Source organism: Pseudomonas sp. P1_C12 (assembly GCF_056406435.1).
This window is the reverse complement of sequence record NZ_JBFUAE010000016.1, coordinates 1-54,219: the sequence shown is the minus strand read 5'-3', so window position 1 is coordinate 54,219 and position 54,219 is coordinate 1. Positions and strand designations below refer to the sequence as shown.

Below are 54,219 nucleotides of genomic sequence, written 5' to 3'. Positions count from 1 at the left end.
TCATCTTTTTTCGATCCCTGAGGTTTTCATGCGTTTCTCCGAACTGCTCGACGCTGTCCGTAGCCAGCCGCATGAGCTGTCTATCCCGGCCTCCTGGGCGCAGGGGCGCGCCAGTTTCGGTGGCCTGGTGGCTGCTTTGCAGTACGAAGCCATGCGTGCCCGGGTTCCGGCGGATCGGCCGGTACGTTCGTTGGCAATCACCTTTGTCGGCCCGGTTGAACCCGAGGTTCCGGTCAGTTTTGAGGTCGAGGTGCTGCGCGAAGGCAAGGCGGTCAGCCAGGTGTTGGGCCGGGTGATGCAGAAGGGTCAGGTGGTGACGTTGATCCAGGGCAGTTTTGGCGCCTCGCGCCCCTCGGAAGTGGCGGTGACCGCTGAACCGGCACCAGAAATGAAGCACTGGGACGAATGCCAGGAACTGCCTTTTGTCGAAGGCGTCATCCCGGAATTCATGCGGCATCTGGCGATGCGCTGGAGTATCGGCGGGCTGCCGTTCAGCGGCAGCACGTCCCGGCAAATGGGCGGTTGGGTGCGCTTGCGCGGCGACGTGAAAGAAGAGGCCATCAGCGAGGCGCATATCCTGGCGCTGGTGGACGCCTGGCCGCCGGCCCTGATGCCGTTTTTGAAGAAGCCGGCGATGGGCAGCACGCTGACCTGGACCATCGAGTTCGTGCAACCGCTGCTGGAACTGAACACTCTGGACTGGTGCAAATACCTGGTCGAAACCGAATACGCCGCTGACGGCTACGGGCATGCCGCCGCAAAAATGTGGAGCGCGGATGGCCGGTTGATCGCCATGAGCCGGCAGACGGTGACGGTGTTCGCCTGATCAGTGACGACGGTGGCGCTCACGCCAGGCGCGCCACCAGCCACCGCTGAGGAAGAACCGCGGAAACGTGAGGAACTGCTCGACGAACAGGCGCGATACCGCATCCTTGCGATCGCTGAAGGGTTCGGAGGCTTGGGTCTCCAGGCTGTGGCCGTGGCGTTGCAAGGCTAGCGCCGCCATCACACCGATCACGCCGATGGCGATGTTTGCCAGGCTCAGGCTGAACACTCCGGACACGATCAGCAGAAACGCCACGATGAACAGCGGCACCGCGATCAGGTGCAGCACCAGATTGGTCGGGTGCTGGTGGTTGTTCGGGTAAGCTCGCCATTGCCAGGCGGGAAGGTTGGGGTGACGTTTGCCCATGATGCCGATCCTCGATCCATGTTGAACAGATGTGTTGAAGAATAGGCCGGGTCTATGCTGGCGGCGAATCAAGGCTGGCTATTGGCTTGATAGGTGCCATGACTGGAATTGATGGTGCCAGTCCTGACGCCTTCGTCGGAACGCCGCCCGGAGCAAGCCCGCTCCCACATTTTGACCGTATTCCAATGAAAGAACGCGGTCACCTGTGGGAGCGGGCTTGCTCGCGAAGAGGCCCTCAAAGCTTGAGCTGACCTATCGCCTTGCTCAACGCCCCGGCCAACGCCGCCAGCTCATTGCTGGTGATCGCCGAAGTCACCGTCTGCTGCACCGTGTTCTCGGTCACGTCACGGATGTTCACCACCGCCCGGTTCATCTCTTCCGCCACCTGGCTCTGTTGCTCGGCCGCCACCGCGATCTGTGTATTGCTTTCACGCATCTGCGCCACTGCGCTGGTGATCTCGGCCAATGCCGAACCGGCCTCTTGCGCCTGTTGTACGCAGTCGTCGGCCTTGAACGAACTCTCTTGCATGAAATCCACGGCGTCCCGTGTGCCGGCCTGCAACGCCGAGACCATGAGGGTGATTTCATCCGTGGAGGCCTGCACGCGTTTGGCGAGGTTGCGCACTTCATCGGCAACCACCGCAAACCCGCGGCCCATCTCGCCGGCCCGGGCCGCTTCGATAGCAGCGTTCAGCGCCAACAGGTTGGTTTGCTCGGCAATGCTGTGAATCACGTTGACCACGCCGTTGATCTTCTGGCTGTCCTCGGCCAGGCGTTGAATCATCTCGGCGGTCTGCTGGACGCCGGTGGACAGTCCGGCAATCGACCGCTGCACCCGCGTCACCACTTCCTGCCCGCTGCCGGCCAGGGTATTGGCCGATTGCGAAAGGTCACGGGTGGCGCCTGCGTGTTGGGCGATGTGATAGACCGTGGCCGTCATTTCATTGATCGCCGTGGCGACCTGATCGGTTTCGCTTTGCTGGCCCTGCATGCCGAGGCGCACTTCATTCATGCTGGCCGCCAGCCGTGCGGCGCCGACGTCCAGTTGCCGGGCGGTGCTGGCGACGGTGTTGACCACCCGTTGATAACCGGCCTGCATGGCGTTGAAGGCGCTGGCCATCTGCCCGACTTCGTCACTGCAAGCCAATGGCACGCGGGCCGACAGGTCGCCGGTTTTCTCCACGTGCAACATGACGTCTTTCAAGGTGTTGAGCTGGCTGAGCAGGAAGCGGATCAATAGCTGCGATGCGCCGAGCATTGCCAGCATCAGGATGAACACGGCCAACGCGTAGTCGGCAAAACGTTCGCTGAACACCTGGCTCAGACTTGGGCCCTGGGCAATCACGGCCACCTGCTGGCCACCAATGCGGGTAAAGACTTCGGCGCCCATCAACGGGTTGTCACCGAACAGCGGCATCGCGTTGATCTTGACCCAGCCATTCGCATCGGCCAGTTCCGGCACGGGTTGCCCATCGAGCATGGGCGTCTGCCCGCGATTGTACGTCAGCAGATTTGCGGCGTTGGGCAGCGGCTGCCCTGCAGGCCAGGCTTCGAGCAGTCGCGCCTGGGCCTGGGCCGAAGCCTGGTTGGCATGACTGCGGGCGTGCTGTTCGAGCTGCACCGCGTACAGCACCAGCAGCAACGTGGTGACGAAGGCGACGGCATTGACCGCCCAGAATTTGTATTTCAGCGAAATGTTGCTAAGCCAGGCACCCATGGAGGTTTTCTCTGATAGCGGAAACAGTTTTGGCAAGGTGCCATCATTGTGCCGCTACTCAGGTGGCTGATTCTTGATGCAGATCAACTTCAAACCTGTGGGATTTATGTTTATCAGGAGATAAATGGCAGTCCATAAAACGCCCGTGCGCACGCTGTCGTGTGCGCCGCCAGATCTTCCTGGCTTTCCCCGCGATGCAGCGCCACTTCGCGCAGTACTTCGGTCAGGTACGCCGGCTCGTTGCGCCCGTTTTTCGGCTTGGGGCGCAGGCTGCGCGGCAGCAGATACGGTGCATCGCTTTCGAGCATCAGGCGTCCGCGCTTGATCTCCTTGACCAGCGGATGCAAATGCGTGCCCCGGCGCTCGTCGCAGATCCAGCCGGTAATGCCGATGTGCAGGTCGAGGTCGAGGTAGCTGAACAGCGCCTTCTGCTCCCCAGTGAAGCAATGCACAACGGCGGCCGGCAGTCGGTCGCGGAAGTCGCGCAGGATCTCCAGCAGACGCTGGCTGGCGTCGCGTTCGTGCAGAAAAACCGGCAGCTGCAATTCGACGGCCATGGCCAGATGTTCTTCGAGGACTTTCTCCTGTTGCGGGCGCGGCGAGAAATCACGGTTGAAATCCAGCCCGCATTCACCCACGGCCACCACATTCGGCTCCATGAGCAAGCTGCGCAAACGTCGGGCGCTGTCGGCGTTCCAGTCGCTGGCGCAGTGAGGGTGAATACCGGCGGTGGCGAACAGGCGCTGGGCGCTTTCGTCCAGTTGCTGGCACAGCTCAAGAGCCTGTTCACTGCCCTCGACACTTGTGCCGGTCAGCACCAGTTGGCACACGCCGGCCGCGTAGGCGCGGTCGAGTACGGCCTGGTGTTTGTCGGCAAAACTGGCGTTGGTCAGGTTGACGCCGATATCGATGAGTTGCATGGTGCTACCTCGGCCCAAAGGCCGGAAAGCATATCAGAGCCGTGGATTTATAAGAAAAGCCAAGAACTACAACGGGTTAACGCTGTCTCTTGAGCCGCGGACCAGGCTGGGTTGGTAGTTTTGCCATCATTGTGCCAGTCTTTCGCACTTTGCCAGCGCCTTGGGCGCTCTGTTTTTGTCGCCGCGCTTGATGGTTTTCGTCATTGAAGCGGGCCTCATATTCTTTCCGGAGAGTGGATGATTCGTCCCTCGGTTTTGCTACTGCTGTGTTGTTCGCTGCTACTGCCGATGTCGGCGGTCGCGCGTCTGCCCGGGCCGCTGCAAGCCGTACCGGCCAGCAAGGTGCGCGACCTTGCGGAAATTCGCAGCAGTCGTGTGCTGCGGGTGTTGGTCAACCAGAGCCGTAACAGTTCCGGCGAAGTCCAGGGGCAGGCGATCGGGGTCGAATACCACCGTCTGAGAGCGTTCGAGCAATACCTCAACGGCCACGCCCGAGACGGTCAGGAAATCACCCTCAAGATCATTCCCAAGGCCAAGGATCAACTGCTCGGCGCATTGCAGCGCGGGGAGGGCGATCTGGTGGCGCCAGGCGAGTTGCTCGATCTGCAACCCGGCTTCGCCGTCAGCACCAGTGAGCCGATTGCCAGCAACATCCCGTTGGTCCTGGTGGGCATCAAGGGCGAACGCCGCTACACCAAGCTTGAACAGCTTTCCGGCAAGACCCTGGCGTTACCCGCCGGCAGCGCCGCCGGGGATGCCGTCAGCCAGATCAATCAAAAGCTCGCCTTGCACAAACTGCCACCGGTCACAATCGAATGGGTCGATCCGAGCCTTGCCGTCGAGGATGTACTGGAGATGGTGCAGGGTGGGATCTTCCACCTGACCATCGTCGAGCAGCCGATCGCCGAACGCTGGGGCAAGATCCTGCCCAAACTGCGTTTCGACAAGCAGGTACTTGTCAGTGATCCGGGAGAGGAATTCTGGTTCGTGCGCCGCGATGCCTCGATGCTGCGGGCCAGCATTGATCGCTTCCTCACCGGTTACAAAAAACCATCGGATCAGGACGCCGCGTTCCTGCGGATCTATCGGCGTCTCTATCAAGTGCACTATCCACTGGCCAAGGCGGACCGGCAGCGTCTGGAAAAACTTCGCCCGGTGTTGCAGAAACACGCCGATGCCCAGGGCATGGACTGGCTGAACCTGGCGGCGCTGGCCTTCAAGGAATCAGCCCTGCAACCAGCCGCCCGCAGTGGCGGTGGCCCGACCGGTCTGATGCAGATCACGCCTTCTGCGGCGCAGCAGGTGGGGGTCAACAATATTCAGGACGTAGATGGCAATGTGCAGGCCGGGGCCAAGTACCTGGCGATGATCCGGCGCAAATTCTTTGCCAGCCCGAAACTCAACGAGCGCGAACGCATGGCCTTCGTGCTGGCGGCCTACAACATCGGGCCGGAGCGGGTCCAGGGCATGCGCGCCGAAGCCCGGCGGCGAGGGTTGAATCCCAACCAGTGGTTCTTCCAGGTCGAGCGCGTTGCCATGGAGCAAGTGGGTATGGGGCCCGTCAGCTATGTTAATAGCGTGAACAAGTATTACTTGGCGTTCGACCGGGAGCGTGAGTCGTTGGAGCCCGAGGGACAACAGGTTGCCTCACGCAAGTGATCAATTAATCTGATTGTTATTGCGGGTTTTTTGCGCTTTTAATATGTGAATTACTGATTAATATAGCGGCCAACCAACACACACTGACAAGGAATGAAACAGCATGAGCACTCTGATCAACAAGGTACTGTTTACCCGCGCCGGCTACGGCCTGACGGTTCTGCGCATCGTGGTCGGCATTATTTCCGCCGCTCACGGCTCGCAGAAGCTCTTCGGGGCATTCGGTGGCTATGGTCTGGCTGGAACCGCGCAGTACATGGAAAGCCTCGGACTGACGCCGGGTTACCTGATGGCGACACTGTCTGGCGGCATCGAGTTCTTCGCCGGCCTGGCCCTGATCATCGGCCTGCTGGTTCGTCCGGCCGCACTTGGCCTGACCTTCCTGTTGCTGGTCGCGATTTTCTCGGTGCACATCAGCAACGGACTGTTCATGGCCAACAACGGTTATGAATTCGCCCTGGCGTTGCTCGGTGGCAGTATCGCGGTATTGATCGAAGGTGCGGGCAAACTCTCGGCGGACCGTGTCATCACCGGTTGACCGCTCTGGCTCAACGAAAAGGCCCGCATTGTGCGGGCCTTTTTTGTTGACGGTCATTCTTGACACTGTCCAGTCAGCTTCTCTAGGATGTTGCTCATGCGCCGATTTAAACAGCTACTTGCGGGGCGCCAGGTGACTCATTCAGTTGCCGATAGAAGCCAGAACAGGCTTCGAAATACCGCTAAAGCGCTGGTTCGGTGTTGCCTCTCACCTGCCATGCAGACTTTTGAGGCAGAGACACGACACAATGAATGCATTAAACCCCGTTATACGTCCCGCGCCGATCACGGCACATCTGACCCAGCGCAATCCAAAAATCCTGCTTGGCGGCAAACATCAGCCGACGCTCTTGCGTTATCTCGATGGCTGGCCACGTCGTACCGGCGGTCCCGCTGCCTTCCTGATCCAGTTTGTCGAAGACGGTGAGTCGCTCGCTCGTTTCGCCGACGACAGTTTCGATCTGGCGGTGATTCAATCCCCCAGCCTCGAAGACGCTCCTGAAGTGATCAGGCAACTGACCCGCGTTGCCCGACAAGGGTTGATTACCCGGCGCTGAGGCCGGGAACGCTGCGGTTCACGGGTACTCGATTGCCACGATGTACACACACTGCTCACCCGTCGGTGTCTGGACCCGGACTTCGGCGTCCAGTGCCTTGCCGATCAATGCGCGGGCCAATGGCGAATCAATGCTGATCAGGCCCTGTTTGAGGTCCAGTTCATCCGGCCCGACTATGCGGTAGCGCGACTCTTTGCCCTCCTCATCCTCGATCGTGACCCAGGCGCCGAAATAGACCTTGTTCGGATCGCTGGGTTTTTCGCTGACCACCTTGAGCGCTTCCAGGCGTTTGGTGAGAAAACGCACGCGGCTGTCGATCTCTCGCAGCATCTTTTTGCCGTAGGTGTATTCGGCGTTCTCCGAGCGATCACCCTGGGCCGCGGCTTCGCTGACAGCCTGGGTAACCTGGGGCCGACGTACATGCCACAGCTCGTGGAACTCGGCGCGCATCCGCGCTTCACCCTCGGGGGTGATCAGCGCGGTGCCAGCAGTGCGGGGAGGGCGGTAACGGCTCATGACAGCTTCTTGTGGTGAGGATGGCAGGAGTCTATCAACCCTCGCGCAGGACTGTCAGCGGGCTGACGTTCAATGCCCGGCGGGTGCCGAACACCCCGGCACCACCAATGAGCACGGCGCCAACCAGTGGCAGGAACAGCAGCCATGGATGCGGATGCCACGGCAGGTCAAAGGCGTAGCGATAGAGCACCCAACTCACCACCTCCGAGCCCAGCGCCGCCAGCAAGCCACTGACTGCGCCCAGCAAACCGAACTCGATGCGCCGCGCCTTGACCAGCAATTGCCGCTCCGCCCCCAGCGCACGCAGCAGCGCACCCTGGCGAATGCGTTCATCCAGCGTCGCTTGCAGGCCGGAGAACAGCACCGCCATCCCCGCCGCCAACACGAACAACAACACGTACTCCACCGCCAGGGTCACCTGGGCGAGGATGCTGCGCAATTGCTCCAGCAAGGCTTCGACCTGCAGGATGGTCACCGCCGGGAAGGCGCGGGACAGGTCGACAATCTGCTGATCGTGACCCGATGCCAGATAGAAACTGGTCAGGTAGGTCGCCGGTAGATCCTTGAGGGTGCCGGGCTGGAAGATCATGAAGAAGTTCGGCTGGAAGTTGTCCCAGTCGATCTCCCGCAGGCTGGTGACTTTCGCCTCGCGATTGACCCCGCCAACGCTGAAAATCAGGTGGTCGCCGAGCTTGATTTTCAAGCTTTCGGCGACCTTGCCTTCTACCGACACGCCGGGAACATCGTCCGGCGTCTGTTCGTTCCACCAATGGCCGGCCGTGAGTTTGTTGCCCGACGGCAGGTCCGCGGCCCAGGTCAGACTCAGGTCGCGCTGGATCGCCCGATCACCCGCAGATTCTTTGGTGACGATCTGTTGCACCGGCTCGCCGTTGATGCTGATCAATCGCCCCGGCACCACCGGGTACAACGGTGCCGATTGAGCCAACACGGCGATCAGGTGGTTGGTGAAGGCCTGTTTATCTGCGGGCAGGATGTTCAGGGCGAAGTAATTGGGGGCGTTTTTCGGCAGCTGGTTCTGCCAGGTGTCCAGCAACTCGCCGCGCAGCAGCGCAATCAGTGCCATCGACAGCAGAATCAGGCCGAACGCCAGGGACTGGCCCGCGGCAGCGAGCGGATGACGCAGCAGTTGGCCCAGTCCCAGGCGCCAGGGCAAGGACGCACGAGCCAGCATGCGCCGCAGACTCTTCAACAGCAGCAACAACAAACCGCCCAGCACCAGCGCTGCAATCACGCCGCCGCCGAGCAGGGCAAAGGTCAGCACCAGGTCCAGGCTCAGGCGCCACATGATCAGGCCGAGGGCGCCCAGCGCTACACCGTAGACCATCCAGGTACTGGAAGGGATCGGCAGCATATCCCGACGCAGCACGCGCAATGGCGGTACCCGGCCCAAGGCCGCCAGCGGCGGCAAGGCGAAACCGGCGAGCGCCACCAGTCCGGTGCCGATCCCGGCAACGGCCGGAAACAGTCCGCCCGGAGGCACGTCGGTCGGCAGCAAGTCATGCAGCAGGGCAAACAATCCCAGTTGTGCGAGCCAGCCGAGGAGGGCGCCGCTGATGCTGGCCAGCAGCCCGAGCACAGTGAGTTGCAGGCTGAACAACACCATGGTTTCCCGGCGCGACAGCCCGAGGCAGCGCAGCAATGCACTGGCATCGAATCGGCGGGTGGCGAAGCGGGTTGCCGACAGCGCCACCGCCACGCCGGAGAGCAATACCGCCACCAGGCTGGCCATGTTCAGGTAGCGTTCGGCCTTGCCCAGGGCGCCACCGATCTGTCGATTGCCGTCGCGGGCGTCCTGCAAGCGCTGATTGGCGGCAAGCCCCGGCTTGATTAGTTGCCGGTACGTCTCGAGTGCCTGAGCGTTGCCTCGCCATAATTCGCGATAGCTGACCCGGCTACCGGGTTGCACCACGCCGGTTGCTGCAAGGTCGCCGAGATTGATCAGCACCCGCGGCGTCAGGCTGTAGAAATTGCCGGCGCGATCGGGTTCGTAAGTCAGCACCCGCGCCAGTTTCAGGGTTTTCATGCCGACATCGATGCTATCGCCGATCTTCAGGTCCAGGGCGGTCAGCAGGCGTGCCTCGACCCAGGCTTCACCGGTTTGCGGTCCGCCACCGACTGTTTCCGTGGCGAAGGGGGCGGGCGCGCTTTTCAATTCGCCGCGTAGCGGGTAGGTGTCATCGGCCGCCTTGATGCTGGACAGCTGAATGCCGTTATCGGTGGCGATGACGCTGGAGAACTCCACCACTTGAGCGTGTTCCAGACCCAGTTCGGTGCCGCTTCTTATCTGTTCGGGGCGCGCAGGCGAACTGCCTTCCAGCAGCAGGTCGGCACCGAGGAACTCGGTAGCGCGCAGCATCATGGCGCCGTTCAGGCGCGCGCCAAAGTAACCGATGGCGGTGCTGGCGGCCACGGCCACCAGCAAGGCGAAAAACAACACGCGCAATTCACCGGCGCGGGCATCGCGCAGCAATTGGCGGATGGCGAGGCTGAACAGGCGCAACAGCGGCAGACGTGCCATCAAGGCTCCAGAGGGGCGACCAGCAGGCCGGCTTCAAGACGGATCAGGCGCCGGCAGCGATGGGCCAGGCGTTCATCGTGAGTCACCAGCACCAGGGTCGTGCCGCGTTCCTGGTTGAGCTCGAACAGCAAGTCGCTGATGCGCTCGCCGGTGTGGCTGTCGAGGTTGCCGGTCGGTTCGTCGGCGAACAGCACATCGGGCTCGGCGGCAAACGCGCGGGCAATCGCCACGCGTTGTTGCTCGCCTCCGGAGAGCTGGCGTGGCGAGTGAGTCAGGCGTTGGCCCAGCCCGACCCGTTGCAGCAATTGGGTGGCGCGTTCGCGGGCGTCTTTGCGGCCGTCGAGCTCCAGCGGCAACATGACGTTTTCCAGGGCATTGAGGCTGTCGAGCAACTGGAATGACTGGAACACGAAACCCACGTGTTCGGCACGGATGCGCGCACGCTGGTCTTCATCGAGGTTGCTCAGGCCTTGCCCGGCGAGAGTGACCTCGCCACTGCTCGGCAGGTCGAGGCCGGCGAGCAGGCCCAGCAGGGTGGACTTGCCGGAGCCGGAAGCGCCGACGATGGCCAGGCTGTCGCCCTTGTTCAGTTCCAGGCTGAGTTCGTGCAGGATGGTCAGTTCACCTTCCGCGCTGGGAACCACTTTGCTAAGGTCCTTCGCGATGAGAATGCTTGCGCCCATGGAGAGTCCGATGCGTGTCTGGTTTTTGAGTGCTGGCCTGGCCTTGATGTGCATGGCCCAAAACGCAGCGGCGGGTACAGTCCTGATCGTTGGCGATAGTATCAGCGCCGGTTTCGGGCTGGATACCCGGCTGGGGTGGGTGTCACTGCTTGAGCAACGGCTCAGGCGCGAAGGTTTCGACGACAAAGTGATCAATGCGTCCATCAGTGGCGACACCAGTGCCGGGGGCCAGGCACGCCTGCCCGCGCTGCTTGCAGAGCATAAACCGGAGCTGGTGATCCTCGAGTTGGGCGGCAATGACGGCCTGCGCGGGATGCTGCCAACTCAATTGCAACAAAATCTTGCGTCGATGATCGACAGCTCTCGGGCCAGCGGGGCCAAGGTGTTGCTGCTCGGCATGCAATTGCCACCCAATTATGGTGCGCGGTACACCAAGGCGTTCGCCGATGTCTACAGCAACCTGGCCGACGAGAAGAAGATCCCGTTGGTGCCGTTTTTCCTCGACGGCGTGGGCGGCCATCCGGACTTGATGCAGGCTGACGGCATACACCCGGCGGCCGGGGCCCAGGACAAGTTGCTGGAAAATGTCTGGCCTACTCTAAAACCGCTGTTATGACACTTTTCTAGAGGCAGGCTTTCGGCTAAGGTGGCGCCCCCGATTTGGAGCCCCCGATGCCGCGTCCTGCCTGGTCACTTTTTGCCTACCAACTGATCGAGCCTGACGAACAGCTGGATCTGTTCGCCTGCCAGGAAGTGCGGGTGCATCTGGTGACCCGTCAACTGGAGCTGGGCGGCTCGGCGGACCGCACCTTGTGTGGCAGTCTGTTGCCGGCGCAACCGCGCTGGTCGAGTGTCGATCGCCGGGTGTTTCAGGATCAGCGTCTGTGCTCGTTGTGCCGGGCCATTCTTGAGTCGCAGAAGCGGGGTACGTCGCCGATCTGGCCTGAATTGCGGTTTGAGCTTTGATCCGTCAGGAATCGAGGCGGCCTTCGAGCCGACCTGTCTTTTGTTGACCGTGTACATATCCGTTTCTTCGGTAACGGCGACTTATGGTTCCGCTCTTACAGCGGGTCACTTTTGGCAAACGCCCCAAAAGTAACCAAAAGGTCTCGCCCCTTACGTACGGCCCCTCGCTTAGGCTCGGCGTTCCTTCGCTGCGGTATTCATCCGGGGGCATTGCCCTCCGGTCGGCTTCGCTTCGACCTACATGCAATGAGTTCGACTGCGTCGAACGGCGCTGCGCGCCAGTCCCCGGATGAACACCTCCGCTCAGCCTCCCGAGGGGGCGGGTGGATCAAGATCAAGAGCTGCAGGCGAGCTAACGCTCGGCCTGTTGAGTGGTGAGGAGCGTGGGTGTACGCCGGTCTGCCTTTGCTCTTCTGTGGGAGCGAGCTTGCTCGCGATAGCGGCCTGCCAGTCGAGCAGATACCTCACAGACGAACGAACCCAGCAAACAGGTCGGCCGGTAGGCCGCCTCGGACGCTGTTGCGGTGTACGCCCCCTCGTGAGGCCGAGTGGAGGTTCTGCGTAGTGGGCAACCCGGCATGGATGCCGGGTTAGCCGCCGCCGGCCATGGATGGCCGATGGCGGCGGGCCCACGGAGCAGGACCGGAGCGAGGGCATGCCGAGCCTAGGCGAGGCACCGAATGTCAGGGGCAAGAGCCCTTGGTTACTTGGGGCTTTTCCAAGTGACCCGCCGTAAGGGCGGAACCCTAAGTGGCCGTTACCGCAGCAACGGATATGTACACCCTCAAAAATCCATACCGCCTGACACAAAGCCATCGCGAGCAGGCTCGCTCCCACACGGGATCGAGGAAAATCGCAAAATCGCCTTACAGTGCCTGCAATCGGGCCATCTCCCCGAAATAACGGACAGCGGTGTACAATCGCGCTCTTATATCTCTGTTGATCATGCGAAGGATTTTCCGGATGTTGCCGCGCTTTCCTGCCGTCACCCGCTGCCTGACTCTTGCCGCCCTCTTTGTGGCCGGCCCAGTCGCAGCATTGGAGTTTCCCCTGCCACCGCCCGGTGAAGACATCATCGGCCAGGTGCAGGTGATCAAGGCCAAGTACGAAGATACCTTCGCCGACCTTGGTACCGCCTACGATCTGGGCTACACGGAAATGGTCGCGGCCAACCCGGGTGTCGATGCATGGTTGCCAGGCACCGGCACGGAAATCATTCTGCCGACCCGCTTCATCCTGCCACCGGGCCCGCGTGAAGGCATCGTGATCAACCTGGCCGAGTACCGCCTCTACTACTACCCGAAAGGTAAGAACGTGGTGTACACGTTCCCGCTGGGTATCGGTCGTGAAGGCTGGGGCTCGCCGATTGCCCACACCAGCATCACCGCCAAGACGCCGAACCCGACCTGGACGCCTCCGGCTTCGATCAAGGCCGAGCACGCAGCAGACGGTGATCCGCTGCCCAACGTCGTGCCGGCCGGCCCAGACAACCCGCTGGGGCCGTTCAAGTTCACCCTGGGCACACCGGGCTACCTGATCCACGGTTCGAACAAGAAGTTCGGTATCGGCATGCGCACCAGCCACGGTTGCTTCCGCATGTTCAACAACAACGTGCTGGAAATGGCGGGCATGGTGCCGGTCGGTACGTCGGTGCGGATCATCAACGACCCGTACAAGTTTGGTTTGAGTGGCGGCAAGGTCTATCTGGAGGCGCATACGCCGCTGGACGACAAGGGCAACCCGTCGGTGGTCGACAAGCACACCGCGGTCATCAACGCGATGCTCAAGCGTGAAGACATCACTAACAACCTGCGCATGAACTGGGATGTGGTGCGTGATGTGGTTGCCGCTGAAGACGGCCTGCCGGTGGAGATTGCTGTGCCGGGCAACAACGCCGTACCGATGGTGTCGAGCACTCCGGTCGACCCGATGCAGTAAGCTTGTAAAGAGCCCGTCGGTGCGGACTGCGTCGACGGGTTTTTTATTGCCTGGAGAAACGCCGGGCAATAAAAAAGCCGACCCAAAAAATGGATCGGCTTGATAACAATCCCGAAGGATTATTACTTGCGGCTAGCTTTGTCCAGCATGCGCAGAGCACGCTCGTTAGCTTCGTCAGCAGTCTGTTGTGCTTTTTGAGCAGCAGCCAGAGCTTCATCAGCTTTACGGTAAGCTTCGTCTGCACGAGCCTGGGAGCGAGCAGCTGCGTCTTCAGTAGCGGTCAGACGTGCTTCGGTTTCTTTCGATGCGCTGCTGCAACCGGTAGCCAGAACTGCGGCCAGAGCCAGAGCAGAGAATTTCAGAACGTTGTTCATCGTGTTCCCCTTCAAGGACTTTCTATTAAGTAGCTATCTCCTCCGATTGAGGAAATAGCCGGCGTACATACTACCTATTACTTGTAGTAAGTAAAACTGACGTGACGCAAGAAGCAAAAAAAATTGTAGGCGTTGATTCTTTTTCGAGCAACTTTTAACTGAACTGATTAAAAAACATCCAGCTGCAAGGCCCGTGGCTGAGCCAGCTGGCGAGAAAAAGTTCCTTCGGCATACCGCTCTTTTTCCAGTCTGGCTAGAGCCCGTCTACATGGATTCGTCTACACTTTTGTTCGGCTTTTGCGTAGCGCCTCCCAATATCTTTCTCGATGTTCAGGTGACTTTAACAACGGGCGCTCGTCTTAAGTCTCAACATCCGGCAATGTTCAGGCTATCGACCCGGAGTGATCTTCGGTCGAGCCATTCCTGCGTGATCCGGAGCAGCACCCGCCAACCCGCACGATGACGAGCGCACCTTGAGCATTTCTGCCAATGGTGCCTACTATTTGTAGGTGCTCGGTAGCGCGAGATCGGTGCAGCTCTTCTCGGTGTCCATTCAGGCACGGGGTGGCGTAGATGTTCCTTCGCCGGAAAAACATCGGTAAGGTAGGGGTCGGAATTCCAGACCCGCGAGGAGTAGTGATGAGCGAGGCGTTGTCCATCCACCATGACCAGGCTGGTCATCAGTTCGAGACCAATGTGGACGGTCATCGTGCCTATCTGACCTACATGGATCTGGGGAAGCAGACCCTGGATATCTATCGCACCTTCGTGCCCAACGCATTGCGTGGTCGCGGTATTGCGGCAGCCTTGACCGAGAAGGCGCTGGAGTACGCTGACGAAATGGGTTACACCGTCATTCCATCGTGCTCCTACGTCGAGCGCTACATGGAGCGTCACCAGCGGCATGCGGCCAAGCTGAGTCAGTGACCTTCAACAAAACGAACGCATAAAAAAACGCCGGGCTCAGCCCGGCGTTTTTGTGCGGAAAAACGATCAGCTGCGATCGCGTTTGGGCAACACATCCTTGAGCTTGGCATGCATGCTGCGCAAGGTGTTTTCGGTCGCGGTCCAGTCGATGCAGGCGTCGGTGATCGACACGCCGTATTGCAGGTCGGCGAGGTCTTTCGGGATCGCCTGGCAGCCCCAGTTCAGGTGGCTTTCAACCATCAGGCCGATGATCGACTTGTTGCCTTCGAGGATCTGGTTGGCGACGTTTTCCATCACCAGCGGTTGCAGGGCCGGATCCTTGTTGGAGTTGGCGTGGCTGCAATCGACCATGATGTTCGGCTTGATCTTCGCCTTGTTCAACGCCTGCTCGCAGAGCGCAACGCTGACCGAATCGTAGTTCGGCTTGCCGTTGCCGCCGCGCAGCACCACGTGACCGTAGGCATTGCCCTTGGTGGTCACGATCGACACGCCACCTTCCTGGTTGATGCCCAGGAAGCGATGCGGGCTGGAAACCGACTGCAGGGCGTTGATCGCCACGGTCAGACCGCCATCGGTGCCGTTCTTGAAGCCGACGGCCGAGGACAGGCCGGACGCCATTTCGCGGTGAGTCTGGGATTCGGTGGTGCGCGCGCCGATGGCCGACCAGCTGATCAGGTCCTGCAAGTATTGCGGGGAGATCGGGTCGAGGGCTTCGGTGGCGGTTGGCAGGCCTTTTTCGGCCAGGTCCAGCAGCAATTGGCGACCGATGTGCAAGCCGTCCTGGATCTTGAACGAGTCGTCCAGGTACGGGTCGTTGATCAAGCCTTTCCAGCCGACGGTGGTACGGGGCTTCTCGAAATACACGCGCATGACCAGATACAGGGTATCGGACACTTCGGCAGCGAGAGCCTTCAGGCGCTCGGCATACTCGTGGGCGGCCTTGATGTCGTGGATCGAGCAAGGCCCGATGACGACGAACAGGCGGTGGTCGGTGCCATCCAGAATGTTGCGAATGACTTCGCGGCCCTTGGTGACAGTGCGCAGTGCGGTGTCGCTCAGGGGAATATCGCGCTTGAGCTGATCGGGAGTGATCAGTGTCTCGTTGGAGGCGACGTTTAGGTCGTTGATCGGTAAATCAGCCATCGTTTACTCGTCAGGTCACGGGTGCCGGCCGCCAGCGAACCCGCGCGGCGGAGCACAGCAAATTAAGCGCGTCGGGGAGCCGAACCTTAGCGCGTTACACCGTGGCTCGACAATGGGCAGACACTGGTTTAGGGGCCATTCTCAGTCAGTTTCCCCAACGTGGCCGGCAAACCCGTCGGGAACGCCCCTAATCCAGCACAGGCAGGGCAAAAGCCTTGCGCACCGATTCGTGAGAAAACTCGTCGGCATGCTCCTGGAGCCATTCGAGGGCCAGGGCCTGGATACCCTGCAAGTCGTCGTGGGCGTCATGCAGGCGGCAGTAGCGTTCGATCTGGCACACCTGCTCGCCCATCCGGGCGCTGAACAGCATTTGTTCGTCGACGAAGGCGATGCCCACCAGATAACCGCGCTTGCGCCGCAGGCACCAGGCGACATAGCCCAGGTAACGCGCGTCCGGATTCACGGTCGGCATGCGAACTTCCAGCGCTGTGCCGTGGCGCCACGCGCGGTGATAATTGCAAGCCATGCCCCCGAGGCTGATAGTGTGCAGTTGTCGTCGCGAAATACATTCAGGTTTCAGCAACGTTAATTCGACGGGCACATCGTCAGGGTGAGGAATAAATCGTCCCATGAACACAGACTCCATGTGTCGGCCATCTGACATTGTTCTCCCAAGTATAGTGGTCGAATTGGAACTGACCGATTTTGACGCCGACCAACGGCTGCTGGCGATGAGCGGTGTATCGCTGGTTATTTTCACCAGTGTCGGCTGCGCCGGTTGCCGGTTTGCCCGCGAGCAATTGCCGACACTCGACCTGGCAGTCGATCGACTGTGCTGGATCGATGCCGGCAACAACGGCGGGGTGGTCGAGCGTTATCAGGTCTTTCACTTGCCGGCGCTGTTTGTCGTTCGCGACGGCGAATTCTTTGGAGCACTGAAATCGCGCCTGACCGACACCGAGCTCAACCGGGCCGTGCGCCAGGCGCTGAGTCGAACAGCAGAGGAGTTGCCATGATGGGGACAGTTGCCAGGCCGACGATCGGCATAATCGGGACCGGCGCAATCGGTGGTTTCTACGGGGTAATGCTGGCGCGTGCCGGTTTTGATGTGCATTTTCTGCTGCGCAGCGAGTTTTCCGCTGTGGCCGAGCACGGGTTGCAAGTCGATAGCGCGCCCCATGGCGCGCTGAAACTGAACCCGGTGCAGGCTTATTCGAACGCTGAAGACATGCCGCCCTGCGACTGGCTGCTGGTGGGCGCGAAAACCACCAGCAACGCCGACCTGGCACCCGCTATCCTGCAAGCGGCGGCACCGAACGCCAAGGTACTGCTGTTGCAAAACGGCCTGGATGTCGAAGACAGCCTGCGCGCGTTGCTCCCCGATTCTCTGCATGTGCTTGGAGGGCTCTGCTACATCTGCGTCCATCGCGAGGCGCCGGGCGTCATCACTCATCAGGCGTTGGGCGCGGTGCATGTTGGTTATCACAGCGGTCCTGCCGATGGGCCGGCACGCACTGCGATTGTCGAGGAAGGTGTCGGCCTGTTCCGCAGCGCCGGTCTCGATTCCCAGGCCATGGCGAATTTGCATCAGGCGCGTTGGCAAAAACTGGTCTGGAATATCCCTTACAACGGTCTCTCGGTGTTGCTGGGAGCGAGCACCACACCGTTGATGGCCGATGCCGACAGTCGCGAACTGATCAAGGCGCTGATGGCTGAAGTGGTGCAAGGCGCAGTCGCGTGCGGGCACGGTGTACCGGCGGGGTATGCCGAGCACTTGTTCATGGTGACCGAAAAAATGCCTGACTACTGGCCGAGCATGTACCACGATTTCCTGCACAAACGACCGCTGGAGCTGGCCGCGATCTACGCCCGGCCACTGGCGGCCGCCAGGGCCGCGGGGTGTGAGATGCCGCGCATCGAGGCCTTGTATCGCAGTTTGAGTTTCATTGATCGACGAAACACCTGAGTCGACCAACCTGAGGGAGAAGGGCATGCCGAAGGCAATTGACGACAAACTGGTGCTGGCGATTTCTTCGCGAGCGCTGTTCGACCTGAGCGAAAGCCACAAGGTCTATCTGTCGAGCGGTGTCGAAGCCTACCGGCAGTATCAGATCGAACACGAAGACGAAATCCTCCAACCCGGCGATGCCTTTGCGTTGGTGCAGAAACTCCTGAACCTCAACAATAGCCTTGGCCGTGCCCGGGTCGAGGTGATTCTGGTGTCGCGCAACAGCGCCGACACCGGGCTGCGGGTATTCAACTCGATTGACCATTACGGACTGGCAATCTCTCGCGCGGCCTTTGTCGGCGGGCGCAGTCCGTATCCCTACCTCAAGGCCTTTGGCTGCGACCTGTTTCTCTCGACCCACGCCGAAGACGTACGCAATGCACTGGACGCCGGGTTCGCCGCAGCGACCATTCTGTCGGGCGGTGCCAGTCGTGCGGCCAGCGACGAATTGCGCATCGCCTTCGACGGAGACGCGGTGCTGTTTTCCGATGAGTCGGAGCGCGTTTATCAGGCCGGTGGTCTGGAGGCGTTCCAGGCCAGCGAGCGTGAGGCCGCCCGCGAGCCGTTGCGCGGTGGGCCGTTCAAGGGCTTTCTCGCGGCCCTCAATCTGTTGCAGCGTGAGTTCCCGGAGGACGCCTGTCCGATCCGTACTGCGCTGGTCACGGCGCGATCGGCGCCGGCCCATGAGCGAGTGATTCGCACGTTGCGCGAATGGGACATCCGTCTCGACGAGTCGCTGTTCCTCGGCGGCCTGACCAAGTCAGCCTTTCTCGAAGCCTTCGCGGCCGATGTGTTTTTCGACGATCAGGCCGGCCACTGCGAATTGGCCCGTGAAGTCGTCGCCACCGGTCATGTGCCCCATGGCATAAGCAACGAGCAAAAGGTTTAAGCCCACTGTTCAATGCGTTGCGCCGCATGTCGTAGTCGCCAAGGCACTGCTAAGCTGAATCAAATCTCCGCCATGTTGGCAGTCGAGGAGGTCATATGATTCGTTCGATGCTGTATGCCACTGACCTTGGCCTGTACGCGCCCGTGGTGATGCAGCATGCCCTGGAACTGGCCCGGACCTTCAATGCCGATTTGTATGTGGTGCATGCGGTTGAACCCATGGGGTTGTTTGCCGAGTCGGTGCTGCAAAGTTATCTCGATGAACAGGCGCTGAACGAGTTTCACAGCCAGGGCCTGAATACAGTGATTGCCAGTATCGAGCAGCGGGTGCTCGACAGTTTTCGTGAGGAGTTGGGGGATGAAGGGGAGCACGATCTGGAGCGGATTCAGGCAGTACGGGTGGTGCAGGGCGACCCATCGCAGGTGATTCTGGACCAGGCGCAGAAACTCTCCGTGGATTTGTTGATCGTAGGAAGTCACAGCCACGGTGCGGGTGCGGAAACGCCTTTGGGGCGAACCGCCGCCCGTGTGCTGCAACTGTCCAAGGTGCCGGTCTATCTGGTGCCGCTGGTGCAACGTCGTCGCCAAGGGGATCTCTAGAACACGAATAATGGCAATTTGACAAAAAAGTTCTAGATTTATTCTTCGAACCATTAATATAGTTATATATCGTCGCTCATGCCCGTGGCGTCTACCTGCTTTGAGGGATTCATATGAAGCTTCAACAATTGCGCTACATCTGGGAAGTGGCGCACCACGACCTCAACGTTTCCGCTACAGCCCAAAGCCTTTACACCTCTCAACCGGGCATCAGTAAACAGATCCGTCTGCTGGAAGACGAACTGGGCGTCGAGGTTTTTGCCCGCAGCGGCAAGCACCTGACCCGCGTTACCCCGGCCGGCGAACGCATCATCACCACCGCTGGCGAAATTCTGCGCAAGGTTGAAAGCATCAAGCAGATCGCCCAGGAATTCTCCAACGAGAAGAAGGGCACCCTGTCGATTGCCACCACTCACACCCAGGCGCGTTATGCGTTGCCGCCGGTGATCAGCAATTTCATCAAGCAATACCCGGACGTGGCCCTGCATATGCATCAGGGTTCGCCCATGCAAATCGCCGAAATGGCCGCCGACGGCACCGTGGATTTCGCCATCGCCACCGAAGCGCTCGAGCTGTTCGGTGATCTGGTGATGATGCCGTGCTACCGCTGGAACCGTTGCGTGGTCGTGCCTCAGGGCCACCCGCTGACCAAACTGTCGAAACTGACCCTCGAAGCCCTGGCCGAATACCCGATCGTGACGTACGTGTTCGGTTTTACCGGCCGGTCGAAGCTCGACGAAGCATTCAGCCATCGTGGCCTGACGCCGAAAGTGGTGTTCACCGCCGCCGACGCCGACGTGATCAAGACCTATGTTCGCCTGGGTCTGGGCGTGGGCATCGTGGCGAAAATGGCTGTCGACAGCAAACTCGACAGCGACCTGGTGGTGCTTGATGCCAGCGAACTGTTCGAGTCCAGCGTGACCAAGATCGGCTTCCGTCGCGGCACCTTCCTGCGGGGTTTCATGTGCGACTTCATCGAGAAGTTCGCGCCGCACCTGACCCGCGAAGTCATGGCCAAGGCCATTCAGTGTCACAACAAGCAGGAACTGGAAGAGCTGTTCGAGGGCGTCGAACTGCCCGTTCACTGATAGTGTTTCCTGCCGGTCAAACCACCTCGGTGACAGCGAACTGTTGCCGAGCGCCCGCCACCAGAATCTCCACCTCATCGCCCTCGAACTTGCCCAGCAGGCTTTTGCCCAGCGGTGAGCGCGGGGTGATGACGGTTATCAGTTGCCCCACCAGATCGACCTTCAATCCGGCTGCATCGGGGGCGAGAAACAGCCATTGTTCGCGCCCCCTTTCGTCCTCGAGCCCGAGCAGCGCGCCCACTTCGATGCCCCGCTGATCGTCATACGGGCGCAGGGCCAGGTTCTGGCAGAGGCTCAGTGACTGGCGAATTTCCTCGACCCGCCTGGCTTGCCCGGCCGCGAGATAGGACGCTTCCAGCCCCAGGGTGTCGTATTTGTTCTCGGCGATGTTTTCTTCATGGGTCGCCGTTTCGTAAGCGGTTTGCGCGGCCCGTTCGGCGATGTCTAGATCGATCCGCAGCTTGTCGAGAATCAGTTGGTGGACTGTGTGCTTATTCATGATCAATCGCAGAATTGCAGGACGTTGGCGCGGCTTTTTTCGCTGGGTGCAGTCCGGTCCTGTTGCAGCCAGAACTGACAGCTTGGGTTGGATAGGTTGCGACTGCTGCTGCGCGCCTGATCGAGCCGTTGCTGCTGCTCGTTCTTGCGCAGGTTTTCTTCATATTGCTCAAACAACGGACTCTGTGGCGGAATGTCCGGCACCGGTTGCGCTGCCACCGGTGGTTTGGCCAGTTGCTCCACAGCTGCTGCCACAGGTGCCAGTTGCTCGCTGAAAAGCAGGCGCGAAGCGAGCCAGCAGGTCAGCACAATGGCAATGAATCCCAGCCACATGCCGAGGGCGATGCTGCCGGTCAATTGCAGGGCATTGAGGCTGATTGGGAAAGAGCGGTGCGGAGTGGGGCGGTGGGGCATGGTTGCTTCCTGGCGAAAGGTCACGGGCGAGTGGCGATTGTCGCATGAAGAATAATCACCGTCGGCTCTTCTGCACGGGGTAATTTATGCGGACAATCGGCGCCTTTGCCAACGGGAACCTGGAATGCCTGAAATGAAAACCCGCTGGGATATTTTTTGCACCGTAGTCGATAACTTCGGCGACATCGGCGTGACCTGGCGACTGGCCCGACAACTGGTCGCCGAACATGGGCTGGCGGTGCGTCTATGGGTCGATGATCTGCGAGCGTTCGAGCGCCTGTGCCCGGAAATCGACATCCACGCTGCGCAGCAGTGGCAACAAAACGTCGAAGTGCGCCAATGGCCAGCCGAGTGGCAACCGACCGAAGCCGCCGATGTGGTGATTGCTGCATTTGCCTGCCAATTGCCGAGCGCCTACATGGACGCCATGGCCGAACGGGAAAAGACGCCGCTGTGGATGAACCTCGACTACCTGAGTGCCGAGGACTGGGTGATCGGCTGCCACGGTTTGCCCTCGGTGAAGTACAAAAGCGTGCAGAAGTTCTTTTTCTTTCCGGGGTTCCAGAAGGGCACTGGCGGGTTGTTACGTGAGCGTGGATTGCTTGAGCGTCGTCGGCAATTTCAGCAAAACCCGCAGGCTCAAAGAGAATTCCTGCACGGTTTGGGGATTGATCGTGCACCCGGTGCGCAGTTGATCTCATTGTTTGCCTACGAAAACACCGGGCTGGCCAGTTGGCTCGATGCGATGGCTGGCGATTCTACGGCCACTCATCTGCTGGTGCCGGAAGGGCGGATTCTCGGCGACGTAGAGCGTTGGCTCGGTGTGGAGGGTTTGGCGGCCGGTGCCGTGCATGTGCGTGATGCCTTGACCGTGCAAGTGCTGCCATTCGTCCGCCAGGACCAATACGACTTGTTGCTATGGTGTTGCGATTTCAATGCCGTGCGCGGCGAAGACTCCTTTGTGCGCGCTCAATGGGCCGGCCGGCCATTTCTCTGGCACATCTACCGGCAGGAAGAAGATATCCATCTGGACAAACTCGAGGCCTTCCTCGAAGTCTATATAAAGGGGCTTTCTGAACCTGCGCGGGAGGCGATCAGCGGTCTCTGGCGGGCGTGGAACGCTGGTGAAAAAATAGCCGACCACTGGCAATTCACCCGTAAACACTGGCCAGAGCTGGAAAAACACGCCGAGGCGTGGTGTCTGGAACAGGCCTTGCAGGCCGATCTTGCCACGGCGCTGGTACAGTTTTATGGAAATTGGATATGATACGCGGCCTAGATTTTTGTAAATCCCATCCAAATTCGGATATTCGCAATGAAAACTGGTAAAGAACTGAAACCCGGGACCGTGATTCGTCTCGAAAACGATCCTTGGCTGGTTCAGAAAGCTGAATTCACCAAGTCCGGTCGTAACAGCGCGATCATGAAGACCAAGCTGAAGAACCTGCTGACCGGTTACAAGACCGAGATCGTTTACAGCGCCGACGACAAACTGGACGACGTAATCCTCGACCGCAAAGAAGCGACCCTGTCCTTCATCAGCGGCGATACCTACACGTTCATGGACACCACCGACTACACCATGTACGAGCTGAACGCTGAAGACATCGAAGCCGTTCTGCCTTTCGTTGAAGAAGGCATGACCGATGTTTGCGAAGCGATCTTCTTCGAAGAGCGTCTGGTTTCCGTAGAGCTGCCGACCACCATCGTGCGTCAGGTTGACTACACCGAAGGTTCCGCTCGCGGCGACACTTCCGGCAAGGTGATGAAGCCTGCCAAACTGAAGAACGGTACCGAGCTGTCGGTTGCTGACTTCATCGAAATCGGCGACATGATCGAGATCGATACCCGCGAAGGCGGTTCCTACAAAGGCCGTGCCAAATAAGCACCGCTTGAGGAATGAAAAAGCCCGACCATTGAGTCGGGCTTTTTTGTGCCTGAAAAATTGCTTGAGCTTTACTTCAAGTGTTCCTTGAGCTCCTGCGAAGCCTGCAACATCGCCGAACGCACCGCCGGCACCTGGCTTACCACGTTGAGCAAACCGTAGTCGTGGATCAAGCCGTTGTAGCGAATCGAGGTCACCGGCACACCGGCTTCATCGAGTTTGCGGGCGTAGGCTTCGCCTTCATCGCGCAACACGTCGGCACCGGCGGTCTGCACCAGCGCTGGAGGCAATCCTTTCAACTGGGCGGTGGTCGCGCGCAGTGGTGAGGCGTAGATCTCGTTCCGTTGATTGGCGTCGGTGGTGTAGTTGTCCCAGAACCACTTCATCATGTTTTTGGTGAGGAAGTGCCCTTCGGCGAACTGGTTGTAGGACGCTGTTTCGAAGTTGGCATCAGTCACCGGCCACAACAGCACCTGGAACTTGATCGCCGGTGTGCCCTTGTCCTTGGCCATCAGCGCAACCACGGCCGCCATGTTGCCGCCGACACTGTTGCCGGCTACTGCCAGGCGCTTGCCATCGACGTTGATCTCTTTACCGTGCCCGGCCACCCATTGGGTCGCCGCGTAAGCCTGGTTGATTGCCACCGGGTAATGCGCTTCCGGCGACGGCGTGTAGTTGACGAAGACGGCCGCTGCACCCGAACCCGTCACCAGGTCACGTACCAGCCGCTCGTGGGTCGGGAAATCTCCCAGTACCCAGCCACCGCCGTGGAAGAACATGAATACGGGCAGCTCACCCTTGACCCCGGCCGGCCGGACGATGGTCAGGCTGATCGGTTGGCCGTCGACTTGAATGGTCTTCTGGCTGACATCGGCTTTTGGCTGCGTCAGCTTCACCCCGGCCTGCGCGCCTACCAGAACGGCGCGGGCCTCGGCGGGCGTCATTTGCTCCATCGGCTTGCCGGTACCGGCGTTCAGAACGTCGAGGAATGCCTGGGTGTTGTGTTCAACCCCAGTACCTGCGAACGCGTTGCTGATGGACAAGGCGAGAAGGGTACCGGTCAAGACTTTGCTGAAAGTGTTCATGTTCGTTTCCTGTTCGGGCCTGGGTAGTCAGCGCTTAGACGGTTACGTGCAGACGCACATCGACGTTGCCACGGGTGGCGTTGGAGTACGGGCAGACCTGGTGGGCCGCGTCGACCAGTGCTTGTGCGTCGGCTTGTTCAAGACCGGGCAGGCTGATGTGCAGGTCGATGTCCAGACCGAAACCGCCAGGGATCTGGCCGATGCCGACATGGGCGGTGATCGAAGCGTCGTTCGGGATGCTGCGCTTGGTCTGGCTGGCCACGAATTTCAGGGCGCCGATGAAGCAGGCGGAGTAGCCGGCGGCGAACAGTTGCTCCGGGTTGGTGGCTGCGCCGCCGGCACCGCCGAGTTCTTTCGGGGTGGCGAGTTTGACGTCGAGGATGTTGTCGCTGGAAACCGCACGACCGTCACGGCCACCGGTGGAAGTTGCGATTGCGGTGTAGAGAGTTTGCATGGTGAAAGCCTCGTTTAATGTTTGGTGTGTTTGCGCTAAATGTTTGCGCGCTAAGTAAGTGCGAGATGAATGTATCGCGCTAATATTTAGCGCGCAATATAAAAAACAAAATAAATTTGCCAGGACAGACGAACGGTTGAGAAGGATTGGCTGGAACTATTGAGTTAGAGCGACTGGAGGTTATGCAGGCGGCTTTTCGGAAGGGGAATCGAGTTCTGTGGGACAGCACAAAGCAAATGTGGGAGCAAGCCCGCTCCCACAGGGGATTTGTGGTGGATTGAAGACTAGAGGCTGTCTTGCAGGTGGCGACGCAACTCTTGCAGCTCCGCTTGCAGGTTTTGCAGGCGCTCCAGTGTCATCCCGCTAGCGCCGAGGATGCACTGGGGAATATCCCGGGCCTTGTCGCGCAAGGTCCGGCCCTGTTCGGTGAGTTCGACGATCACCACACGCTCATCTTCGCGGCTGCGGGTTCGGCTGAGCAGGCCTTCGGCTTCCAGGCGCTTGAGCAGCGGCGTCAACGAGCCTGGATCGGTCAGCAACCGCGTGCTGATTTCACCTACGGTCAAACCGTCCCTTTCCCACAACACCATCATCGCCAGGTATTGCGGGTAGGTCAGGCCCAGCGCTTGCAGCAAGGGTTTGTAGACCTTGGTCATCATCAGCGAAGTGGAGTGCAGGGCGAAGCAGGCCTGATTATCCAGCAGCAGGTTGTCGCAGTTGTCCGGGGAGTTGCGCTCGGTGGTCATGTCGAAGCCTTGATCTGTGATCTTAGGAATCTAGCGGGCGAATCTTTAATGCGCCAGATAAATTTGATCAGTGCTGTTGCAAATGGGTTTGCAGCAGCAGATCCCAGGGTGGAACCGGGCTGAAGCGGGTTTTCAGGTACTCCAGCAACAAGCGACTGCGGGAGTTGGGTTGCTGTTCCAGGCGCAAGGCGTAGATGCCGGTGCTTTCCGGTTTCGGCAGGCCGCTGTCGCAGAACAGCGGCAGCAACTCACCCCGCAACAGGTACTCGCTGACCAGCCAGGTTGGCAGGTGCGCGATACCCAGTCCGGCCAGCGCGCCGCAGACCAGCGCCTCGGCATTGTTGGCACTCATGCGGACCCGCGCCGGCCGGTGCAACTGCATTTGCCCGTCGCGCTCGAAACGCCAGGCGAAGGGCGGGGCCAGGCCATCCCAGTCGAGTCCGTCGTGTTCAGTCAGTTGTGAGGGCTCGGTTGGCACGCCGCGACGCTGCAAGTAATCAGGGCTGGCGCAGGCGATACGCACCATGCTCGCCAGTGGCGTGGCTACCAGCCGGGTATCGGCCAATTGCCCGGCGCGCAGCACCAGATCGACCTTGCCGAGGTTCAGGCCCTGCATGTCGACGAAGCTGTCGATCAGGTGCAGTTGCACATCGAGACCGGGATAGAGCAAGAGGAAATCGGCGATCACCGGTGCCAGGTGCCGGCGCCCAAAGGCTGTCGGCGCATCGATGCGAATCAGACCTTCCGGCGCGCTGCTCAGAGACACCGCTTCGGCCCGGGCCAGGCGCAACTCGGCGACGATCCGCCGTGCGCGCTCGGCAAAGGCCAATCCCGCCGGGGTGGCGCGTACTGCATGAGTGCTGCGCAGGAACAGCTGACTGCCGACCGCGCTTTCCAGGCTGTCGATTCGCCGTGCCACGGCCGAAGGGGTCAGCGGATGACGGCGCGAGGCGGCGGAAAAACTGCCGGTTTCCAGCACGTCGAGGAACAAGACCAGTTGGTCGGTCAGTTGATTGGGGTTCATGGCAGGTTTGCGCTTGTGCGAATTTGGCACAGCCATTGTGCGATGCTGTGCGTTTCCGCGCCAGAAGCAACTGCGTAGGATCAAAGGCCTGACGGCAACGGGGAAAATGCTGTGATTGAGTTTTTGATGTATCTGGTGTTCGGCGCTACGTTGGGCACGCTCGGCGGGTTGTTTGGCATCGGCGGCGGCCTGATCGCCATTCCGCTGCTGGGCGTGCTGTTCGGGCTCGATCAGCAGATAGCCCAAGGCACAGCGCTGGTGATGGTGGTGCCGAACGTGATGCTGGCGCTGTGGCGCTATCATCAGCGCAACCGGATCGAACTGCGCCACGCGCTACCGCTTGCGATCATGGGGTTCTGCTTCGCCTGGCTCGGATCGATCTGGGCGGTAGGTATCGATGCGCAAACCATGCGCATAGGCTTTGTCGCGTTTCTGATCGCGCTGTCGGCGTACAACCTCGTTCGCATGTTCGCCGCCAGCGCTCCGCCGGCTTCGCAGATGAACTATTCATGGCCCTGGCTGGGCGTACTGGGTGCTGCATCGGGCACGATGGGCGGGTTGTTTGGCGTGGGGGGCGCGGTGGTGGCGACACCGGTGCTGACCAGTCTGTTCGGCACCAGCCAAGTGGTTGCGCAGGGGTTGTCGTTGGCGCTGGCCTTGCCGAGTACCGGGGTGACGCTGGTGACTTACGCCGTGCACCATCAGGTCAGCTGGGTGATCGGCTTACCCTTGGCGGTCGGCGGGCTGATGAGCATCAGTTGGGGCGTGAAGGTTGCCCACGCATTGCCGGAGCGGCTGCTGCGCGGGCTGTTTTGCGGGTTCCTGGTGTTCTGTGCGGCGATGCTCGCCTTCAAAGTTTGAAGCCTTCGATGATGTGCTCGGCCAGGCACTCGGTGATCGGTGACGGGTTATGCAGGTTGCGCACGAGCATGATGCTGGCCTCGGGCAGCAACGGCAGGTCCTCGGCTGCACCGAGGATGCGCATGTCCGCGGTGATCAGGCTTTCAAGCTGCGCCGTGACGGCCAGCCCGGCGCTGACTACTGCCATGATCGCCGACAGGCTGTCGCTGTTGTACGCCACCCGGTAGTCGCGCCCTTGGGCATCCAGGGCATTGCAGGCCCACAGGCGGCAGAAGCAATCACTGTTGAACATTGCCAGCGGCAGCGGCGTCTGCTCATGAGCGCTGTAGCATTGCGCTTCGGCCCAGACAAAACGTTCCTTGCGCAACAACTGGCCGATTTCGCTGCCCGGCTCGCGGGTGACGATGGACAGGTCGAGGTCCTGGCGCATCAGCAGTTGCTTGGATGATTCGCAGTGCACTTCTATCTGAATCAGCGGGTAGGTCTGGGCAAACCGGCGCAGAATCCCCGGGAGGAATCGCATCACATAATCGTCCGGCGTGCCGATGCGCACCGTGCCGACCATGTCGGGTTCGCGCAAGGTATTGAAGACCTCACTGTGCAGCTTGAGGATCCGCCGCGCATAGCCCAGCAACACCTGGCCTTCAGCCGTCAGCCGCACCTGCCGCCCATCGCGCTGGAACAACTGACGCTGCAGCACATCTTCTTCCAGGCGTTTCATCTGCATGCTGACGGCTGACTGGGTGCGGTTGACGATTTCGCCGGCGCGGGTAAAGCCGCCCTGGTCGGCGATGGCGACGAAGGTGCGCAACACTTCGGTATCGATACTCGGGTAGGCGGACATCCATCAATCTCCGAGATATGTGACATCAGAAACATTCGTTGGATTGATCTTAGACCCGGCGCGAGACTGGAGCCATCCAAACGGAGGGCAACAAGATGAAAGGTCAACATGAGTTCCACGGTGCAGAAAAACACTCGATTCACGTGATATCCGATCTGCTGCACAAGGTCGGCCGCTGGTACGAACTGCATCGCGAGCGCGAACTGCTGGCGAGCTTGAGCGACGAAGCACTCAAGGACATCGGCATGAGCCGTGCGGATGTGGAGAACGAGTCGATCAAACCGTTCTGGAATGACCCGATGCATAAATGACCCGATCAATAAATGATGAGTGCCACGCTACACAAACCCCTTACCGGTGAGGTAGGTTGCGAGCAGACAAGGAGGCACCCATGCGCGCAACGTTGTCCTTTACCCTCAACCAGGCTCGGCGTCTGGCGCTGGCCGCCCAAGGGTTCAACGGGCGGTCGCCGCCAGCGGCGATCAAGGCTGTTGCACTCAATCGCCTGATCGAACGGCTGGGCATTTTGCAGATCGATTCGGTCAATGCATTGGTGCGTTCGCACTACCTTCCGCTGTTTTCCCGCCTCGGTAACTATTCTTCCGATTTACTCGACCAGGCTGCCTGGGGTCAGGGTAGGCGACGTACGTTGTTCGAGTATTGGGGTCATGAAGCCTCGTTATTGCCACTTTCCATGTACCCATTGATGTGTTGGCGCATGCAGCGTGCAGCCCGTGGCGAAGACATTTATCAGCAATTGGCGCGCTTTGGCCGTGAACAGCAAGACACCATTCGCCGGGTGCTGGCTTCGGTCGAGGAGCAGGGCGCGCTGGGGGCCGGAAGTCTGTCGACCCGTCAGGAACGAGCCGGTCCCTGGTGGGACTGGAGCGCGGAAAAGCATGCGCTGGAGTGGTTGTTCGCGGCCGGTGAAGTGACCGTTGCCGGACGGCGCGGATTCGAAAGGCTCTACGATCTGCCGGAGCGGGTGATTCCCCGGGCGGTTCTTGCGCACCCCGTCCTGAGTGAAGGCGATGCCCAGCGCGGCCTGTTGCGGCATGCGGCAACGGCCTTGGGAGTCGGTACGGAGAAAGACTTGCGTGACTATTTCCGCTTGAACCCTGCGGACAGTCGTCCCCGTTTGGCCGAGTTGGTCGAGGCCGGTGAATTGCTGGCCTGCGAAGTCCAGGGCTGGCGGCAACCGGCCTATTGTCTGCCCGAGCCAAAAGTGCCGCGCAAAGTCGCAGCCAGTGCATTGCTCTCACCGTTCGATTCGCTGATCTGGGAGCGCAGCCGGACGGAGCGGCTGTTTGATTTCCGCTATCGATTGGAGATCTACACGCCGCAGGACAAGCGGGTGTACGGCTATTACGTCCTGCCGTTTTTGCACAACGAGCGGATTGCCGCACGGGTAGACCTGCGCGCCGAACGGGGGGCGGGCCGTTTGGCCGTGCATGCGGTGCATGAAGAGGAGGCGGGGCTGGACGAGGAGGGGATGCTGGCGTTGGCGGTCAATCTGCGGCAGATGGCGGATTGGCTGGGGCTGGCGCAGGTTCAGCTGAATTGCCAGCGGGCGAGTGCGGCAAGGTTGCGGGTGGCATTCACACAAATTGGCGGTGCTTGAGCTGGCCCCTTCGCGGGCAAGCCCGCTCCTACAGTGATCGAGCCGATCACTGATTTTGTGTACGGCGCGAATCCTGTAGGAGCGGGCTTGCCCGCGAAGGCGATATATCAGGCAGTCAAAATCTACCGCCGAACCTGCTTCAGTGTCTCGGCAATCAAAAACGCCAGCTCCAGCGACTGATCGGCATTCATCCGCGGGTCGCAATGGGTGTGGTAGCGATCCGACAAACCATCCTCGGTAATCGGCCGCGCACCACCGATGCATTCGGTGACGTTCTGCCCGGTCATTTCGATATGGATACCACCGGCATAACTGCCTTCGGCTTCGTGCACCTGGAAGAACTGCTTCACTTCGCCAAGGATCTGCGCGAAGTCGCGGGTCTTGTAGCCGCTGCTGGCCTTGATGGTGTTGCCGTGCATCGGGTCGGAACTCCACAGCACCTGCTTGCCTTCACGCTGGACGGCGCGGATCAGCTGCGGCAAGTGATCGCCGACCTTGTTCGCGCCCATCCGCGCGATCAGGTTCAGGCGACCCGGATCGTTCTGCGGGTTGAGCACGTCGATCAAGCGAATCAGGTCGTCGGGGTTCATGCTCGGGCCGACCTTGACCCCGATCGGGTTGTTCACCCCACGCAGGAATTCGACGTGGGCACCGTCGAGCTGACGGGTGCGGTCGCCGATCCACAGCATGTGGGCCGAGCAGTCGTAGTAGTCGTTGGTCAGGCTGTCGCGACGCACGAAGGCTTCTTCGTAGTTCAGCAGCAGCGCTTCGTGGGCGGTGAAGAAACTGGTTTCGCGCAACTGCGGCGAGGTGTCCATGCCACAAGCGCGCATGAACGCCAGGGTTTCATCGATGCGGTCGGCCAGGTGGCTGTATTTTTCCGCCAGCGCCGAGTTGGCGATGAAGTCCAGGTTCCACTTGTGCACCTGATGCAAATCGGCAAAGCCGCCTTGGGCGAACGCGCGAAGAAGGTTGAGGGTGGCGGTGGACTGGTGATAGGACTGCAGCAGGCGTTCCGGGTCCGGCACGCGGCTTTTTTCGTCGAAACCGATGCCGTTGACGATGTCGCCACGGTAGGCGGGCAAGGTCACGCCGTCGATGGTCTCGTCGTTGGCCGAACGGGGCTTGGCGAACTGCCCGGCCATGCGCCCGACCTTGACCACCGGGCAGCCGGCGGCAAAGGTCATCACGATCGCCATCTGCAACAACACCTTGAAGGTGTCGCGGATTTTCGCCGCAGAGAACTCGGCGAAGCTTTCGGCGCAGTCGCCACCCTGCAACAGAAACGCGCGACCCTGGGTCACCTCGGCAAACTGACGGCGCAACTCCCGGGCTTCGCCGGCAAACACCAGCGGCGGATAGCTGGCCAGGGTCTGCTCGACCTGCTGCAAATGCGCGGCGTCGGGGTATTGGGGTTGTTGCTGGATCGGCAGGGCGCGCCAGCTGTCAGGGCTCCAGGGTTGGCTCATCACGGTCTCTAGTGTTTTCGCTCGGGCCTCCATGTTATCAGCAAATTAGTGCGTGACCTGTTCCCGTCGCTTCGCCGACAATCTCGCCTTTGCCGCTCTCTATACGCGGTGTTATTGCGTTGCCGGCCCCGGTGACGATCAGGAGATGAAATGACTGAGGAGCGCGTCGAGCATCTGCTCGCCGAGGTACAGGACGAGTTCGGCGTGATTCGTGTGCTGGAAGTGGCCGATTACCGTTTTCTCGAGTTCGGTGATGCCATCGAGCAAAGCTGCGTGTTCACCGCCGATCCGAGCTGGCTCGAGTACGACTATACCCGGGCGATGCTGATCGGCGCGCTGTGCCACGAGCAACCGGAAAGTGCGCTGTTTCTCGGTCTCGGCGCCGGTACGCTGACTCAGGCCTGCCTCAAGTTCCTGCCGCTGGAAGATGTCGAAGCCATCGAACTGCGCCCGGATGTACCGCGCCTGGCCATCGAGTACCTGGGGCTGGATGACGATCCGCGCCTGTACATCCGCGTTGGCGATGCGCTGGAGCTGCTGGACACCGCCGAATCGGCCGATCTGATTTTCGTCGACCTTTACACCGATGTCGGTCCGGGTGTCGGGCATCTGGCCTGGAGCTTTCTGGAAAACTGCCAGAAGCGATTGAACCCGGGGGGCTGGCTGGTCATCAATCAATGGGCTACCGACGATGGCAAACCCTTGGGCGCCGCGTTGTTGCGTGGTTTGTACCACCGACATTACTGGGAGCTGCCGGTGAAGGAGGGCAACGTGATTCTGATCGTGCCGTCGGAGCTGGATCAGGAACTGGACATGGACGGCCTGATCGCCCGCGCCGAAGCGCTGGCGCCACGGTTGGGGTATTCGCTGGATTCATTGATCAAGTGCATTCGTCCGGCTACCTGAGGAGCACAGATCCCCCTGTAGGAGCCTTCGGCAGCTCCTACACAGATTTTCAGCGTCCTTTGAAAATACCGGGCCGCTTCTCCAGCATCGACCGCACACCTTCCTTGACGTCCTCGCTAGCCATCAACTTCTTGACCAGAAGCGGCAACGCCTGTGCAGCAGCGGTTTCCCCTTCATACCGGGCCTGTCGAGCAGACATCAGCGTCGCCTGCACCCCTAGCGGTGCCTGCCGGGCGATCCGCTCGGCCAGTTCAATCGCCCGGGGCAGCAAGTCCTCGCTGGCCATGACCTCCTGCACCAGGCCCAGGTGCAAGGCATCACGGGCGTCGAATTCATCACCGGTCAACAACCAGCGCATGGCATTGCCCCAACCGGAGACTTGATGCAGACGCAGGGTGGCGCCGCCGAACGGGAAGAGCCCGCGTTGCACTTCCATCTGCGCGAATCGGGTGTTGCTGGCGCACAGGTTGATGTCGGCGGCCAGCATCAACTCGATGCCGATGGTCAGGCAGTAGCCCTGGGCGGCGACGATTACCGGTTTGCTGACCCTGGGGCCTGCGAACACCCCCCACGGATCACAGCCGCCAGGGGGGACCTGCCAGCCGTCTGCGAGCGTGGTGCTGGCATTGACCAGGTCGAGCCCGGCGGTAAAGTGCTCGCCATGAGCAAACACCACCGCCACACGCGCCTCGCTGTCGGCTTCGAACTCGCCATAGGCCTGGCTCAACGCGTTGAGCAAATCGAGATCGAAGGCGTTGCGCTTTGCCACCCGATCCAGACCGATCATGAACACATGACCATGCCGTTCGCGGCTGACTCGACTGGAGCAGGGCTGATTCATGGAGCGATCCTCGGGGTGGGAAGGGCGTGCCAGACCGGCGGACTGCACGGCAAAGGGTGAACCGTTTTAGCGCCATCACCCGCAAGGCCGGGCCTTTGAAAAATAGACGGCTGATCGATTATTCGCAAAGCCTGTGACACAACGGCGTATCCGGTGGATTTCCGATAAAAAAAGCTCCCTTTTTTGGCAAATTCCGGTATAGTGCGCGCCGGCCTTTAGCCGGGCCGCGTTTAGGTAGAGCAATTCCCCGAAGTCAGCTTCGGCTGCACGTCCGTACTGCGGACTCTCCCTTGACGATTCTTTTCATTCATTCGTTTTCGCAAATCCCCGCCGACAAAGCTGCCAGGGCGACTCTTGAGTCTCAACACGGCACGCGCAGCTTTGGAGCATGGGTCTTTGCGGATGCACTTAGAGGCAGACCCATGACCCAGGAAACCGGCGGCTTCGCCGCTTTTAATCTTAATCCGAATATTCTTGCAGCCGTCACCGCGACTGGCTACGAAGAGCCTTCGGCTATTCAGCAGCAATCGATCCCGATCATCATGGCCGGTCACGACATGATTGGTCAGGCGCAAACCGGTACGGGTAAAACCGCTGCGTTCGCCCTGCCGATCCTGCATCGCATCGATCCTGCAAAGCGCGAACCGCAAGCCCTGATCCTGGCCCCAACTCGTGAGTTGGCGCTACAAGTTGCAACCGCTTTCGAAACCTATGCCAAGCAAATGCCGGGCGTAACTGTTGTGGCTGTCTACGGCGGCGCGCCGATGGGCCCACAGCTGAAAGCAATCCGTAATGGCGCACAGATCGTTGTCGCCACTCCGGGCCGTCTGTGCGACCACCTGCGTCGCGACGAAAAAGTACTGGCGACCGTGAACCACCTGGTTCTCGACGAAGCCGACGAAATGCTCAAGCTGGGCTTCATGGACGACCTGGAAGTTATCTTCAAGGCCCTGCCTGTCACCCGTCAGACCGTATTGTTCTCGGCCACCCTGCCGCAGTCGATCCGAGCCATTGCTGAACGCCACCTGCGCGATCCGCAACACGTGAAGATCCAGACCAAGACCCAGACCGTTACCGCGATCGAGCAGGCTCACCTGTTGGTTCACGCTGACCAGAAGACTTCGGCCGTTCTCAGCTTGCTGGAAGTGGAAGATTTCGACGCCCTGATCATGTTCGTGCGCACCAAGCAAGCGACCCTGGATCTGGCCAGTGCCCTGGAAGCCAAAGGCTACAAAGCCGCTGCGCTGAACGGTGACATCGCCCAGAACCAGCGTGAGCGGGTGATCGACTCCCTCAAGGATGGCCGTCTGGACATCGTTGTGGCGACCGACGTTGCCGCTCGTGGCCTGGACGTTCCGCGCATCACTCACGTATTCAACGTTGACATGCCGTACGATCCAGAGTCCTACGTTCACCGTATCGGCCGTACCGGCCGTGCCGGTCGCGAAGGTCGTGCACTGCTGCTGGTGACTCCGCGTGAGCGCCGCATGCTGCAAGTGATCGAGCGCGTAACCGGTCAAAAGGTTGCTGAAGTTCGCCTGCCAGACGCTCAAGCTGTTCTGGATGCGCGCATCAAGAAGCTGACCAACAGCCTGTCGCCGCTGGTGGCCGATGCCGAATCGACTCACGGTGATCTGCTGGATCGCCTGACTGCCGACATCGGTTGCAGCCCGCGTGCCCTGGCCGCAGCCCTGCTGCGCAAGGCAACCAACGCTCAAGCGCTGACCCTGGCTGCAATCGAGAAAGAACGTCCACTGGTGCCTAACAATGCACCGCGTGGCGATCGTCCAGAGCGTTCCGGTGATCGTCCTGAGCGTGGTGACCGCGAGCGTCGTGCTCCGATGCCACTGGGCGAAGGCCGTGCACGTTGCCGTACCGCGCTGGGTGCGCGTGACGGTATCGCTGCCAAAAACCTGCTGGGCGCCATCCTCAACGAAGGTGGTCTGGCGCGTGAAGCCATCGGTCGCATCCAGGTGCGTGACAGCTTCAGCCTCGTCGAGCTGCCGGAAGATGGTCTTGAGAAGTTGCTGACCAAGCTGAAGGACACTCGCGTTGCCGGTAAGCAATTGAAGCTGCGTCGCTACCGCGAAGATTGATCCGCTTTCGGGCTGATTGATCGAACATAAAAAATCCCCGACTGGCTCGGGGATTTTTTATGCCTTATTGGCTAGCCGAAGCGATAGATGTCCATGCCCAATGCCCCCATGGTGAAGCCTTGGTGGGCAATGCTGAACTGCCCACCGGCGGCACGGGCAAAGTACAGCGGTAACAAGTGTTCGTCGCTGGGATGGTTGCGCACGGCATTCGGTGCCTGCACGCGATAGTCGTGCAGCGCGGCTTCGTCGTTCGCGGCGAGTTTTTCGATCATCCAGTCACGAAACGCCTGAGCCCAAGGCTCAACGCTTTCGGGACCGGCATGCCAGTCCAGTTCCCGCAGGTTGTGGGTGATACTGCCTGAGCCGATCAGCAGGACTCCGTGCTCGCGCAGGCTGGCCAGCGCGTGGCCAACGCGGGTCTGCAGGGTGGGGCCGCCACGGGTGGGCAGCGAAACCTGGACAATCGGGATGTCTGCCTGCGGATACATCAGTGATAAAGGCACCCAGACGCCATGGTCGAAAGGCCGATTGCTGTCGATACGTGCTGGAAAGCCAGCGGTTTTCAATAACCCGGCAACCTCTGCGGCGAGTCGTGGGTCGCCTGGGGCTGGGTACTGCACTTCGAACAGGGCTTTGGGAAAGCCACCGAAGTCATGCCAGGTTTGCGGTTGTGGATTGCCGCTGACCAGCAGCTCATTGCTTTCCCAGTGTGCGGAAACAATCACGATGGCTTTTGGCTTCGGTATCTCGGCGGCCAGGCGGGCGAGTGCCGGCCCGCTGGCGCCGGGTTCCAGGGCGAGCATGGGGGAGCCGTGGGATATGTACAGGCTGGGGAACATGAATGAGCTCCTGAGAGTTAAGATGCAACATCTTCAGTCAGATCATTAATCTAAATCTAATATAAGTTTTAGGGTGTTTTGATCGAATTTTCGGGGTTATTTATGCAGCCGGAGTTTTGGCACAAGAAGTGGGCGGCGAACCAGATCGGCTTTCACCTGCCGCAGGTGAACCCTCATCTGAAGCGGTTCTGGCCAGCGTTAAGCCTTGAAGAAGGCGCGCGCGTGTTGGTGCCGTTATGTGGAAAAAGCCTGGATTTGCTATGGCTCGCCCATCAAGGCCATGAGGTCTTGGGGGTCGAACTGTCGGAAAAAGCCGTCGAGGAGTTTTTCAGCGAGCATGGCTTTGATCCGGCCGTCAGCGAGCAGGGGCCTTTCAAGGTCTATCGGGCAGGTTCCATTGAACTGTGGTGCGGCGATTTCTTCGAGCTGACGGCAGGCGATGTTGCCGATTGCTCCGCGCTTTACGATCGCGCGGCGTTGATCGCGCTGCCGGCGGAAATGCGAGAGCGCTATGCCGCCCATTTGAAGCGGATACTGCCGAAGGAGTCCCATGGCCTGGTGATTACCTTGGACTATGACCAGGCGCAAATGCCCGGCCCGCCATTTGCTGTACTCGATGATGAGGTGCGGCGGTTGTTCGGGGACTCGTGGACGCTGAAGATTTTGGAAGATCAGGATGTGTTGAGTGAAGGCGGGAAATTCCTGGAGGCGGGTGTTACGCGGCTGGAGGAGCGGGTGTATCGCCTGACGAGTCATTAATAGCAAAAGATCGTCCGAAGGCTGCGATCTTTTGATCTTGAAAAAAAACGGGGCGATCAGATCGCCCCGTTTGATTACCGCAAAACTATCAGCCCCGACGACGAGCCAGCGCATCGATACGTTCTTCCAGTGGCGGGTGGCTCATGAACATGCGAGCGAACCCTTGCTTGATGCCACCGTTGATGCCAAAGGCGTTCAGGGTGTCGGGCATGTGCACCGGCAGCCCCTGTTCCGCCCGCAGGCGTTGCAGGGCACCAATCATCGCGGCGGTGCCGGCCAGGTTTGCACCGGCTTCGTCGGCACGGAATTCGCGCTTGCGCGAGAACCACATGACGATGGCGCTGGCCAGAATGCCCAGAACCAGTTCGGCGAAGATGGTCGCCACGTAGTAGGCAATGCCCTGGCCTTCTTCGTTCTTGAAGATCACCTTGTCGACGAAATTGCCGATGATCCGTGCGAAGAACATCACGAAGGTGTTCACCACGCCCTGGATCAACGCCAGGGTAACCATGTCGCCATTGGCCACGTGACCGATTTCGTGGGCCAGGACGGCTTTCACTTCATCCGGCGAGAAACGCTCGAGCAAACCCTGGCTGACTGCGACCAATGCGTCGTTCTTGTTCCAGCCGGTGGCGAAGGCGTTCGCCTCGTAGGCCGGGAAGATACCGACTTCGGGCATCTTGATTCCGGCTTCGCGGGACAGTTGCTCGACGGTTTGCAGCAGCCATTGCTCGTGACGGGTGCGTGGCTGGGTGATGATCTGGGTGCTGGTGCTCATCTTCGCCATCCACTTGGAGATGAACAGCGAGAACAGGGAACCTGCGAAACCAAAGACCGCACAGAAAATCAGCAGCTGATTGAGGTTGAGGTCAACCCCATTGGCCGCCATGAACCCGTTGAAGCCGAAAAGGCTCAGGGTGATGCTGGCAATCAGCACGACCGCCAGGTTAGTGGCCAAGAACAGCAGGATGCGCATCATGGTTGTAGAAATCTCCTCAAGCTAAAGATGTAGCGTACTGCGGGGTATATAAGGTGCTGCACCGGGGGATTCAACCGGGTGACTATTTCAAACTGTGTCCTACGGCAACAGTCTAGCTGCTTGCAGGGCATTTCCGACAAGTGTGCGGGAAGTGTTTGTCAGTCAATTCGTGTCGAAGGCCCCGCCTTTGTTAGGCGCGAGCAGCCAAGGCGCTGTCCGGCAGCGACAAAGCGACTGCCAGTGGCGCATTGCAAACAAATGTTGCCGGATCAATCACCGTGCGACCTGTGGGAACGTCGCACGGTGACAGTTCGCTTACTGGCGGTAGGACTTGAGGAAGCCGCCGATGCGTCCGATGGCCATCTCCAGGTCATCGACACGGGGCAGGGTCACGACGCGGAAGTGGTCCGGCCATGGCCAGTTGAATGCGGTGCCTTGAACCACCAGCAGCTTTTCGGAGAGCAGCAGGTCGAGGACAAATTTTTCGTCGTTATGGATCGGGCAGACCTTGGGGTCGATCCGCGGGAATGCATACAGCGCACCCATCGGCTTGACGCAGCTCACGCCCGGAATGTCGTTGAGCAACTCCCAGGTGCGGTTGCGTTGTTCCAGCAGGCGACCCTGCGGCAGCACCAGGTCATTGATGCTCTGATAGCCACCCAGGGCGGTCTGGATCGCGTGCTGGCTCGGCACGTTGGCGCACAGGCGCATGTTCGCCAGCATGTCGATGCCTTCGATGTAGCTCTGGGCGTGGTGTTTCGGGCCGGAAATGGCGATCCAGCCGGAACGGAAACCGGCGACGCGATAGGACTTGGACAGACCGTTGAACGTCAGGCAGAGCAGGTCGGGCGCCAGGGAGGCGGTGCAGATGTGCACGGCATCGTCGTAGAGGATCTTGTCGTAGATCTCGTCGGAAAACACCACCAGGTTGTGCTGACGGGCCAGTTCCAGCATGCCCAGCAGCACTTCCTTGGAATACACCGCGCCGGTCGGGTTGTTCGGGTTGATGATCACCAGGGCCTTGGTGTTCGGGGTGATCTTGGCCTTGATGTCGGCCAGGTCCGGCCACCAGTTGGCTTGCTCGTCGCACAGGTAATGCACCGGATTGCCGCCGGACAGGCTCACGGCTGCGGTCCACAATGGATAGTCCGGCGCTGGCACCAGCACTTCGTCGCCGTTGTTGAGCAGGGCCTGCATCGACATCACGATCAGTTCGGAAACGCCGTTGCCCAGATAGATGTCTTCAATGCCGACGCCTTCCACCTGCTTTTGCTGGTAGTACTGCATCACGGCCTTGCGCGCACTGAACAGGCCCTTGGAGTCGCTGTAGCCCTGGGCGGTCGGCAGGTTGCGGATCACGTCCTGGAGGATTTCATCCGGTGCTTCGAAACCAAAGGGCGCCGGGTTGCCGATGTTCAGCTTGAGGATGCGATGGCCTTCCTCTTCCAGGCGCTTGGCGTGCTTGAGCACCGGGCCGCGAATGTCGTAGCAGACGTTGGCGAGCTTGTTCGATTTGCTGACCTGCATGGCGATGTGTTCCCGAAAATGAACGATCCAGACGGCGTTTGGACAACCGTGCTGGGAATCCTGCGTATTCACACAGGCCTGACGCCTTGAGATGCAGCACCCATATTTCCGTTTGAATGCGCGTGGTCTGGCTGCCAGACTGGCGTTTGACGAGGCGCAATCATACGTGCCGCCCGATCCGTGGAAAAGGTACAGATCGGGCTTTTTCAGCCGCTGAGGTGTGATGATGGAAAAGTTGGAAAAAACCCTGGAAGAATGGAAGGCGATGCTCGATCCAGAGCAGTACAACGTGTGCCGCCTCAAGGGCACCGAACGTCCGTTTTCCGGCAAATACAACGCCACCAAGACCGACGGTGTCTACCACTGCATCTGCTGTAACGAGCCGCTGTTCGACTCCAGGACCAAGTTCGATTCCGGCTGCGGCTGGCCGAGTTTCCATTCGCCGATCGGCGACAGCGCCATGACCGAAATCCGTGATGCCAGCCACGGCATGATCCGCACCGAAGTGGTCTGCGCCAAGTGCGACGCGCACCTGGGGCATGTATTCCCTGATGGTCCGCCGCCGACCGGTCTGCGCTATTGCATCAACTCGGTGTGCCTGGACCTGGTGCCCCGCTCGTAATGCGAGCCCTGTAGGAGCTGCCGAAGGCTGCGATCTTTTGACCTTAAAAAGGCCGGATCAAAAGATCGCAGCCTTCGGCAGCTCCTACGGTTGATCGGCGTTTTGATTAATTAAATTGCACGCAATTCAATTGCTCGCTATTTTGTTATCTCTTCCATCCACTCGGACCCTCAAACATGAGCGACAACCTGCTGAGCATCCCTTGCACCACCATCAAGGGTGAGCAAAAGACCCTGGCGGATTTCGCCGGCAAAGCCGTGCTGGTGGTCAACACGGCCAGCAAGTGCGGTTTCACTCCGCAGTACAAAGGCCTGGAAGAGCTGTGGCAGACCTACAAGGACCAGGGCCTGGTGGTGCTCGGTTTTCCCTGCAACCAGTTCGGCAAGCAAGAGCCGGGCAACGAAGGGGCGATCTCCGAATTCTGCGAGCTGAACTTCGGTGTCAGCTTCCCGCTGTTCAAAAAGATCGACGTAAACGGTGCCGACGCCCATCCGCTGTTCGTGCAATTGAAAAAGCGTGCACCGGGTGTGCTGGGTTCCCAGGGCATCAAGTGGAACTTCACCAAGTTCCTGATCGGCAAGGACGGGCAATTGGTCAAGCGCTTCGCTCCGGCGACCAAGCCGCAGGACCTGACCCGCGAGATCGAAGCCCTGCTCAAATGAATACCTTGTCAGTCGACTCCCTGAAGCTCGATAGCCAACTGTGTTTCAAGCTGTACGCGGCTTCCCGGGCGGTGATTCGCGCCTACAAGCCAATGCTCGATCAGTTGGGCCTGACTTACCCTCAGTACCTGGCGATGCTGGTGCTGTGGGAGTGGCAGGAAGCGGCCCCGGAGCAGCCGACCGTGAAGGCGTTGGGCGAGCGTTTGGCCTTGGATTCCGGCACGCTGACACCGTTGCTCAAGCGCCTCGAACAACTGCAACTGGTGCAGCGTCAGCGTTCGGCGCGCGATGAGCGTGAAGTGCATCTGAGCCTGTCGCCAGCCGGCACGGCCCTGCGCGATCAGGTAGGGCCACTCAAGGCCCGCCTGTTGTGCGACAGCGGGGTCGATCTGAACCGTCTCAACGATTTGCGCGATGGCCTCGATCACTTGTTGGGACAGATCAAGGCGCTGTCGTAGCGGGGATCCACAAGTCCAGCAGGGAGGCCAGTTCTTCCCGCCGGAAGGGTTTGGCCAGGTAGTCACTCATGCCCGCGGCACGACAGCGTTCGCGCTCTTCCGACATGGCGTTGGCCGTCAGGGCGACGATGGGCAGTTGGGGCCAGCGGCCGCTGCGGCGGATTTGCCGGCTGGCCTCATAGCCGTCCATCACCGGCATGTTGCAGTCCATCAGCACCAGATCGAACTCCCGTTGTTCGAGTTGATCCAGGGCTTCGGCACCATGGGCCGCGGTGGTCACCTCGCAGCCGAGTTTGCCGAGCATGCCCTTGGCCACCAGTTGGTTGACCGGATTATCTTCCACCAGCAGCACGCGCCCGCGGCGCTGCGGGCTTTGCGCGTCGAGTGGGACATTGTTGATCGGGTGGGTTTGCGGTTGCAGGATTCGCCGCAACAACTGATGCAGCGAATTGCGTGCCAGGGGGCGGGCCTGCTGTTGCAAGGGGGTGAGGGTGTTGACCTCTTCGCTGGGCATGAAATTGCCATAAGCGGTAATCAGCAGGATCGGCGCGCTGAGAGTGGGGCGCAAAATGAACAGGCACTCGGGGCAGTCGGTGATGAGCACGTCGGCCGCCAGGCCAAGCAGTGGGTCATCCATGGAGCGCCGTTCGTAGTCCAGTCCCCAGCCAGGTAACAGGCCGTTCAGCAGTTCGCCCAGCCCGCTGCTGGCGGCCGTGATGGCGATGACTTTGCCCTTGAGCGAAACAGCCGGCATTGCACGGGTATGGCTGGGCAATGGCAAGTCCGCGCAGAACTGGCTGCCAAAACCCGGCTCGGAGTCGATCGTCAGGCGCCCTTGCATGGCTTCGCAAAGGTTGTAGGTCAGCGCCAGGCCCAGCCCGGTGCCGCCAAATTGGCGGGTAATACCGGCGCCGGCCTGAGTGAAAGGCTGGAAAATTTTCACTTGGGCATCCAGAGGGATTCCGATGCCGGTGTCACACACTTCGATTCTGACGCCGTCCCCGAACGTCGACAGGCGCACGTCGACACGCCCGAAACGGGTGAACTTGAGGGCGTTGGACAGAAGATTACTGACGATCTGCCGCACCCGGGTCGGATCGCCGAGCACGAGTGTCGGGAAATGCGGATCGATCAGGCAGGTCAGTTCGACGCTGGGGGCGGCGTTCTGCGATAACAGGTTGGCAGTGTCTTCGATCAGCGAGCCGAGGTCGAAGGGGATGTGTTCGAGTTCGAGTTGACCGGCATCGAACTTCGACAAGTCGAGAATATCGTTGAGCAATTCCACCAGCACTTTGCCCGAGTCATGGGCGATGGACAGCTGTTGCTGTTGTTCGGCAGTCAGCGGCCCGTCGAGGGACAGCGCGATCATCCCGAGCAAGCCATTGAGGGGCGTGCGGATTTCATGGCTCATGTTGGCCAGGAACACCGAGCGGGCGTCGGCCATGTCCAGTGCTGTGCTGCGAGCGACTTCCAGTTCCTGGTTGGATTGGCTCAGCCGGACATTGATCGCGTTGAGTTCGGCAGTGCGGGCCGAGACGATATTTTCCAGTTGGCCGAGATACTCGGTCAGGCGGTTTTCCGCGTTGCGCCGTTGCTGGATTTCGGTGGCGATGTTTTTGAATTGCTGATTGGCAACCTTGACCAGCACGCCGATCTCATCGTCGGCGTGCCCGGCGGGACACTCCAGTGAGCTCGGCTCGGTGCTGCTCGGGTCGCGGCCGCTGAGTTCACGGATGACCCGCACCAGGGGTTTGGTCAGCATCACATAGAACAGCGCCAACAGGATGCCGGACAGTAGCAGGCTGCGGGCGAAGCCATTGAGCAGGGTCACTTCGGCCCGGCGCAGGAACCGGTTGCCGAAGGCGTAAGTGTCGACGTTCAGCCGCAGCGTACCCAGGGATTCGCTGGGTAAATGATCCAGGTAAAGCCGGTCTTCGAACTGTCGGTTGGCGCCGAACAGGTAGTCACTGAGCATCCGGTATCCGTTTTCCACCCCGGGTCGCTTGACGCTGGCCAGCACAGTGCCGTTGTTGTCGGTCAGTTTCACGCCAGTGATCGCTGGCGAGCGCAGCAGGCCCAGGGTCAGTTCCTTGGCGAGTTCGGCGTCGATGTTGTAGGCAATTCGCGAGGCCGGGTTGTGGCTGATTTCCAGCAATGAAAGGATTTCACGATTGATGGAGGCGTCTTCACTGGCATAATCGATGCCTATTTGCAGCAGGCTGAGCAGCGTGCCCAGAATGAAACCGACCAGCACGGTAAGCCGGGCTTGCTTGAATGACAGCCGGTTGGTGAATTTGATGTCCATGGAGGGGTGAACCACTTCCGTTTCCTTTCGCTGCTCAAGCATAGTCGATCATGCCTGCCTGTTGATGTTCTCGCGAGGCCTGTACTGCGGGGGCCGCCGCTTGTGTGACGCTGTGTTTCGTCGCTGTATCACCATCATCACTGTGAACGTGCCCGAGGAGAAGTCGTGGATTCCCGATTGAATGCTTTTCTTGAACGCGCCGATGCCGTTCTGGCCCGTATCGAGCCGTTGCTGCCGGCCCCCCGGCCAGCCATCGACTGGACGCAATGCCTGGCCGCGCGCTGGCAGCGTGAGTCGCGCGGCGGTTATCTGATGCCGCTGGAGGTCAGCCTCGACATGCATTTGTCGGACCTGATCGGCGTCGACCGGCAAGTCGAGCAGCTTGGGCGCAATACCCGGCAGTTCCTCGATGGCATGCCGGCCAACCACGCCTTGCTCTGGGGCTCGCGCGGCACCGGCAAATCGTCACTGGTGCGCGCCTTGTTGGCCGAGCACGCTCAAGCCGGTTTGCGCTTGATCGAGATTGAACGTGATCACCTGGCAGACCTGCCGCGAGTGGTCGAACAGATCGGCAAACTGCCCCAGCGTTTCGTGCTGTTTTGCGATGACCTTTCCTTCGAGTCGGGCGAGGGTGATTACCGAGTGCTCAAAAGCGTCCTCGATGGCTCGCTGGAACAGGCGCCGGATAACGTTTTGCTGTACGCCACGTCCAACCGTCGCCACCTGGTGCCGGAAAAGGAAAGTGACAACGAAAACTGGAAACGGGTCGACGGCGAACTGCATCCCAGCGAGGCGGTGGAAGACAAGATCGCGCTGTCGGACCGCTTCGGTTTGTGGCTGTCGTTCTATCCGTTTACCCAGGAACACTTCCTCAACGTCGTCGAGCACTGGATCGGTCAGTTGGCCGGCAAGGCCGGACTGGCGTGGCAGCGCAGCGAAGAGCTGGACATTCTGGCGGTACGCTGGGCCACCGGCCGGGGCAATCGTAATGGACGTTGCGCTTATCAATTTGCCCGTTATTGGGTCGGGCTGAAACTGTTGGAGCACAAGGCATGATCGATTTACAAAAGAGCGGCCAGGGCCTCGAAGGCTACGGCATGCTGCACGCGCAGCTGGAGTCCTTGCTGGCGGACGAGCGGGACTTCATCGCCAATGCCGCACAGTTCTCGGCGTTTCTGTTCAATCAGCTCGATGACCTGAACTGGGCCGGTTTCTACCTCAACCGCCATGAAGAACTGGTGCTGGGGCCGTTTCAGGGGCAGATCGCTTGCGTGCGGATTCCGTTCGGTTGCGGCGTATGCGGGACAGCGGCAGCCACCTTGCAGACTCAGTTGGTCGAAGATGTGCACGCGTTTCCCGGTCACATTGCCTGCGACAGCGCCTCGAACAGCGAACTGGTGGTGCCGCTGGTCAAGGACGGCCGATTGATCGGCGTGCTCGATCTCGACAGTCCGAAACTGGCGCGTTTCACTGCACAGGACCAGGCAGGAATCGAACAGCTGGCGGCGATTTTCCTGCGCCTGACCGACTGCTGATCAAGACCCCAGGCCTGCCTTGAGCAGCAGGCCTGACGCCGGTTTTCTCCATGACGGTCAACGCACTGCCGAGGGTCCAGGCATCGTCAAGGCTCTGTCACTTTGCCTTCGTCGTAGTGCTCGATCTGACGTAGTAACGCGTCCTCCAGCTCAAGCATGGCGCACTCCATGGATTTGCAGCATGCAGCCACTTTTTCGCGATCGAAATCCTCATGGCAGGCTGCTTCGAGTGCCTCGCAGCGGTCGATCAAGCGGGATGCCTGCACTATCCGGGCTGCGCCTTTGATTTTGTGGGCAATGTCCTGCAGCGCCTGCGTATCCCCTGAGCTGGATAGTGCCAACAGTGTTTGCAGATCCTGGCGGTTGCTATTCACTAACTCGTTGAGCAATCGCCGGTTCAACATCGGGTTGCCTCCGGTCATCAGTTTCAACCCGTGCAGGTTGAACGCCGGGGTTGTCTGGGTGGGCCCAATGCCTTCCACCCATTGACTCAAGGCACCGAGGCTGAGGGGTTTGAACAGGCAGTCGTCCATTCCCGCCTGTTTGCAGCGCTGTACTTCTTCCGGTTGCGCGTTGGCGGTAAAGCCGAGAACGGTGCAGGGAGGACGATGGTTTTGTCGTTCATGCTGGCGAATGGCGCGGGCCAGCTCGTAACCGTTCATGACCGGCATGTTGCAATCGGCGATCACCAGATCAAACGGCCGGTCTTTCCATGCATCCAGTCCCTCCTGGCCATCGGCCGCGACGGTAAATCGATGCCCAAGAAACTCCAGTTGCTGGCACGTGAGCAAGCGATTGGCCGGGTGATCGTCGACTACCAGCACACTCAACGGGGTTGTAGCGACGATGATTTGCGTTTCGGCCACCTGGGCTGACTGTTGTAGCGGCAACGTTTCCAGCAGTAGCAACACCTCCACTTGAGTGCCGACGCCCGGTTCGCTACGCAATTGCAGATTGCCGCCCATCATCTCGCAGAGGTTGCGGCTGATCACCAGCCCCAGCCCTGCGCCCCCCCTGGCCGATTGCATGGCGTTGTCGGCCTGTGCGAAGGGTTCGAACAGGTGCTGTTGATCCTGTTCGCTGATCCCGATACCACTGTCGTGAACCTGCACCCGCATTTGCACGTGCTCAGGTTGCGTTGCCGGCTGCAGATCGACAATGACCCGGACCTGGCCTTGCTCGGTAAACTTGATGGCATTGCTGATCAGGTTGGACAGCACTTGTTTGAAGCGCAAAGGATCCAGCAACACATCGAAGGTCGGGTTGGCCGATGAAAACTCCAGTACCAGCCCGAGCTTCTTCTGTCGGGCCAGGCCATCGAAAATCCGCACGACCGAGGCTACGAGTTCACCCGGACTAACGCGCTCCGGGCTCAGGCTCAAGCGTCCTGATTCGATTCTGGCAATGTCCAGAATGTCGCCAATCAGCTCCAGCAACCCTTTCGCCGAGTTGTATGCGACATCGATGGTCGCGCGCTCCGGGTGCAGATGATCAAGACGCTTGAGTGTCAGTTCAAGCATGCCAATGATTGCATTCATCGGCGTGCGGATCTCATGGCTCATCGTGGCCAGAAACGTGCTTTTGGCCCGGTTGGCGTTATCGGCACGTTCTTTCGCGCAACGCAGATCATCGAGCAGTTGCCGCCGTTCGCTGATATCGATCCAGCCACCGATAATGCCTTGCACTTTTGCGCTGGAATCCCGATAGGGAAGAATCCAGTGATAGATCGTCAGCCGCCGGCCGCCAATGTGCAGTTCGCGATCGACGATCAAAGGTCTGCCCTCGGCCACCACGCGTTGGTAGTCAGCCTGGTACTCCCGGGCTTCGAATACATTGCTCATCGATCCCTGCATGACACTTTTGCCGATGACATCTTCACGCCTGGCGCTGAACGCTTGCAGGTAACTGTCGTTGCAACTTTGCAGTAGTCCCTGGCGATCACGTACGTAGATCGGATGGGGCGTGCCATTGACCAGCGATCGCATGAACTCGAACTGATCGTTCAACGCACGCTCGGCGGCCTTGCGTTGCTTGATCTGGCGTCGCATGTAGTCGTTCCACGCAATGGAAATCAGCAACAGCACGCCGGCACCAATGACGATCTGATAGAACAGTCGTTGATAGTTGCGCCAGGTGTTTTGCGAAGACGCCGAATAGCCACGCCAACGGCTGTTGATGATGCCCAGTTCTTCCGGCGAGATGCTTAGTAACGCCTTGTCGAGAATCGCGTTCAGCTCTTTGGCGCCCCGAGCGGTGGCAAGGGAAAACGCTGCCTGCTCGGTGCCGATGGTGGTGCTGATTTGCAGTGTGTGCTCGAACAGTCGCGACGAAATGAAGTAATTGGCAATGATCAGTGAGTTCACCGCGCCCTCGACCTGGCCTCCGGCGAGTAACTCTACGGCGCTGAAGGTGTCCGGGGCTTCAATCAACTTGATCCGGGGAAATTCTCTGCGCAGGTAATCCATGAGTGGATTGCCACGGGCAATGGCCAGGCGCTTGTCCTGCAACTGCACGAGGTTGGTCGGGCTGTCGGCGGCTTTGCGGGTCAGCAGGACGTAGGAATTTTCCAGAAAGGGTCGGGTAAAGTTCAGTTGGGTTTGACGTTGCGCGCTGGGAAGCAACGCGGCGATCACATCGGCCTTGTTGTCCTTGATCTGTTTGATCATCTCGTCATCGCTCCGACTGTGCTGGATGTCAAAGCGCAAGCCGGTGCGCAGCCTGATCAGCTCAAGCAAATCTGCGGTGACCCCGCGAAAGTTGCCGTTGCTATCGAAAAACGTCAGTGGCGCAAAGGCTTCGTTGACGACGACGCGCACTATCGGGTGGCGTGCCAGCCAGCGTTCTTCCCGTTCAGTGAGTTGCAACTTTTGATCGGTCAGCAGAATGTCGCTACCGGCGCTCCAGCGTTTGGCGATGTTTTCTCGTTCACTGGAGGGGATGGCCGTGATCGTCGCGTTGATGATGCCAAGCAGCTCGGGGTTGCTCCTGTTCACGGCGAAGCTGAAACCATAGGCTTCATGTTTGCCGAAGTTGGCCATCCGGATGTTGTTCAAGTATCCCTTGTTGATCATGTAGTGAGTTGAAATGGTGTCACCGAGAAACACGTCCGCCTGATCGAAAGCAACGGCGTTGATTGCATTCTGGTAGGAGGGATAGGACGTGATGATCGCCTTCGGGTACAACGCCCTGACTTCCGTCAGCGGCAAGTAGTGATACACCATGCTCAGGCGCAATCCGGCCAGGCCCTCGGTGAGGGATCGGGTTTCCCCTTCGCGGGTCACCAAGACGGGTTGGTCGACGGCATAGGGTATCGACAGTGCAATGTCGGCATTGCCAGCTTCGAATCCATTGGCGGTGCCTAGCAGATCGACTTCGCCGCTTTCCAGTGCAGCGATCGCGGCCCCTCGGGAATCGAAACGCTGAACCGTGACGGGCAAACCGGTTATTTTTCCCAGAAGACCAGCGTAATCGGCGGTAAACCCTTCATAGTCCTGCCCACTGGTGGTCAGGTCGAAAGGGGGGTAGTCCGGGGCTGACGTCCCGAGCGTCAGTTCATGTTTTTGCTTTATCCATTGCCGTTGGGATTCATCCAGTCGAACCTCCATTGCTCCGGCCTTCGAACGGCTGAGCAGTGTGTAGTGTTCACTGTTCGGTGCCCCAAACAACGAGGTGCTCACGCATAGACCTGCAGTCACCTGTATCAGATAAACCTTCAAACGGCTGGGCATCGAGGGTCTCACACTAGCGCGTTTCGTTTAGCCATCTCGATTAGTTCAACCAGGGATTTGGCTTTGAGCTTCTGCATGAGGCGCTTTTTGTAGGTGCTCACGGTCTTGTTGCTCAGAAACATCCCCTTGGCGATTTCCTTGTTTGTGCGACCTTGGGCAAAAAGTTGCAAGACCATCAGTTCCCGGTCGTTTACGGATTTGAACAGTTCCAGTTCGATGCAGCGTGTTTCATCTCCTCGGATGGGGTTCAAGGCCTCGCTCGGAAAATAGTTGTAACCTGCAAATACCGCTTTTATGGCGCTGACCAGTTCACTGATGTCCTCTTGTTTGCAGACATAGCCCGAGGCACCGGATTGCATGCAACGAATGCCGAAAAGTGTCGGGCATTGTGCTGTCAGTACCAGTGTTTTAAGAGGTGTATTCATGGCGTTGAATCGGGATAGCACTTCCAGGCCATCCAGTTTTGGAATGCTGATGTCGAGAATGACCAGATCCGGCATGCATTCGCGAACCATCTGCATGGCGTCGACCCCATTGTCAGTTTCGCCGACGACTTTGTAACCTTCATGCTCCAGCAGCATTCGAACGGCAAGGCGGATAACCGGGTGATCGTCGACAATAAAAACGGAGTTCATAATCAAGTCCCATGCGAGCTCAAATAAAGCGCGCACCTTAGCTCAGATACTTGAAGGGGCGCATGAACTGACCGAGCTGTAGCAGCAATATAGGAGAAATCCTACAGATCAAAAGGAATGGGACTACGTGTTAACTAGGTTTCTTATTAGGAAGGCTAAGAAAGTCCAGCGCTTTGGTGCACTTTTGAAGGAAGTTGTTTGTAAGTTTTACGTTGTATGTTTTCCGGCTTTTATATGTTTCTTTTTTCTATAGTAGTGCTGAGGTCAACAAGTCTCTAAATTCAGATTGTTTCAGTGGTTTTATCAAATATCCCAATAATGGCAGCCCGTAATCAGTGGCCGTTTTTACAAGCTCATCCAATTCAGACGTTGTCAGGCTACTCAGAATGATCGCCTGTCTGATCAGCCCTCGCTGGCTGGCGAACCGGACCAGATCGAGTCCCGTCAGATCGGGCAGGCATTGATCGCATAAAAGAATGTCGAACGGTTGGTCGGCCCCGAGCATTTTCTGCATGGCGCTTTTGGCGCTATCGGAGGTAGTCAGTCGGGTGAAGCCATAACTTTCCAGCAAGTACTGAGTGGCTATTAGTTGGAAGGGATGGTCTTCCACCACGAGGATGCGTAGATCGTCTTCGGCCATGGGGCGCACTTCATCTGTCGAACAGAAGGGAGGGCGATTGTTTCGCGAGAGTGCCGGACAAGCGATCAGTTTGCTCGACAGGTGCTGTAGGGCGATTCGACGAAACTTGAGTGCTGTTGGAGTTTGAAGGGGAGATCAGCCATTACGAATGCTGTAATGGCTGATCAATCGATACACCTCAGTGGCTGGCGCGTCCGGTCATTTCCAAGGCCATGTCACTGGCATAGCTGTCGGTCATGCCGGCGATGAAATCAATCATGCGCAAAAACGAAGTGTGCAATGGGCCGTGAGGGTCGGGTGCATTGTTGCCCAGCAGATCAAGGATACGACGGCTCTTGAACGACGGCGTACGTCCGTTGTGCTGCTCCAGCGCTGCGCCGCAAAAGGCGTTGAGCAGGATTTCCAGTGTGGTGTAGGCACCGATCTCGTGCAGAGTCTTGCGCTTGTCCTGGAAGATTTTCTTGCGGGCCATGTCTTTGGCATTCAGCACGCAACGCTTGGCGGGACCATGCATGTGTTCCACCAGGTCGCCGGAAAGCGTACCGGCCAACAGCGCATCCTGTTGCTCGACAAACGCCCGGGCCGCGGCATTGGTCAAGTGTTCGATGGCTTTACCGCGCAGTATCGCCAGTTTGCGTCGGCGCGAATCGCCGGGACCAAGCTGGCGGTAGGTCTCAGGCAAGTCATCGCCCACCAGGCCCAGCAACAGGGACTCGACTTCGGCGTATTCCAGCAACTCCATTTCCAGGCCGTCTTCCAGGTCGATCAGTGCATAGCAGATGTCGTCGGCAGCCTCCATCAGGTACACCAGAGGATGTCGCGCCCAACGTTGCTCCTCCAGTTGTGGCAGGCCGAGTTTATGGGCGATCTGCTCGAGTAGCGGCAGCTCGCTCTGATAACAGCCGAACTTGTGTTTCTTGTAGCCCAGCGAGTCGGCGTGCCTGGCCGTCCATGGATACTTCAGGTAGGTGCCCAGCGTTGCATAGGTCAGTCGGGTGCCGCCGTCGAACTGGTGATACTCCAGTTGAGTGAGTACCCGAAAGCCCTGGGCATTGCCTTCGAAATTCAGGAAGTCATTGCGCTCGGCTTCACTCATTGCATCCAGCCAGCCACGGCCGGCGGCTTGCTGGAACCAGTGCCGGATCGCGTCTTCACCGGAATGGCCGAAAGGCGGGTTGCCGATATCGTGTGCCAGGCAAGCCGATTGCACCACCATCCCCAGGTCGCTGGGTTCGCACCAGTCGGGCAGGGCATTGCGGATGGTTTCGCCGACCCGCATGCCCAGTGAGCGCCCCACGCAACTGACTTCCAGCGAGTGGGTCAGGCGCGTATGAATGTGATCATTGCTGGACACCGGATGGACCTGGGTCTTGCGCCCGAGGCGGCGGAAAGCCCCCGAGAAAATGATGCGGTCGTGGTCTTTGTGAAAAGGGCTGCGACCGAGCTCTTCAGGGCTGTGCAGAGGTTTTCCGAGGCGTTCGCGGGTAAGCAGAGTGTGCCAATCCAAGGCGGGGTCTCTCCGTCAGGTGACTAATAGCCTAGCTTCCCGTTTCGCGCCATGACCTGCAAGCGGAACTACAGTCCGGCGGCGTCGATATCGATGAGTAACCGACGCCGAAATCATCGATGGCTATCCGCGCGCCGGCTTGCCGGTAAGGCACCACCACATGTGCCAGACTCATCAGTCTTTGCGCGAAGAGCCTTGCATGATCAGTGTGATCAGCGGCCCTAGTGTTGTGCCGAGGCGGATCAGCCGGGTCAGGCTGCTGAGGCCGCCACCGTTTTTTGCACCCTTGCCGGTCAGATAGCCCAGCAAGGTGACGGCAGCCACGCCCCAGAGTGGAGCGTGCTTGACGCCGAAGCCGTCCTTCAGGTTTTGCGTTATCCCGCGCACCCGCTGCAAAGGTTGTAGCAGTTGCGCGGATTCGTGGCGGATTTCCTGACGATGCATTTCCATGCGCAAGCGGATCAGGGCTTTGCGCATTTCCGTGCGTGAGCTGTTGTGTGGCAGTTCAGGCAGGTTCATGGCATCAGGCGCTCCCGATCGTTGGCCAGCTCTTCCAGTGTGCCGTGGAAGGGCGAGGACTCATCGAAAATCGCTGCTCTCAAACGCATTCCACAGAATATGGCGGCGAGGGTGTAGAACACACAGAGCCCGATGATGGCGGTCAGGCGATAGGTGTCCCAGAACACAATAAGCACCAGCGTCGACAACCCCACCAACAGCAGCAATGCAAACACCAGCGCCAGGCCGGCAAACAGCAACAGGCTGACGGTGCGGGTCTTTTGTTCCTGCAATTCGATACCGAACAGTTCGACATGGCTGTGCAGTAATCCAAGGAAGGCAGCGCCCAGGCGCCGCGATGAGGAGCTGGTTCCCGCTACAGACGGGCCGGATTCACCGATCGACATATCAGCGCCGGCTGGCCAGCAGGCCGATCAGGAAACCCACACCGGCCGCGATCCCGACGGATTGCCAAGGGTTGGCCTGGACATAGTCTTCCGTGGCGGTGACTGCTGCCTTGCCGTGTTCGCGCAGGGAGTCTTCGGTCAGCTTCAGGGTTTCACGGGCCCGCAAGAGACTGTCGTGAATCTGCTCGCGCAATTCATCGGCCTGATCGCCGGCCAGGGTCGCGGTGTGCTCCAGCAACCGTTCGGTGTCACTGACCAGTGTCTGAAAGTCGTTCATCAGGATTTCTTGAGCAGTCTTTGCCTTGGTGCGGGCCATGGGGGATCTCCATAAGTGGCTTTCTGATGCGTTCGAGTATGAGCCTTCGGCGAAGGTTCAGTACAAATGACTGGTACAACTTTTGCTACGTCGTGGTGCGCCGGTCCGCACCATTGCGCTATGGCCGGGCATGATTTCAGTAAAACCGTAGGACCAACAATCAAAAACTCGCGTAAACGTCCGGGGCGCGTTTTTCCTGGAGGGCGTCCGTGCGCCAAAGTGGTTCAACGAGATCAGTGCGCTGATGCTCCGAAGCCGCAACTTGGTGCGTGGACAGTCATCGCGAACTGCTTTGGTGCTTTTTTCTGCCATAAGGTCTGCCCATCCCATGGAAAACCTGCAAAGCGCTGTGGACACCCTGGTCCATAGCTCCAACACGCTGTTCATTCTGATCGGTGCGGTCATGGTTCTGGCCATGCACGCCGGTTTTGCCTTTCTCGAAGTCGGAACCGTGCGACAGAAAAACCAGGTCAATGCGTTGTCGAAAATCCTCAGTGACTTCGCTGTTTCGACACTGGCCTACTTCTTTATAGGCTATTGGATTTCCTATGGCGTGACATTCATGCAGCCAGCGGCCGTGCTCAATGCCGACCATGGCTATGGACTGGTGAAGTTTTTCTTCCTGCTGACCTTTGCCGCGGCGATCCCGGCGATCATTTCCGGCGGGATCGCCGAGCGCGCCCGGTTTGTTCCCCAGTTGTGTGCAACCGCGTTGATCGTCGCGTTCATCTATCCGTTCTTCGAAGGCATTGTCTGGAACGGCAACCTGGGTTTGCAAGCCTGGTTGCTGGAGCGCTTTGGCGCCGGTTTCCATGACTTCGCAGGATCGGTGGTGGTGCATGCCATGGGCGGTTGGCTGGCACTGGCGGCGGTGCTGTTGCTCGGGCCGCGTAATGGCCGCTATCGCGACGGTCGGCTGGTCGCGTTCGCGCCATCGAGCATCCCGTTTCTGGCACTGGGCTCGTGGATCCTGATTGTTGGCTGGTTCGGCTTCAACGTCATGAGCGCGCAAACCCTGCAAGGTGTCAGCGGACTGGTGGCGGTGAACTCGTTGATGGCCATGGTTGGCGGTACGGTGGCGGCGCTGATTGTCGGGCGCAATGACCCCGGCTTTTTGCACAACGGCCCGTTGGCGGGGCTCGTGGCAATCTGTGCCGGTTCCGACCTGATGCATCCTGTGGGCGCGCTGGTCACCGGTGCCGTCGCGGGGGCGCTGTTTGTCTGGTGCTTTACCGCGGCCCAAGGCAAATGGCACATCGACGATGTGTTGGGTGTGTGGCCGTTGCATGGCTTGTGCGGTGTGTGGGGCGGCATCGCCTGCGGCATTTTCGGCCAGACCGCTTTGGGCGGGTTGGGCGGGGTCAGCCTGATCAGCCAGTTGATTGGTACTGCGCTGGGCGTCACTGTGGCACTGGCCGGCGGGTTTGCCGTGTATGGCGTGATCAAGGCGTTGCATGGATTGCGCCTGAGTCAGGAAGAGGAGTATTACGGCGCGGACCTGTCGATCCACAAGATCGGTGCCGTGAGCCAGGACTGATTCAGGTTTTTTCATCGTCCGTGGCATTAGGGGGCGTTCTCAATTAGTTTCCCTACCGCGCCGGGTCTGCTGTTGTGCAGGGCAAGGCGCGAGAAGCGCAGTTTGGTCATTCCAAATCAGCTTCGAGCAACACAGCCCTGCACAACAGCAGGCCCGGCCCTTCGGGTTGTGCCTTAAAGCTGGCCATGCTGCGTTGCAGGCCTTGGAAAGGGAACAACCATTCCCAGCGGCCTACGCCTTGCCTGGCCAGCTTTAAGGCGACAACGCGG

At 59.7% G+C, this 54,219-nt stretch carries 56 protein-coding genes and 1 pseudogene; 27 read left to right on the top strand and 30 right to left on the bottom strand.

What is annotated here, in order from left to right:
• Positions 1-28 precede the first annotated feature (28 nt).
• On the top strand, positions 29-826 hold the full coding sequence (locus AC1D19_RS23780; RefSeq protein WP_477764724.1) for an acyl-CoA thioesterase: 798 nt from the start codon (positions 29-31) through the stop codon (positions 824-826).
• Here the strand turns inward: AC1D19_RS23780 and AC1D19_RS23775 are convergent, their stop codons facing one another.
• The 3 genes from AC1D19_RS23775 to AC1D19_RS23765 all read right to left on the bottom strand — a co-directional run bounded on the left by AC1D19_RS23775 (position 827) and on the right by AC1D19_RS23765 (position 3,829).
• Positions 827-1,192 carry a terminase gene (locus tag AC1D19_RS23775; RefSeq protein WP_477764723.1) on the bottom strand — a complete coding sequence of 122 codons (366 nt, stop codon included), beginning with the start codon at positions 1,190-1,192 and terminating at the stop codon, positions 827-829.
• 235 nt (positions 1,193-1,427) lie between these two features.
• The gene (locus AC1D19_RS23770; RefSeq protein ID WP_477764722.1) at positions 1,428-2,909 is read right to left on the bottom strand and encodes a methyl-accepting chemotaxis protein; all 1,482 of its coding nucleotides are present in this window, start codon (positions 2,907-2,909) and stop codon (positions 1,428-1,430) included.
• A gap of 113 nt (positions 2,910-3,022) precedes the next feature.
• Complete coding sequence (locus AC1D19_RS23765; protein WP_477764721.1) at positions 3,023-3,829, bottom strand: TatD family hydrolase; 807 nt, start codon at positions 3,827-3,829, stop codon at positions 3,023-3,025.
• Between the two features lie 237 nt (positions 3,830-4,066).
• Between AC1D19_RS23765 and AC1D19_RS23760 the strand changes: the two genes are divergently transcribed.
• From AC1D19_RS23760 to AC1D19_RS23750, 3 genes are all read left to right on the top strand, one after another.
• The gene (locus AC1D19_RS23760) at positions 4,067-5,488 is read left to right on the top strand and encodes an MltF family protein (RefSeq protein WP_477764720.1); all 1,422 of its coding nucleotides are present in this window, start codon (positions 4,067-4,069) and stop codon (positions 5,486-5,488) included.
• A 103-nt stretch (positions 5,489-5,591) separates the two neighbouring features.
• The gene (locus AC1D19_RS23755; RefSeq protein WP_477764719.1) at positions 5,592-6,026 is read left to right on the top strand and encodes a DoxX family protein; all 435 of its coding nucleotides are present in this window, start codon (positions 5,592-5,594) and stop codon (positions 6,024-6,026) included.
• Between the two features lie 247 nt (positions 6,027-6,273).
• Positions 6,274-6,582 (top strand): class I SAM-dependent methyltransferase, encoded by a 309-nt coding sequence (locus AC1D19_RS23750; RefSeq protein ID WP_477764718.1) that lies wholly within the window; start codon positions 6,274-6,276, stop codon positions 6,580-6,582.
• Positions 6,583-6,600: 18 nt separating this feature from the next.
• Here the strand turns inward: AC1D19_RS23750 and greB are convergent, their stop codons facing one another.
• The 3 genes from greB to AC1D19_RS23735 are packed head-to-tail and all read right to left on the bottom strand — an operon-like array spanning position 6,601 to position 10,320.
• A complete protein-coding gene (gene greB, locus AC1D19_RS23745; RefSeq protein ID WP_477764717.1) occupies positions 6,601-7,098 on the bottom strand; it encodes a transcription elongation factor GreB in 498 nt (165 codons plus the stop codon).
• Between the two features lie 34 nt (positions 7,099-7,132).
• The gene (locus AC1D19_RS23740) at positions 7,133-9,637 is read right to left on the bottom strand and encodes an ABC transporter permease (protein WP_477764716.1); all 2,505 of its coding nucleotides are present in this window, start codon (positions 9,635-9,637) and stop codon (positions 7,133-7,135) included.
• Positions 9,637-10,320, bottom strand: a complete 684-nt coding sequence (locus AC1D19_RS23735) for an ABC transporter ATP-binding protein (protein ID WP_223456271.1) — start codon at positions 10,318-10,320, stop codon at positions 9,637-9,639. The genes AC1D19_RS23740 and AC1D19_RS23735 overlap by 1 nt, the downstream gene beginning before the upstream one ends.
• Before the next feature lie 10 nt (positions 10,321-10,330).
• Between AC1D19_RS23735 and AC1D19_RS23730 the strand changes: the two genes are divergently transcribed.
• The 3 genes from AC1D19_RS23730 (at position 10,331) to AC1D19_RS23720 (ending at position 13,224) form a co-directional block, all read left to right on the top strand.
• Complete coding sequence (locus AC1D19_RS23730; protein ID WP_477764715.1) at positions 10,331-10,936, top strand: arylesterase; 606 nt, start codon at positions 10,331-10,333, stop codon at positions 10,934-10,936.
• Between the two features lie 56 nt (positions 10,937-10,992).
• Positions 10,993-11,286 (top strand): hypothetical protein, encoded by a 294-nt coding sequence (locus tag AC1D19_RS23725; RefSeq protein WP_003226812.1) that lies wholly within the window; start codon positions 10,993-10,995, stop codon positions 11,284-11,286.
• Between the two features lie 963 nt (positions 11,287-12,249).
• On the top strand, positions 12,250-13,224 hold the full coding sequence (locus tag AC1D19_RS23720; protein ID WP_477764714.1) for a L,D-transpeptidase family protein: 975 nt from the start codon (positions 12,250-12,252) through the stop codon (positions 13,222-13,224).
• Between the two features lie 122 nt (positions 13,225-13,346).
• Here the strand turns inward: AC1D19_RS23720 and oprI are convergent, their stop codons facing one another.
• Positions 13,347-13,598, bottom strand: a complete 252-nt coding sequence (gene oprI, locus AC1D19_RS23715; protein ID WP_003199355.1) for an outer membrane lipoprotei OprI — start codon at positions 13,596-13,598, stop codon at positions 13,347-13,349.
• A gap of 639 nt (positions 13,599-14,237) precedes the next feature.
• Between oprI and AC1D19_RS23710 the strand changes: the two genes are divergently transcribed.
• Positions 14,238-14,525, top strand: coding sequence for a GNAT family N-acetyltransferase (locus AC1D19_RS23710; protein WP_007973562.1), 288 nt, complete (start codon positions 14,238-14,240; stop codon positions 14,523-14,525).
• Between the two features lie 66 nt (positions 14,526-14,591).
• Here AC1D19_RS23710 and AC1D19_RS23705 read toward each other — a convergent pair whose 3' ends face one another.
• Both AC1D19_RS23705 and AC1D19_RS23700 read right to left on the bottom strand, forming a co-directional pair.
• Positions 14,592-15,668 carry a 3-deoxy-7-phosphoheptulonate synthase gene (locus AC1D19_RS23705; RefSeq protein WP_477760131.1) on the bottom strand — a complete coding sequence of 359 codons (1,077 nt, stop codon included), beginning with the start codon at positions 15,666-15,668 and terminating at the stop codon, positions 14,592-14,594.
• 187 nt (positions 15,669-15,855) lie between these two features.
• A complete protein-coding gene (locus tag AC1D19_RS23700) occupies positions 15,856-16,299 on the bottom strand; it encodes a PilZ domain-containing protein (RefSeq protein ID WP_477753758.1) in 444 nt (147 codons plus the stop codon).
• Between AC1D19_RS23700 and AC1D19_RS23695 the strand changes: the two genes are divergently transcribed.
• The 5 genes from AC1D19_RS23695 to cysB all read left to right on the top strand — a co-directional run bounded on the left by AC1D19_RS23695 (position 16,298) and on the right by cysB (position 20,252).
• Positions 16,298-16,684, top strand: a complete 387-nt coding sequence (locus AC1D19_RS23695) for a thioredoxin family protein (protein WP_108219647.1) — start codon at positions 16,298-16,300, stop codon at positions 16,682-16,684. The genes AC1D19_RS23700 and AC1D19_RS23695 overlap by 2 nt on opposite strands.
• A complete protein-coding gene (locus AC1D19_RS23690; protein WP_477760130.1) occupies positions 16,681-17,634 on the top strand; it encodes a putative 2-dehydropantoate 2-reductase in 954 nt (317 codons plus the stop codon). The genes AC1D19_RS23695 and AC1D19_RS23690 overlap by 4 nt, the downstream gene beginning before the upstream one ends.
• A 25-nt stretch (positions 17,635-17,659) precedes the next feature.
• Entirely contained in the window at positions 17,660-18,565 is a 906-nt protein-coding gene (locus tag AC1D19_RS23685; protein WP_477756259.1) for a 5'-nucleotidase, read from the top strand.
• Positions 18,566-18,660: 95 nt separating this feature from the next.
• Positions 18,661-19,164, top strand: coding sequence for a universal stress protein (locus AC1D19_RS23680; protein WP_477760129.1), 504 nt, complete (start codon positions 18,661-18,663; stop codon positions 19,162-19,164).
• A 113-nt stretch (positions 19,165-19,277) separates the two neighbouring features.
• Positions 19,278-20,252: an HTH-type transcriptional regulator CysB gene (gene cysB, locus AC1D19_RS23675; protein WP_046043380.1), complete on the top strand. Its 975-nt coding sequence runs from the start codon at positions 19,278-19,280 to the stop codon at positions 20,250-20,252.
• A 16-nt stretch (positions 20,253-20,268) separates the two neighbouring features.
• Here cysB and AC1D19_RS23670 read toward each other — a convergent pair whose 3' ends face one another.
• Together AC1D19_RS23670 and AC1D19_RS23665 are read right to left on the bottom strand one after the other, a co-directional pair.
• Positions 20,269-20,751, bottom strand: coding sequence for a GreA/GreB family elongation factor (locus AC1D19_RS23670; protein ID WP_477764713.1), 483 nt, complete (start codon positions 20,749-20,751; stop codon positions 20,269-20,271).
• A gap of 2 nt (positions 20,752-20,753) precedes the next feature.
• Positions 20,754-21,164, bottom strand: coding sequence for a hypothetical protein (locus tag AC1D19_RS23665; protein ID WP_477764712.1), 411 nt, complete (start codon positions 21,162-21,164; stop codon positions 20,754-20,756).
• Between the two features lie 124 nt (positions 21,165-21,288).
• On the opposite strand from AC1D19_RS23665, the gene earP reads away from it, so the two are divergent.
• Together earP and AC1D19_RS23655 are read left to right on the top strand one after the other, a co-directional pair.
• Positions 21,289-22,431, top strand: coding sequence for an elongation factor P maturation arginine rhamnosyltransferase EarP (gene earP / locus AC1D19_RS23660; protein ID WP_477764711.1), 1,143 nt, complete (start codon positions 21,289-21,291; stop codon positions 22,429-22,431).
• A gap of 48 nt (positions 22,432-22,479) precedes the next feature.
• Positions 22,480-23,049 (top strand): elongation factor P, encoded by a 570-nt coding sequence (locus tag AC1D19_RS23655; RefSeq protein WP_007943632.1) that lies wholly within the window; start codon positions 22,480-22,482, stop codon positions 23,047-23,049.
• 71 nt (positions 23,050-23,120) lie between these two features.
• Here AC1D19_RS23655 and AC1D19_RS23650 read toward each other — a convergent pair whose 3' ends face one another.
• The 4 genes from AC1D19_RS23650 to AC1D19_RS23635 all read right to left on the bottom strand — a co-directional run bounded on the left by AC1D19_RS23650 (position 23,121) and on the right by AC1D19_RS23635 (position 26,358).
• Positions 23,121-24,134 (bottom strand): alpha/beta hydrolase, encoded by a 1,014-nt coding sequence (locus tag AC1D19_RS23650; RefSeq protein WP_477764710.1) that lies wholly within the window; start codon positions 24,132-24,134, stop codon positions 23,121-23,123.
• A gap of 34 nt (positions 24,135-24,168) precedes the next feature.
• The gene (locus AC1D19_RS23645) at positions 24,169-24,588 is read right to left on the bottom strand and encodes an organic hydroperoxide resistance protein (protein WP_046031808.1); all 420 of its coding nucleotides are present in this window, start codon (positions 24,586-24,588) and stop codon (positions 24,169-24,171) included.
• A gap of 284 nt (positions 24,589-24,872) precedes the next feature.
• Positions 24,873-25,334 carry a MarR family winged helix-turn-helix transcriptional regulator gene (locus AC1D19_RS23640; RefSeq protein ID WP_477764709.1) on the bottom strand — a complete coding sequence of 154 codons (462 nt, stop codon included), beginning with the start codon at positions 25,332-25,334 and terminating at the stop codon, positions 24,873-24,875.
• Between the two features lie 67 nt (positions 25,335-25,401).
• Positions 25,402-26,358, bottom strand: a complete 957-nt coding sequence (locus AC1D19_RS23635; protein ID WP_477754042.1) for a LysR family transcriptional regulator — start codon at positions 26,356-26,358, stop codon at positions 25,402-25,404.
• A 111-nt stretch (positions 26,359-26,469) separates the two neighbouring features.
• On the opposite strand from AC1D19_RS23635, the gene AC1D19_RS23630 reads away from it, so the two are divergent.
• Positions 26,470-27,219, top strand: a complete 750-nt coding sequence (locus tag AC1D19_RS23630) for a sulfite exporter TauE/SafE family protein (RefSeq protein ID WP_477764708.1) — start codon at positions 26,470-26,472, stop codon at positions 27,217-27,219.
• Here AC1D19_RS23630 and AC1D19_RS23625 read toward each other — a convergent pair.
• A complete protein-coding gene (locus AC1D19_RS23625; protein ID WP_477764707.1) occupies positions 27,209-28,063 on the bottom strand; it encodes a LysR substrate-binding domain-containing protein in 855 nt (284 codons plus the stop codon). The two genes, AC1D19_RS23630 and AC1D19_RS23625, sit on opposite strands and share 11 nt — an antisense overlap.
• Positions 28,064-28,158: 95 nt before the next feature.
• Between AC1D19_RS23625 and AC1D19_RS23620 the strand changes: the two genes are divergently transcribed.
• Positions 28,159-28,374 (top strand): DUF1127 domain-containing protein, encoded by a 216-nt coding sequence (locus AC1D19_RS23620; protein ID WP_007983517.1) that lies wholly within the window; start codon positions 28,159-28,161, stop codon positions 28,372-28,374.
• 80 nt (positions 28,375-28,454) lie between these two features.
• A complete protein-coding gene (locus AC1D19_RS23615; protein ID WP_477764706.1) occupies positions 28,455-29,684 on the top strand; it encodes a winged helix-turn-helix domain-containing protein in 1,230 nt (409 codons plus the stop codon).
• A gap of 122 nt (positions 29,685-29,806) precedes the next feature.
• Here AC1D19_RS23615 and AC1D19_RS23610 read toward each other — a convergent pair whose 3' ends face one another.
• Entirely contained in the window at positions 29,807-31,153 is a 1,347-nt protein-coding gene (locus AC1D19_RS23610; protein WP_477764705.1) for a class II 3-deoxy-7-phosphoheptulonate synthase, read from the bottom strand.
• A 150-nt stretch (positions 31,154-31,303) separates the two neighbouring features.
• Here AC1D19_RS23610 and AC1D19_RS23605 point away from each other — a divergent pair, with 150 nt between their 5' ends.
• On the top strand, positions 31,304-32,059 hold the full coding sequence (locus AC1D19_RS23605; protein ID WP_108229894.1) for a spermidine synthase: 756 nt from the start codon (positions 31,304-31,306) through the stop codon (positions 32,057-32,059).
• 49 nt (positions 32,060-32,108) lie between these two features.
• Here AC1D19_RS23605 and AC1D19_RS23600 read toward each other — a convergent pair whose 3' ends face one another.
• Positions 32,109-32,900, bottom strand: a complete 792-nt coding sequence (locus tag AC1D19_RS23600; RefSeq protein WP_477764704.1) for a crotonase/enoyl-CoA hydratase family protein — start codon at positions 32,898-32,900, stop codon at positions 32,109-32,111.
• A gap of 422 nt (positions 32,901-33,322) precedes the next feature.
• On the opposite strand from AC1D19_RS23600, the gene AC1D19_RS23595 reads away from it, so the two are divergent.
• Positions 33,323-34,996, top strand: a complete 1,674-nt coding sequence (locus tag AC1D19_RS23595; protein WP_150756007.1) for a DEAD/DEAH box helicase — start codon at positions 33,323-33,325, stop codon at positions 34,994-34,996.
• Positions 34,997-35,067: 71 nt separating this feature from the next.
• Here the strand turns inward: AC1D19_RS23595 and AC1D19_RS23590 are convergent, their stop codons facing one another.
• Positions 35,068-35,835: a DODA-type extradiol aromatic ring-opening family dioxygenase gene (locus AC1D19_RS23590; RefSeq protein ID WP_477764703.1), complete on the bottom strand. Its 768-nt coding sequence runs from the start codon at positions 35,833-35,835 to the stop codon at positions 35,068-35,070.
• 102 nt (positions 35,836-35,937) lie between these two features.
• Here AC1D19_RS23590 and AC1D19_RS23585 point away from each other — a divergent pair, with 102 nt between their 5' ends.
• The gene (locus tag AC1D19_RS23585; protein WP_477764702.1) at positions 35,938-36,594 is read left to right on the top strand and encodes a thiopurine S-methyltransferase; all 657 of its coding nucleotides are present in this window, start codon (positions 35,938-35,940) and stop codon (positions 36,592-36,594) included.
• 88 nt (positions 36,595-36,682) lie between these two features.
• Here AC1D19_RS23585 and htpX read toward each other — a convergent pair whose 3' ends face one another.
• Positions 36,683-37,573: a protease HtpX gene (gene htpX, locus AC1D19_RS23580; protein WP_007973520.1), complete on the bottom strand. Its 891-nt coding sequence runs from the start codon at positions 37,571-37,573 to the stop codon at positions 36,683-36,685.
• Between the two features lie 315 nt (positions 37,574-37,888).
• Positions 37,889-39,100: a pyridoxal phosphate-dependent aminotransferase gene (locus tag AC1D19_RS23575; RefSeq protein ID WP_007973513.1), complete on the bottom strand. Its 1,212-nt coding sequence runs from the start codon at positions 39,098-39,100 to the stop codon at positions 37,889-37,891.
• 226 nt (positions 39,101-39,326) lie between these two features.
• Between AC1D19_RS23575 and msrB the strand changes: the two genes are divergently transcribed.
• The 3 genes from msrB (at position 39,327) to AC1D19_RS23560 (ending at position 40,842) form a co-directional block, all read left to right on the top strand.
• Complete coding sequence (gene msrB / locus AC1D19_RS23570) at positions 39,327-39,722, top strand: peptide-methionine (R)-S-oxide reductase MsrB (protein WP_477764701.1); 396 nt, start codon at positions 39,327-39,329, stop codon at positions 39,720-39,722.
• 176 nt (positions 39,723-39,898) lie between these two features.
• Positions 39,899-40,384, top strand: a complete 486-nt coding sequence (locus tag AC1D19_RS23565; RefSeq protein ID WP_056727098.1) for a glutathione peroxidase — start codon at positions 39,899-39,901, stop codon at positions 40,382-40,384.
• Complete coding sequence (locus AC1D19_RS23560) at positions 40,381-40,842, top strand: MarR family winged helix-turn-helix transcriptional regulator (protein WP_046043405.1); 462 nt, start codon at positions 40,381-40,383, stop codon at positions 40,840-40,842. The genes AC1D19_RS23565 and AC1D19_RS23560 overlap by 4 nt, the downstream gene beginning before the upstream one ends.
• Here AC1D19_RS23560 and AC1D19_RS23555 read toward each other — a convergent pair.
• Positions 40,826-43,147, bottom strand: a complete 2,322-nt coding sequence (locus AC1D19_RS23555; protein WP_477764772.1) for a hybrid sensor histidine kinase/response regulator — start codon at positions 43,145-43,147, stop codon at positions 40,826-40,828. The genes AC1D19_RS23560 and AC1D19_RS23555 overlap by 17 nt on opposite strands.
• A gap of 165 nt (positions 43,148-43,312) precedes the next feature.
• Here AC1D19_RS23555 and AC1D19_RS23550 point away from each other — a divergent pair, with 165 nt between their 5' ends.
• Positions 43,313-44,203 (top strand): ATP-binding protein, encoded by an 891-nt coding sequence (locus tag AC1D19_RS23550; RefSeq protein ID WP_477764700.1) that lies wholly within the window; start codon positions 43,313-43,315, stop codon positions 44,201-44,203.
• Entirely contained in the window at positions 44,200-44,682 is a 483-nt protein-coding gene (locus AC1D19_RS23545) for a GAF domain-containing protein (protein ID WP_477764699.1), read from the top strand. The genes AC1D19_RS23550 and AC1D19_RS23545 overlap by 4 nt, the downstream gene beginning before the upstream one ends.
• 86 nt (positions 44,683-44,768) lie before the next feature.
• On the opposite strand, the gene AC1D19_RS23540 is transcribed toward AC1D19_RS23545, so the two are convergent.
• The 8 genes and pseudogenes from AC1D19_RS23540 to AC1D19_RS23505 form a co-directional block, all read right to left on the bottom strand.
• Positions 44,769-48,410, bottom strand: a complete 3,642-nt coding sequence (locus tag AC1D19_RS23540; RefSeq protein WP_477764698.1) for a transporter substrate-binding domain-containing protein — start codon at positions 48,408-48,410, stop codon at positions 44,769-44,771.
• A gap of 8 nt (positions 48,411-48,418) precedes the next feature.
• Positions 48,419-49,045 carry a response regulator gene (locus AC1D19_RS23535; protein WP_477754030.1) on the bottom strand — a complete coding sequence of 209 codons (627 nt, stop codon included), beginning with the start codon at positions 49,043-49,045 and terminating at the stop codon, positions 48,419-48,421.
• A gap of 247 nt (positions 49,046-49,292) precedes the next feature.
• Positions 49,293-49,685, bottom strand: coding sequence for a response regulator (locus tag AC1D19_RS23530; RefSeq protein WP_477760125.1), 393 nt, complete (start codon positions 49,683-49,685; stop codon positions 49,293-49,295).
• A gap of 178 nt (positions 49,686-49,863) precedes the next feature.
• Complete coding sequence (locus AC1D19_RS23525) at positions 49,864-51,192, bottom strand: deoxyguanosinetriphosphate triphosphohydrolase (RefSeq protein ID WP_477760124.1); 1,329 nt, start codon at positions 51,190-51,192, stop codon at positions 49,864-49,866.
• An 85-nt stretch (positions 51,193-51,277) separates the two neighbouring features.
• Positions 51,278-51,379, bottom strand: a pseudogene (locus AC1D19_RS23520) (hypothetical protein); the annotation flags it as partial.
• Positions 51,367-51,711, bottom strand: a complete 345-nt coding sequence (locus AC1D19_RS23515) for a hypothetical protein (RefSeq protein WP_477756113.1) — start codon at positions 51,709-51,711, stop codon at positions 51,367-51,369. The gene AC1D19_RS23515 and the pseudogene AC1D19_RS23520, both read right to left, overlap by 13 nt.
• Entirely contained in the window at positions 51,708-52,097 is a 390-nt protein-coding gene (locus tag AC1D19_RS23510; RefSeq protein ID WP_477756112.1) for a phage holin family protein, read from the bottom strand. Before AC1D19_RS23510 ends, AC1D19_RS23515 begins: the two co-directional genes overlap by 4 nt.
• A 1-nt stretch (position 52,098) precedes the next feature.
• Positions 52,099-52,413 (bottom strand): ElaB/YgaM/YqjD family protein, encoded by a 315-nt coding sequence (locus AC1D19_RS23505; protein ID WP_477756111.1) that lies wholly within the window; start codon positions 52,411-52,413, stop codon positions 52,099-52,101.
• Between the two features lie 328 nt (positions 52,414-52,741).
• Here AC1D19_RS23505 and AC1D19_RS23500 point away from each other — a divergent pair, with 328 nt between their 5' ends.
• On the top strand, positions 52,742-53,950 hold the full coding sequence (locus tag AC1D19_RS23500; protein ID WP_477756110.1) for an ammonium transporter: 1,209 nt from the start codon (positions 52,742-52,744) through the stop codon (positions 53,948-53,950).
• Positions 53,951-54,219: the final 269 nt, after the last annotated feature.

Bases quoted from the DNA above. Each gene is read 5' to 3' on its own strand.
- AC1D19_RS23780 (WP_477764724.1), top strand. From the start codon at position 29: ATGCGTTTCTCCGAACTGCTCGACGCTGTCCGTAGCCAGCCGCATGAG.
- AC1D19_RS23775 (WP_477764723.1), bottom strand. From the start codon at position 1,192: ATGGGCAAACGTCACCCCAACCTTCCCGCCTGGCAATGGCGAGCTTAC.
- AC1D19_RS23770 (WP_477764722.1), bottom strand. From the start codon at position 2,909: ATGGGTGCCTGGCTTAGCAACATTTCGCTGAAATACAAATTCTGGGCG.
- AC1D19_RS23765 (WP_477764721.1), bottom strand. From the start codon at position 3,829: ATGCAACTCATCGATATCGGCGTCAACCTGACCAACGCCAGTTTTGCC.
- AC1D19_RS23760 (WP_477764720.1), top strand. From the start codon at position 4,067: ATGATTCGTCCCTCGGTTTTGCTACTGCTGTGTTGTTCGCTGCTACTG.
- AC1D19_RS23755 (WP_477764719.1), top strand. From the start codon at position 5,592: ATGAGCACTCTGATCAACAAGGTACTGTTTACCCGCGCCGGCTACGGC.
- AC1D19_RS23750 (WP_477764718.1), top strand. From the start codon at position 6,274: ATGAATGCATTAAACCCCGTTATACGTCCCGCGCCGATCACGGCACAT.
- greB (WP_477764717.1), bottom strand. From the start codon at position 7,098: ATGAGCCGTTACCGCCCTCCCCGCACTGCTGGCACCGCGCTGATCACC.
- AC1D19_RS23740 (WP_477764716.1), bottom strand. From the start codon at position 9,637: ATGGCACGTCTGCCGCTGTTGCGCCTGTTCAGCCTCGCCATCCGCCAA.
- AC1D19_RS23735 (WP_223456271.1), bottom strand. From the start codon at position 10,320: ATGGGCGCAAGCATTCTCATCGCGAAGGACCTTAGCAAAGTGGTTCCC.
- AC1D19_RS23730 (WP_477764715.1), top strand. From the start codon at position 10,331: ATGCGTGTCTGGTTTTTGAGTGCTGGCCTGGCCTTGATGTGCATGGCC.
- AC1D19_RS23725 (WP_003226812.1), top strand. From the start codon at position 10,993: ATGCCGCGTCCTGCCTGGTCACTTTTTGCCTACCAACTGATCGAGCCT.
- AC1D19_RS23720 (WP_477764714.1), top strand. From the start codon at position 12,250: ATGTTGCCGCGCTTTCCTGCCGTCACCCGCTGCCTGACTCTTGCCGCC.
- oprI (WP_003199355.1), bottom strand. From the start codon at position 13,598: ATGAACAACGTTCTGAAATTCTCTGCTCTGGCTCTGGCCGCAGTTCTG.
- AC1D19_RS23710 (WP_007973562.1), top strand. From the start codon at position 14,238: ATGAGCGAGGCGTTGTCCATCCACCATGACCAGGCTGGTCATCAGTTC.
- AC1D19_RS23705 (WP_477760131.1), bottom strand. From the start codon at position 15,668: ATGGCTGATTTACCGATCAACGACCTAAACGTCGCCTCCAACGAGACA.
- AC1D19_RS23695 (WP_108219647.1), top strand. From the start codon at position 16,298: ATGAACACAGACTCCATGTGTCGGCCATCTGACATTGTTCTCCCAAGT.
- AC1D19_RS23700 (WP_477753758.1), bottom strand. From the start codon at position 16,299: ATGGGACGATTTATTCCTCACCCTGACGATGTGCCCGTCGAATTAACG.
- AC1D19_RS23690 (WP_477760130.1), top strand. From the start codon at position 16,681: ATGATGGGGACAGTTGCCAGGCCGACGATCGGCATAATCGGGACCGGC.
- AC1D19_RS23685 (WP_477756259.1), top strand. From the start codon at position 17,660: ATGCCGAAGGCAATTGACGACAAACTGGTGCTGGCGATTTCTTCGCGA.
- AC1D19_RS23680 (WP_477760129.1), top strand. From the start codon at position 18,661: ATGATTCGTTCGATGCTGTATGCCACTGACCTTGGCCTGTACGCGCCC.
- cysB (WP_046043380.1), top strand. From the start codon at position 19,278: ATGAAGCTTCAACAATTGCGCTACATCTGGGAAGTGGCGCACCACGAC.
- AC1D19_RS23670 (WP_477764713.1), bottom strand. From the start codon at position 20,751: ATGAATAAGCACACAGTCCACCAACTGATTCTCGACAAGCTGCGGATC.
- AC1D19_RS23665 (WP_477764712.1), bottom strand. From the start codon at position 21,164: ATGCCCCACCGCCCCACTCCGCACCGCTCTTTCCCAATCAGCCTCAAT.
- earP (WP_477764711.1), top strand. From the start codon at position 21,289: ATGCCTGAAATGAAAACCCGCTGGGATATTTTTTGCACCGTAGTCGAT.
- AC1D19_RS23655 (WP_007943632.1), top strand. From the start codon at position 22,480: ATGAAAACTGGTAAAGAACTGAAACCCGGGACCGTGATTCGTCTCGAA.
- AC1D19_RS23650 (WP_477764710.1), bottom strand. From the start codon at position 24,134: ATGAACACTTTCAGCAAAGTCTTGACCGGTACCCTTCTCGCCTTGTCC.
- AC1D19_RS23645 (WP_046031808.1), bottom strand. From the start codon at position 24,588: ATGCAAACTCTCTACACCGCAATCGCAACTTCCACCGGTGGCCGTGAC.
- AC1D19_RS23640 (WP_477764709.1), bottom strand. From the start codon at position 25,334: ATGACCACCGAGCGCAACTCCCCGGACAACTGCGACAACCTGCTGCTG.
- AC1D19_RS23635 (WP_477754042.1), bottom strand. From the start codon at position 26,358: ATGAACCCCAATCAACTGACCGACCAACTGGTCTTGTTCCTCGACGTG.
- AC1D19_RS23625 (WP_477764707.1), bottom strand. From the start codon at position 28,063: ATGTCCGCCTACCCGAGTATCGATACCGAAGTGTTGCGCACCTTCGTC.
- AC1D19_RS23620 (WP_007983517.1), top strand. From the start codon at position 28,159: ATGAAAGGTCAACATGAGTTCCACGGTGCAGAAAAACACTCGATTCAC.
- AC1D19_RS23615 (WP_477764706.1), top strand. From the start codon at position 28,455: ATGCGCGCAACGTTGTCCTTTACCCTCAACCAGGCTCGGCGTCTGGCG.
- AC1D19_RS23610 (WP_477764705.1), bottom strand. From the start codon at position 31,153: ATGAGCCAACCCTGGAGCCCTGACAGCTGGCGCGCCCTGCCGATCCAG.
- AC1D19_RS23605 (WP_108229894.1), top strand. From the start codon at position 31,304: ATGACTGAGGAGCGCGTCGAGCATCTGCTCGCCGAGGTACAGGACGAG.
- AC1D19_RS23600 (WP_477764704.1), bottom strand. From the start codon at position 32,900: ATGAATCAGCCCTGCTCCAGTCGAGTCAGCCGCGAACGGCATGGTCAT.
- AC1D19_RS23595 (WP_150756007.1), top strand. From the start codon at position 33,323: ATGACCCAGGAAACCGGCGGCTTCGCCGCTTTTAATCTTAATCCGAAT.
- AC1D19_RS23590 (WP_477764703.1), bottom strand. From the start codon at position 35,835: ATGTTCCCCAGCCTGTACATATCCCACGGCTCCCCCATGCTCGCCCTG.
- AC1D19_RS23585 (WP_477764702.1), top strand. From the start codon at position 35,938: ATGCAGCCGGAGTTTTGGCACAAGAAGTGGGCGGCGAACCAGATCGGC.
- htpX (WP_007973520.1), bottom strand. From the start codon at position 37,573: ATGATGCGCATCCTGCTGTTCTTGGCCACTAACCTGGCGGTCGTGCTG.
- AC1D19_RS23575 (WP_007973513.1), bottom strand. From the start codon at position 39,100: ATGCAGGTCAGCAAATCGAACAAGCTCGCCAACGTCTGCTACGACATT.
- msrB (WP_477764701.1), top strand. From the start codon at position 39,327: ATGGAAAAGTTGGAAAAAACCCTGGAAGAATGGAAGGCGATGCTCGAT.
- AC1D19_RS23565 (WP_056727098.1), top strand. From the start codon at position 39,899: ATGAGCGACAACCTGCTGAGCATCCCTTGCACCACCATCAAGGGTGAG.
- AC1D19_RS23560 (WP_046043405.1), top strand. From the start codon at position 40,381: ATGAATACCTTGTCAGTCGACTCCCTGAAGCTCGATAGCCAACTGTGT.
- AC1D19_RS23555 (WP_477764772.1), bottom strand. From the start codon at position 43,147: ATGGACATCAAATTCACCAACCGGCTGTCATTCAAGCAAGCCCGGCTT.
- AC1D19_RS23545 (WP_477764699.1), top strand. From the start codon at position 44,200: ATGATCGATTTACAAAAGAGCGGCCAGGGCCTCGAAGGCTACGGCATG.
- AC1D19_RS23540 (WP_477764698.1), bottom strand. From the start codon at position 48,410: ATGCCCAGCCGTTTGAAGGTTTATCTGATACAGGTGACTGCAGGTCTA.
- AC1D19_RS23535 (WP_477754030.1), bottom strand. From the start codon at position 49,045: ATGAACTCCGTTTTTATTGTCGACGATCACCCGGTTATCCGCCTTGCC.
- AC1D19_RS23530 (WP_477760125.1), bottom strand. From the start codon at position 49,685: ATGGCCGAAGACGATCTACGCATCCTCGTGGTGGAAGACCATCCCTTC.
- AC1D19_RS23515 (WP_477756113.1), bottom strand. From the start codon at position 51,711: ATGAACCTGCCTGAACTGCCACACAACAGCTCACGCACGGAAATGCGC.
- AC1D19_RS23510 (WP_477756112.1), bottom strand. From the start codon at position 52,097: ATGTCGATCGGTGAATCCGGCCCGTCTGTAGCGGGAACCAGCTCCTCA.
- AC1D19_RS23505 (WP_477756111.1), bottom strand. From the start codon at position 52,413: ATGGCCCGCACCAAGGCAAAGACTGCTCAAGAAATCCTGATGAACGAC.
- AC1D19_RS23500 (WP_477756110.1), top strand. From the start codon at position 52,742: ATGGAAAACCTGCAAAGCGCTGTGGACACCCTGGTCCATAGCTCCAAC.